This is a genomic window from Streptomyces sp. E2N166 (genome assembly GCF_003671715.1).
Lineage (GTDB): Bacteria > Actinomycetota > Actinomycetes > Streptomycetales > Streptomycetaceae > Streptomyces > Streptomyces thinghirensis.
Genome location: NZ_RAIF01000006.1, coordinates 297584 through 353593, shown reverse-complemented (window position 1 = coordinate 353593; position 56010 = coordinate 297584). Strand labels below are relative to the sequence as shown.

The following is a 56010-nucleotide window of genomic DNA, read 5'->3' as shown; positions in this document are numbered from 1 at the left end:
GGCCGACGAAGCCGCCGGGCGGCTCGATCCCGAGTCCGGGGACGTCATCGCGTTCACCTGGCTGGAGAAGAGCCGGACCCTGGTGGTCACCGTGCACCACCTCGCCGTCGACTCCGTCTCCTGGCTGGTCCTCCTGGAGGACTTGGCCACCGCGATGCGCGGAGCCCCCCTGGCGCCCCCGACGACGTCCTACGCCGAGTACGCAGAAGCACTGACGCTCCAGTCCGCCCGCGCGGTCGGCGACCTGGACCACTGGATCACCACCCTCCAGGCTCCCGCGCCGCTGCCCCCGGCGAGGGAGCCGCGCGAGACCACGGTCGTGCTCGCACCACAGGTGAGCGACCTCGTGACGCGCACCGCGCCCGCCGCACTCGGCATCGGTCTCACCGAGCTGCTGTGCGGCGCGCTGCGTTCCGCGCTGACACACATCCAGCCGTCACCCACCGACCTCGCCATCGAGTTGGAGCGGCACGGCCGGGTCCCGGCCCTCGAGCACCACGACTACAGCCGTACCGTCGGCTGGTTCACCTCCATCGCGCCCGTACGGCTCACGGCGCACACCGACCCGCTCGCTGCCGCGCGCGAGGTGGCACGACGCCAGCCGGACGAGCACGCGCACGTCGCCTACGGGCAACTCAGGTATCTCAACCCGCAGACGGCTCCGCTGCTGAACGCCCGCCCGCAGGTGCTGTTCAACTACCTCGGCCGGGGCGGCGAGTCCCAGGCGCCGCACCTCACGGGCCGCGATCGGACCAGCCCGTACGCCGTCGAGGTCAACGCGTGGACCGACGCGGCCACCGGCAGCCTGCACGCGGCCTTCACCCTTGCCGAGGGCGTCCCCGACGAGATCACCGGGCACTGGCACAGCGCACTGGAACAGATCGCGGACGCCGCCACGACGGCCGAGCGCACCGCACCGGTCACCCCGCTCCAGCGAGGCCTGTACTTCCAGGCCCAGATGGCGGGCTCGGCCGGACACTACGTGGCGCAGAGCTACTTCACCTTCGACCGGCGCCTGGACGCCGACGCGCTGGCCGAGGCGATGGCACACGTGATCGCGCGCCACCCGGTCGTGGGCGCCGGCTTCACCACCGACGAGGAGGGAAACCCCGTCCAGATCCTCGCGGCGGGCCGGCGAGTCGACGTCGCTACCGTCGAGAAGGCGACGGAAGCGGAGGTCGAAGCCCTGCGCGCCCGGGACCGGGACACGGGATTCGATCCGGGCCGACCGCCCCTGGTCCGGCTGACCGTGGTGCGCCTGCCCGGCGACCGCGACGGTCTGCTCCTCAGCTACCACCTGCTGCTGTGGGACGGCTGGTCCCGCGAGATCGTGCTGCGGGAGCTGTTCGACGCCTATCAGGCCGTCCTGGCGGGCGAGCCGCCGGCAGCGGTCGCGGCCACGCCGAGCTTCGAGGACCACGCCCGAGCGCTCGACGCGAAGGACCCGGCCGAATCGGAACGCTTCTGGGCGCGGTACCTGGCCGGCCTTCCCGGCCCGACGCTGCTCGCCGGCCCGGCGCCGTCCCTCTCCGACGACCTGCCGCGCGCGCTCGTACACACGCTCACCGTCGATCGGTCGGACCTGCTGAGGGAAACCGCCAGGACGCACGGCGTCACTCTGAACTCGGTGCTGACCGGCGCGTTCGGCCTCCTCCTCGGCGCACACACCGGCCGCGGCGACGCCGTGTTCGGCGTGACCGTCTCCGGCCGGGAGGGCGAGGGACTCTCCGACATCGTCGGCGTACTGCTCAACACCGTGCCCATGTGGACGCGAGCCCGGCCGGACCAGACGGTCCGGGAGTACCTGACCGCCGTCCAGAGGGCCAGGGTCGAGGCCATGGAGCACGAGCACCTCGGTCTCGGAGAGATCCAGCGGGCCGGCGGGCACGACACCCTCTTCGACAACCTGTTCGTCCTCCAGAACTTCCTGGACATGGACGCCTTCGCCGGCATGAACGCCAGGCACGGCATCACCTCGGTGAAGGCCGACGACTCCACCCACTATCCGTTCACCTGGGTCGTCACACCGGGCGACAGGCTCACCGTCAAGCTGGAGTACCGCGACGAGGACACGGACAAGGCCCGTCGTCTCCTCGACGACTACCTGCGCGTACTCGGAGAACTGGCCCGGTCGGCCGGGCCGGTCGGAGCGCTGCGGGGCCCGGGCCCCGAGCCGGAGCCCGCAGCGCGCACGGACATCGGCACGGACACCGTCGTCGACCGGTTCGACCGTGCCGCGGACCGCGATCCGCAGCGCGTCGCGCTCGTCGCCCACGGATCGCACATGACCTTCGCCGAACTACGGGACCGCAGTCGCGCGGTGGCGGGTGTGCTGGCCCGGCGCGGCATCGGCCCCGAGGCGACGGTGGGTCTCGCGATCCCGCGCTCCCTCGACTCGATCGTGGCGCTGTTCGCCGTACTGCGCGTCGGCGCCGCGTACGTGCCGCTGGAGCTGGACCACCCGGACGAGCGGATCGCCGCGATCGTCGCGGACGCCGGTCCGGACGTGATCGTCACCGTGAGCGCCGTGTCTCCCCGGCTGACCGGCGACCTGATCGAGCTGGACCGCCCGCTGCCCGCGGCCGAGCCGTTCGTGACCTTCGCGCCGGACGACCCCGACCGGCTGCGGCACCCCGCGTACACGATCTACACCTCCGGATCGACCGGTAGGCCCAAGGGCGTGGTGACCGAGTACGCCGGACTCACCAACATGCTGGTCAACCACCAGCGCCGGATCTTCGAACCGGTGCTTTCGGCGCACGGGCACCGGGTCTTCCGGATCGCGCACACCGTGTCGTTCGCGTTCGACATGTCGTGGGAGGAACTGCTGTGGCTCGCCGACGGCCACGAGGTGCACATCTGCGACGAGGAACTGCGCCGTGACGCGCCCAGGCTGGTCGAGTACTGCCTCGAACACGGGATCGACGTGATCAACGTGACCCCGACCTACGCGCAGCAACTGGTGGCCGAGGGCCTGCTCGACGACCCGGCACGCCGGCCGGCACTGGTGCTGCTGGGCGGCGAGGCCGTCACCCCGGCGCTGTGGCAGCGGCTCGCCGAGACCGAGGGAACCGTCGGCTACAACCTCTACGGACCCACCGAGTACACCATCAACACCCTCGGAGTCGGCACCTTCGAATGCCAGGACCCGGTGGTGGGGGTGGCCATCGACAACACGGACGTGTACGTCCTGGACCCGTGGCTGCGGCCGCTTCCGGACGGCGTTCCCGGAGAGCTGTACGTGTCGGGCATCGGGATCGCACGGGGCTATCTCGGGCAGCCCGCCCAGACCGCGCACCGCTTCGTCGCGTGCCCGTTCGGTGCACCCGGCGAGCGCATGTACCGCACCGGGGACCTGGTCGTCCGACGGCCCGACGGCAACCTGATGTACCTGGGGCGCACCGACCAGCAGGTCAAGATCCGGGGGCACCGGGTCGAACCGGGCGAGGTCGAGGCCGCTTTCGCGGCGCACCCGGCGGTGCGGTTCGTCGCCGCGGTCGCCCAGCCCGATCCGCAGGTCGACGGTGCGCACCGGCTGGCCGCCTACCTCGTGCTGGACGGGGCCGACCTCGCCGAGGTCGCCGCCGAAGTGGGCGCCGGACTGCCGGACTTCCTGCGCCCGACGCACTACGCCCAGGTCGACGGCATCCCGCTGACGGTGAACGGGAAGGCCGACGCCAAGGCGCTGCCGGAGGCCAAGCCGCTGGGCGCGCTGACCACGGTGGGGGAGCGGAGCCCGGAGACCGAAACCGAGATCACGGTGTGCGAGTTCTTCGCCGAGGCACTGGACCTCGACGACGACGAGGTGAGCGCGGTCAGCGACTTCGTCTCCCTCGGAGGCCACTCCATGCTGGCGGTGCGGCTGACCGGGCTGCTCCGCCGGGAGTACGGTCCTGTGATCACGATCCGTGATCTGTTCACCCTGCGAACCCCGGAAGCGATTGCCCGCCACCTCGATGACGACTCCTGACACCCAGCGGCCCCGCCCGGGGTCCGACATCCTGCGCACCGCGCTGCGCCGCAACATCGGCGCCATGGCCGGGGGCACCGTCCTCATGGGCCTGTACCAGGCCGGTGAGACCGCCTTCCCGATCGCCCTGGGCCTGATCGTCGAACACACGATGCGGGACCGGAGCCCCGGCTCGCTCGGCGTCTCGATCGCCGCGCTGGCCGTGATCATCACCACCGTGTCGCTGTCGTGGCGGTTCGGGATGCGCATCCTGCAGAAGGCCAACACGACCGAGGCACACCGCTGGCGGGTACGGGTCGCGGCCTGCGGACTCCAGCCGGTGGCCAGGGACGTCGACCTCAAGTCGGGCGAGGTGCTGACCATCGCCACGGAGGACGCCGACCAGACCGCCGACATCATCGAGGTGGTGCCGCTGCTGATCAGCTCACTGGTCGCGGTGGTGATCGCGGCGATCGCGCTGGGCCTGGCCGACCTCCGGCTCGGCCTGCTGGTGATCGTGGGCACCGTCGCGATCCTGTCGATCCTGAGCGTGATGTCCAGAAGGATCGGCTCCAGCACCCGCGAGCAGCAGGCCCGGGTGGCACGGGCCGGCGCGAAGGTCGCCGACCTGATCATCGGCCTGCGCCCGCTGCACGGCTTCGGCGGGAACAACGCGGCGTTCCGGTCCTATCGGAAGGTCAGCACGGAGGCGAAGCAGCAGTCGGTCACCGTCGCCAGGGTGAACGGTGTCTACGCGGGCACCGCACTGGCCCTCAACGCTGTCCTCGCCGCCGCCGTGACGCTGACGGCGGGCTGGCTGGCGTTCGAGGGCCGGATCAACATCGGTGAACTCGTCATGGCGGTGGGACTCGCGCAGTTCATCATGGAACCGCTCAAGCTGTTCTCGGAGATGCCGAAGTACGTGATGATCGCTCGCGCGTCGGCCGAGCGGATGGCGCTGGTCCTGACCGCGCCCCCGGTGACGACCCCGGGCCCGGAGCAACCGGCCGCGGGCCGGGGCCTGGAGGTCGACTGCGTGCGCCACGGATCCCTGCGCAAAGTGAGGTTCCAGGTGGCCGCCGGCGAGTTCGTGGCCGTCGCCGCCTACCAGCCTCGCGCGGCGGCCGACCTCGCGTCGGTCCTGGCCCTGAACGTCCCGCCCGACGCGTACGAGGGAGTCGTGCGGGTCGGCGGCCGGGACCTCGCGGACCTGTCGACCGAGGCGGTCCGTGAGCACATGCTGGTGAACCCGTACGACGGGGAGATTTTCGCGGGCACACTCCGTACGAACATCGACCCGTCGGGCACCAGCCGGACGGTCCCCGAGGCCGTCGAGGCGTCCATGCTGACCGACGTCGTCGCCCTGCACCGCGAAGGGCTCGACCATCCCGTCCGCGACCGCGGCGCGAACCTCTCCGGCGGGCAGCGCCAACGGCTGTCCCTGGCCCGCGCCCTCGCCGCGGACACCGACGTCCTCGTCCTGCGCGACCCGACGACGGCCGTCGACGCGGTGACGGAGCAGCTCATCGCGCGCAACGTCGCGAAGCTGCGCCGGGGCCGCACCACCGTCGTGATCACCAGCAGCCCCGCCCTCCTGGACGCCGCCGACCGGGTCCTCGTCCTGGACGACGGCGTCATCACCGCCGAGGACACGCATCGCAACCTGCTCGCCACCGACGAGGACTACTGCAAGGCCGTGGCCCGGTGATCCGGGGCCACGCCCAAGGGTGTCGCTCGGATCAGGCCGGCTCCGGGCGACGGTGCCTTGCAACCGACGGCAACGCCGCGGATGTGCGCGCCGGGCCCCGCGACCCCGGCGGGATCCGGACGACACCCTAGGCGAGAGCCCAGGCGACATCCCGCAGCAGGGCGTGCCGCCAGCCCGCCCGGTCGTGGTCCGATGCCGACCGAGAGACCCGCACGGTGGCGCCGGCCTGTTCGGTCAGCGTCTCCACCAGGGCGCAGTGGGGGAGCATCCGCGTCTCGTGCTCCCCCACGTCGAACGCGACCCGCAGCCCGGACAGGTCGGGACGCGTCCGCAGGCGCGCGGCGACGGCACCGCCGACCGGGCCGCTCAACGGGTCCGCCAGATCCTGTGCGTCCGGTGTCCACCACAACGACGCCGACTGGCAGGCGACGCGGGACACCAGGTCCGGGAACTCCAGCGCCGCGTACAGCGCGCTCAGCCCGCCGAGGCTCTGCCCCGCGACCACCAGCCGGTCACGGTCGGCGGGCACGCCCGACTCGGCGACCAGCGGCAGAAGTTCGTCCCGGACCGCCTCCCACAGTTCGGGGCGGCACCCGAACTCGCCCGTCCTGTCCCTGACCGGAAGGAAGACGAGTGTGACCGGCGGCAGCTCGCCACAGGCGACGGCCGAGTCGAACGCGGTCGTCGCGGGGTGCAGGTACAGCCAGTCGTCCCCGTCGAGCAGCAGGACCACGGGCCCACCGCCGCCCGCCGGGTGGACACGCACGGTACGCCGCCCGCCGAGCCGTCCCCCGGCCCAGCGCAGCCGGGTGCGGGGGAGGGGCAGGATGTCGGTGGCGGCGACCGCCGGCCAGTGCGGCTGGGCCGGGGCGTCCGGGGTCGCGGCGATGGACCGGTCACCGCCCGCACCGACCGGGTTGAACGGGTCGGCGTACGCCGCGTCCTCGACGAGGAACCGGTACGTCACCCGCAGTCGCGCGGGCATCCGCACCTCGGCGTACCAGCAGTCGGTGTCGCCCCACCGGCGCAGGGGCACCGGCTCCGACCAGCTCTCGAATTCGATGCTCGCCGCCTGGGACCCGCGCCGCAGGAACAGGGTCACCCAACCGTCGCCGTCGGGCACCGACGCGGGTGTCCTCGCACTCGCCCAGAACGCGTCGGAGCCGGGGCTGCCGGACAGTCCGAACGCGGCGAAGGTGTCTTCCTCCACCGACCTCATCAACGTCTCCTTGTGGAGCGGAAAGTGAGAAGGCTAAGCTCATTTCCCATTAGGCGAGCCTAACCTAATTATTCGGGAGGCACCGCGGATGAGCACCAACCCCTTCGACGACGCCGACGGCCGTTTCCTGGTCCTCGTGAACGACGAGGGCCAGTACTCGCTCTGGCCGTCCTTCGCCGAGGTGCCCGGAGGGTGGACGATCGCCTTCGAGGAGAACGGCCGAGCCGCCTGTCTGGAGTTCGTCGAGGCCAACTGGAAGGACCTGCGCCCCCGTTCCCTCGTCGAGGCCATGGACGCCTGACGCCCGATGCTGTGCGCCAGACTGACGAACGCCCGCTTCCTCACCATGGACCCCGACCACCCCGTCGCCCACGACCTGGGTGTCTGGCGGGGCCGGATCGTCGGCCTGGACGAGGCGGTGACCTCCCTGCCCGCACGTGAGGTGGTTGACCTCCAGGGCGCGACCGTGCTGCCCGGGTTCATCGACGCCCATGTCCACCTGGCCTGGACCGGGCTCAAGCAGAACACCCCGAGCATCGCGGGCCGCACGCGGATCGACGAGGTGCTCGCCGTCGTGGAACAGGCCGTCGTCCAGGTGGTGGCGACGTACGTCGACGGCCGAGCGCCGGCCCGGTGGTAGGGAAGCGTGAAATCGACGGCCGGAGCGGAAGGGCGAGCGCACGAGGCACTGTGATGGCCTCGACCGCCCGCCGCTCGCGAAGCGACGAAGTGCCGGGACAGCGACGTCAGTTCCCGTTCCGGGCACTGACCCGCTGCCCGTAGTGGTAGCCGGCCAGGGTCACCGGCTCGAGGGTCGAGGAATCGACAGGCCGGCCGGAGGCGGCGGCCAGCCCGTCGACCGAGGCCGCGAGGTTCGCTGTCAACAGACGGGCGTTGGCCAGGACGAACTCCTCCCAGTCCGCCCCGAGGCCGACCTCGACCTCTGCCACCCGGTGGCCGAGGGATTCCAGCAGACCTACGGTGCGAGCGAGAGCGTCCGCCACTGGCGTGGTGGTGCGGCGTCCACCCCATGCCTGGGCGAGGACACCGATCCGCAGCGAGCCCGGATGGCGGGTGACTTCCTCCGCGTAGGGCCGGGACGGCTGTTGGGCGAAGTAGGGATCACCCGGTTCGGGGCCGCGGATCTGGTCGAGCAGTGCCGCGCTGTCGCGAACGGTACGGCTGACGCTGCCGTGCACGGCGAGCCCGCTGAAGACCTCGTCGGCCTCGGGGCCCATCGAGACCCGGCCCCGGGTGGGCTTCAGCCCGAAGAGGCCGTTGTGGGCGGCGGGTATGCGGAGTGAGCCGGCCGCGTCGGTGGCGTGTGCGACCGGGACCACCCCGGCAGCGACGGCCGCGCCCGCGCCTCCGCTGGATCCGCCCGCGCTCCGCTCCGGGTCCCACGGATTGCGGGTCGGACCGTACAGCTCCGGTTCCGTCGTGATGCTGTAGGCCAACTCCGGAGTCGCGGTACGCCCGAACGTCACGAGGCCGGCCCGACGAAATCGCAGCATCAGGGCGGAGTCGGTGCGGGCGACGTTGCCGGCCGCGAGACGGCTGCCCAGCTCCGTTCGCCTCCCGGCCATGGAGACTCCGATGTCCTTGATCAGGAATGGCACTCCGGCCAGCGGCGAACTGCCCGGGTGGGGCTCGCTGTCGGCCGGCCAGGTCTCCACGACAGCGTTGATCCGGCCGTTGACCGCCTCCGCCGCATCGAGCGCGGCTGCCGTCAGTTCGGCAGGTGTCACCTCTCCGTTGGTCACGAGCTCCGCGAGCCCGACCGCGTCGAAATCCACGTACTCGGCAGCTCTCACTGGCACTCCCGGTGGAAGGTAGGTCGATACCGTTGGGTACCTAATGATACTCAACGGTATCGCGTGGAACGGACTGGTACCGTAGCAGTGATGGGGAGCCCGCGACCGACGGGACGTCACGGAGTGGTCATGGCATCGACCGGCAGAAGGCCGAGCAGGGTGGCGAAACTGCCGCCCCGGGAGCGCATCCTCGACGCGGCGGAGGAACTCTTCCAGAGCGAGGGGATCCGGCGGGTGGGCGTCCAGGCGATCGCCGAGCGGGCCGAGACCACCAAGATGGCGATCTACCGGCACTTCGAAACCAAGGACGCGCTGGTCGCCGAGTGGTTGCGGATCGTCGCCGCCGACTATCAGGCGGCCTTCGACCGGGCCGAGGCCGAACACCCCGGCCGACCCGCAGACCAGATCCTGGCCCTGGCCCGCTTCATCGCCGAGGGACTGCCGGCGATCTCGCACCGGGGCTGCCCGTTCATCAACTCCATCGCCGAACTGCCCGACCGCTCCCATCCCGCACGGCAGGTGATCGAGGAGCACAAGGCCCGTCAGACCCGGAGACTCCTCGCCCTGTGCGCCGCTGCCGGGCTGCCCGACCCCGAGCAGACCGCGGCCGAGATCACCTTCGTACTCGAAGGTGCTCAGGTCAGCACACAGAACGGGAGCATCGATCAGGCGGGGAAGCGACTGATGACGATCGTCGAGGGGATCATCGGCCGGCACCGCCCAGCCTGCGGCTCATCCCGGACGACCACCGAGTGACCGCTCCCGCCTCAGCTCCGCTCCGGCCTCAACTCGGCGTGGACATCGGCGGTGTCCTCACTCGGGACGAGCGTTGCGCCGTTGCCGCGCAACGCCGCGAGTGCGGCTGTGTTGTGCACCGTGGTGTCCGCGACCACGGACCGCGCACCGGCCTCGGCGGCTTCGCCGAGGAGCAAACGGAGTGCGGCACCGCCTACCCCGCGCCCGCGTTGGGAACGGGCGAGCCACATGCCCGTCTCCAGGACTTCCCGGCTACCCCGGACAGCCAGCCGGGCCGACCCCACTGCCCTCCCCTCGTGGACGATCGCGAAGGTGGATTCCCCCAGCGGGCCGGCCAGTCCAGGGCGCCGAGCGCGGTGCCACGCCCGGAAGGCTTCCTGCCGTATCGGCGTCCACCCGGGTGGACCGGCCACAGGAGGCATGACCTCCTCGGGCTCCGCGTCCTCGACGGCCACGGCGAGGAGTTCCTCAAGGCTCGCCTCGTCCACCTGCCGCAGTTCCACCCGGCCGACCACGTCGGTTCCCTCCAGTGCGCGTCGGACACCGGTTGCCGATCCTAACGCCGGAGGCGAAAGTGTGCCGACGGACCGGGGTCGCCGACCCAGCGGCCCGGCAGTTCGGGGTAGACGGTGGCGACGGCGGCGTTGATCGCGGAACAGTCCTCGCAGACGCTGCCGTGCTTCCAGTAGTCGTCGCGAAGCTGGTGGGCGAGCCAGGTGTGGGTGAACGGGTCGACGGCCTCCAGCCGTCGCAACCACATCTCCCCCACCCCCTACCGAGGTATCACCCCCGACTTGCCTCCCCAGCGTGACGCCCAGCCTCCAACCGCCTTCCTACCTTCCTCCCCGTCACCACGGACGAGACAGAGGGAGACGGACGGATGCGCCGCTTCAGGAAGACCCTGACCACTGCCGTACTGACCGCACTGCTGGTCGGCAGCACGGCGGGCTGGGCCTCGGCGGGCAGCGCGAGCGCGCCCAGCGGTCCGCTCCCCGGCACCGCCGCCTGGCTGGCGGACGCCTCCCTGGGGAAGGAGCTACCGGACCCCACCACGGCCGCCCCCGCCGAAGTGGCGGCGTTCTTCGCCGACCTGACCGACGTTCAGCAACAGCGACTCGTCGAGCACCACCCCACCGTGGTGGGCAACCTCGACGGCGCCCCCGTGCACCTCCGACACCAGGCCAACGCCCCGGCAGGCGACCAGGTCCTGGCGTACGACCCACGCGGCCGCGGCCTGATCGCGCAGGTCGTGGGCGACCTGGAGAACGCCACCCACGTCTCGGTGATCGTCCCCGGGTCGGACATCGACATCTCGACGTTCGACCGTACGGCACAGTGGGCCGCCGACCTCCGGGCGGAGGCGAGCGACGACACGGCCGTCATCGCCTGGGCCGGCTACACAACCCCCTCCGGCATCGGGCCCGACCTGGCGACGGGCCGGCTCGCCGAGACCGGCGCCGAGCGCCTCACCCGCTTCACCGACGGCATGGACGCGGCCGGCCTCCCCGCCCCCGCCCTCTTCTGCCACAGCTACGGCTCGGTGGTCTGCGGCCTCGCCGCCCCCGACGCCGACGCGAGCGACATCGTCGTCGTGGGCTCGCCCGGCATGCGCGCCGACAACGTCACCGCCCTCGACACCGATGCCCACGTATGGGCGGCCAAGTCCCCGGACGACTGGATCGACCGCGTCCCCAACGTCGAGATCCTGGGCCTGGGCCACGGCGCGGACCCCACCTCGTCCGGCTTCGGCGCGACCGTCCTGCCCGCCGACGACGTCCCCGCGCACGACGCGTACTTCACTACCGGCACCTCCACCCTGACCGCGTTCGCGGCGATCGCCGGGGGAGACCTGTGATGAAGACACCCACGAAGCTCGCGAAGCTCATCGCCAGGATCGACGACCGGACCCCCGCCCACCGCGACCGCGCCATCGACGGCCTGCGCGCACTGGCGCTCCTGGCCGTCCCGACCGGCCACTGGCTGATCGGCGGCTTCACCCTCGACACCGGCGGCGGCCTGCACAACGCCAGCCCGCTGACCACCTTCGGCGCGCTGGCCCCGGCCGGCTGGATCCTCCAGATGCTGGGCGTCTTCTTCCTGGTCGGCGGCTACTCCTCGTACCTCTCCTACCGGCGCCGCAAGGGCTCGGCCCACGAGTGGATCACCGGCCGGCTCACCCGCCTGGGCCGCCCGGTCCTCGGCGTCACCGCCGTATGGGCGCTGCTGCTTCCCATCCTGCATTACGGCCTCGGCGTTCCGGCCGCCACCCTGCACACCGCGTCGACACTGGTCGTCCAGCCCTTGTGGTTCGTCGGCGTCTACGCCGTGATCACGGCCCTCACGCCGTACTGTCTCCGCGCCTCGCGGCGCCTCGGCTTCTGGTCCGCGGCCCCGCTGCTCGGCTCGGTCGCGGTGGTCGACTTCCTGCGTTACGGGCCGTACGCGGACGCGATGCCGACCTGGTTGAGTCTGCTCAATCTGCTTCCGGGCTGGATGTTCGCCTACCAGTTGGGCGTGTCCTGGGCGGACAAGCGGCTGGGCCGCCGCGAGGCGTGGCTGCTGCTCGCGGGCGGCGCGGCCCTGTTCGCCACCCTGCTGCTCGCCTTCCACTACCCGGCGTCGATGGTGGGCGTGCCCGGCACGTCCCGTACCAACTCCCACCCGCCGTCCCTGCTGGTCCTCGCGCTCGCCGCCGCCCAGTCCGGTGCGGCGATCCTGCTGCGCGACCGGCTGGCCCGGCTGCTCCGGCGTCCCGCCCTGTGGGCCCCGGTCGTGGTCGTCAACCTGTCCGCGATGACGATACTGTGCTGGCACCAGACGGCGATGCTCGCCGCCGCGGTCCCCGCCTCGTACTTCGGCGAGTTCCCCGGCCTGACCACCGCGCCGGACACGGCCGGATGGATCCTCGCGCGGATGGCCTGGATGCCGCTCTTCGCGGGGCTGTTGGTGGCGATCGCGAAATTCGCGCGGCCCCTGGAGACTCCGTGGGACCGCGTCGGCAGGACCCGCCGCGCGGCCGCGGGCGTGCTCGCGGCGGGCTTCGCCTGCTTCGCGCTCGCCGCGTGAGTGGCGTACGGGCACCGCCGTACCACCGTGGCCGGGTGACGGCTCCATGACCCGTCGACACGCCGGACCCGTACGTCCTTCCCGGCCGGGCTGACGAACCACCCGCCCCATTCGGCACCCACCCCACCGAACACTGGAGTACACCCATGTCCTTGGCCGGCGAAACCGCTCCGCCGCACCCCGAGCGGGCCACGGCGAGTCAAACCCCACCGGACACGGGCAGCGAGTTCACACCCCTGCTGCGCGATGTCAAGGGACAGCAGCTGCTCGAACGGCGCACCGGCTGGTACGCACGCACCATGGTGACCAACTCGCTCGGCCTGGCCGCCGTCGTCACCGGCATGGCACTCACCGGCGCTTCGTGGTGGGTACTCGCTCTCGCTCCCGCCCTCGCGGTCCTGAGCGCCCGCACGGCGTTCATCGGCCACGACGCGGGCCATGCACAGATCAGCGGCAACCGCGCCACGAACCGCCGCATCGGACTCATCCACGGCAACCTGCTGCTCGGCATGAGCTACGCGTGGTGGAACGACAAGCACAACCGCCATCACGCCAACCCCAACCACATCGACAAGGACCCCGACGTCGCCGCCGACGTCCTCGTCTTCACCAGTGAGCAGGCCGCCACGCGCACGGGCTTCCGCGGCCGGCTCACCCGACACCAGGCATGGCTCTTCTTCCCCCTCACCCTGCTCGAAGGCCTCGCCCTGAAGGTCCACGGCTTCCAGGACCTGCGCCGTCAGGCCGGCCGCGAGCGCCTGGTCGAGGGCGCGCTCCTCGTCGCCCACATCGCCGGGTACGCCACCCTGCTCCTGACGACCATGCCGCTCGCGCACGCGCTCGTCTTCGCCGCGCTCCACCACGCCCTGTTCGGGCTGCACCTGGGCATGGCCTTCGCGCCCAACCACAAGGGAATGGACATGCCCGACCCCGACGGCGAGAAGTGGGGACACCTGCGACGCCAGGTCCTCACCTCCCGCAACATCAGGGGCACCGTCCTCACCGACTGGTTTCTCGGCGGCCTCAACTACCAGATCGAGCACCACCTGTTCCCCAGCATGCCCCGCCCCCACTTGAAACTCGCCCGGTCCATGGTGAAGGCCCACTGCCGCGACCTCGGGATCCCCTACACGGAGACCGGTCTCATCGACGCCTACCGTCAGGCCCTGCGGCACATGCACGAAGTGGGGGAACCGCTGCGTGCCGACCTCTGAGAATCCGCCGAGTCCGCCCGACAGCTGTGTGTCTCCTGACGCCGTCCCGCCGCACCTAAGCTGGGGCCCATGACCTCAGTGGAGGAGGAACGCCCCCGCGCGCTGCTCGCGGGGGCTTCGCGGCGGTGGGTGCGGCTGCTGCCGTGGGCCGTGGCTTTCGTGCTGTGCGTCGCCCTGCTGCCCACCACCATCCAAGTGCTCAGCGTCGACTACGGGTTGCACGGCGGCATCGCGAGCGGGCTGGCCATCGCGCAGTCGGCACCGCTGCTGCTCGCGGTCGTCCGCCCGCTGCAGGCCTGGTACGTGATCTTCGTCGCGGACGTGGCCGGGGCCCTCGCCCTGCTCACCGTCGACCTGGGGGAGCGGCAGGTGTGGCCGTTCCCGCCCATGGAGATCGTCGGGTACATCGGCCTCTGCCTCGCCCTCGGGCTGCGCGAGCGGCGCCGGACGCTGCTGCTGGTGTGGCTCGCGACAGCGGCCGCGAACGTCGGCCTGGGGTTCGCCGCACCCCACGACACGACTGCCGGGAGCGCACTGCTCACCATCCTCAGCGGCGTCGCACTCGTCCTCGCCGGCGCGCTCCGCGAGCGGTACGAGGTGCAGCGCAGGCTGGCCGAGCAGGAGACGATCAGCGAGGCCGAGCGCGGCCGGCGGACGCTGCTGGAGGAACGCGCCCGCATCGCGCGCGAGTTGCACGACGTGGTGGCGCACCACATGTCCGTCATCACGGTGCAGGCGGACACCGCGGCGTACCGGATCGACGGGCTGCCACCGGACGTGCAGGAGGAGTTCACGTCCATCGCGGCGACCGCGCGCGAGTCGCTCGGCGAGATGCGAAGGCTCCTCGGCGTACTGCGGAACGAGGAGGCGCACGGCGAGCTCGCGCCCCAGCCGGGCCTGACGCGGATCGGCCAGATGGTGGAGGCGACGGTGAGAGCGGGTGTGCCAGTGGAGTTCACCCCCTGCGATGCCGACGTGCCCGAGGCGGTGGGCCTTGCCGCGTACCGCATCGTCCAGGAAGCCCTCGCCAACGTCGTGCGGCACGCGCCGGGCGCCCCGACGCGGGTGTCGGTGTCGGAGCCCGGTACACAGGACGGCGCGCGGCTCACCGTCCTCGTCGTCAACGGACCGCCACCCGAGCCGCCCGCCGCGCCGCTCGAAGAGGGCGGCACCGGGCACGGACTCGTCGGCATGCGCGAACGGGTGCGGATCGCCGGCGGCACCCTCGACGCGGGACCACTGCCGGACGGCGGCTTCCGGGTCGCCGCCCAACTACCTCTGACCGAAAAGGACATCACGTGACAACGCGCGTCATCGTCGTCGACGACCAGGCCATGGTGCGGGCCGGCTTCGCCGCGCTGCTGGCCGCCCAGAGCGACATCGACGTGGTGGGCGAGGCACCCGACGGTGCGCAGGGCGTCGAGCTGAGCCGGCGCACCCATCCCGACGTCGTGCTGATGGACGTCCGCATGCCCGAGATGGACGGCCTCGAGGCCGCACGCCGCCTCCTCGCGCCCCCGCCCGGCGTGACCCACCGGCCGCGCGTCCTGATGCTCACCACGTTCGACGTCGACGACTACGTCTACGAGGCGTTGCGGGCGGGCGCGAGCGGCTTCCTGCTGAAGGACGCGCCGCCGGCCGACCTCATCGCGGCGGTACGCGTCGTGGCCTCGGGCGACGCGCTGCTCGCCCCCTCCGTGACGCGCCGCCTCATCGCGGACTTCGCCCGGCAACGTCCCGCCGCCCGAGGCAAGCCCGCGCTGCGGCTCAAGGCCCTGACGGAACGCGAGACCGAGGTCCTCACCCTGGTGGCCCGCGGCCGGTCCAACGCGGAGATCGCGGAGGATCTGGTGCTGGCCGAGCAGACGGTGAAGACGCACGTGAGCCGCGTCCTCACCAAGCTCGACCTGCGCGACCGCGCCCAGGCGGTGGTCTTCGCGTACGAATCGGGGCTGGTGGCCCCGGGCGAGTAGGACGGCCCCGCGGCCTCTGGCGCTCGCACGGTGCCGACGCGTCGCACCTCTGAGCCCCGTCGGGCGGGTGGGTCGCGTCGGGCAGGTCGGGGTCTCGTCGGGGGCGACTCGCTCGACACCTCCGTACGGCGCAGATGGCAGCCCGGCACCCCGCCACCCCTCCGGCGAAGCGGCGCTCCCTCGCCGGTGCTCCACGCCCGGGACCGGCAAAGGGCGGCGACGGGGCGGAGCCCCGCGTACGCCGGACCGGCGGCAGCCCCCGGGCGGAAGGGAGGCCCTGTCGCTCCTCCACCCCCTACCGCGGTAGCACCGCCACTTTGGCTCCCGCGTATGACGCCCGGCGCACAGCCGTCCTCGCACACTTCACGTCGTCGGAACGAGAAGAGCGCGAGAGGGCGGAACATGAGGCTACGCAGCAACAGGCGGCAGAAGACGGACGACCGACCGGAGGCCCCGGCCGCGACACCCGGCCTCGCCGTCGAACTGCGCGGTGTGCGACGGCGGTACGGCCGCGGCGCGGGCGCCGTGCACGCCCTCGCGGGCGTCGACCTCGCCCTCCCGCGCGGCACGTTCACCGCGGTCATGGGACCGTCCGGGTCCGGCAAGTCCACGTTCCTGCAGTGCGCCGCCGGCCTCGACCGGCCGTCGGAGGGATCCGTGCGCCTCGGCGGTACGGAGATCACCGGTATGAGCGAGGACAAGCTCACCGAGCTCCGCCGCAGCCGCCTCGGCTTCGTCTTCCAGGCGTTCAACCTGCTCCCGTCGCTGACCGTGGAGCAGAACGTGCTGCTGCCCATGCGTCTCGCCGGGCAGCGCCAGGACCGCCGCCGTGCGGCCGCGATGCTCGCGCGGGTCGGGCTCGCCGACAAGGCGCGGCGCCGGCCCGGCGAGCTGTCCGGCGGCCAGCAGCAGCGCGTGGCCGTCGCCCGCGCCCTGGTCACCAGCCCCGACGTGGTCTTCGCGGACGAGCCCACCGGCGCCCTCGACACCGGCACCGCCACCGAGGTCCTCGGTCTGCTGCGGCACGCCGTGGACGCCCTCGGCGCCACCGTCGTCATGGTCACCCACGACCCGGCCGCGGCCGCCTGGGCCGACCGTGTGCTGTTCCTCGCCGACGGCACCTTCGCCGACGGTCTGGAGCGCGGTTCGGCGGAGCAGATCGCGGCGCGGATGACGATGCTGGCCGGCCGTAGCGGCGCGATGGCAGGGGCCGCGGCATGAGGAGCTTCGCCCCGAACGGCCTCGCTCGCGCGGCCGTACGTTTCAAACCCGCCTCGTTCGCGGGTACGTTCGTCGCGCTGATGATGTCCGCGCTGATCGTCGCGGCCTGCGGCATCCTGCTGGAGTCAGGCATCCGCGCCTCGGTGCCCGCGGAGCGGTACGCGAAGGTGCCGGTCGTCGCGGCGGCCGACCAGTCCGCGCGACTCGTCTCCGACACCATCGACGGCCCAGAGGAAACCGCGTACCCGCTGCCGGACACCGCCCGCGTGGACGCGGGGCTGGCGGCGAAGGCCGCCCGGGCGCCGGGCGTCGCCGCCGCGGTGCCGGACTTCACGTTCCCGGTGCGGCAGGGAGACGGGGCGCTCGCCGGCCACGGCTGGGGCTCGCACGCCTTCACCGGCACCGCGCTGTCAGCGGGCGCCGCGCCGCGCGAGGGCGAGGTCGTGCTCGACGCCGCCGCGACCCGTGCGGCGAAGGCCGACGTAGGCGACACCGTCACGCTCGAAACGGCCGCCGGCCGCACGGACTTCCGCGTGTCCGGACTGGCCGGGGCCGGGGCCGGTGACACCGCGGCGGCGGACGCTGCGGTCGGCGGCGAGGCCACGGCCTGGTTCGCCGACGCCGAGGCAGCCACGCTGGCCGGGCACCCCGGCAAGGCGGACGCCATCGCCGTGCTGGCCGAGGACGGCACCGACACCGCCGCCCTCGCCACCGCAGTCGAGAAGTCCCTCGCCGGCTCCGGCGCGCGGGTGCTCACCGGCGACGACCGCGGCGAAGTCGAGGAGCGGGGCCTGGCGTACGCCAAGGAGACACTCACCGCACTCGGCGGCTCCTTCGGCGGGATAGCCACCCTGGTCGCCGTCTTCACCGCGGCCGGCACGGTGGCCCTGTCCGTCGGCCAGCGCATGCGCGAGTTCGCGCTGCTGCGCGCCGTCGGCGCCACCCCGCGGCAGATCCGCCGCGCGGTCGCCGCCGAGGCGTTGCTCGTCGCGCCCGTCGCCGGGCTGGTCGGCTGCCTGCCAGGGATCGCACTGGCGAGTTGGTGGTTCGGGCAGCTGAAGGACCGCGGTGCCATCCCGGAGGCGGTCGATCTGCACGTCTCGTGGATCCCGCTGCTCATCGCCGTCGGGACCGGACTCCTCACGGCGCTCGGCGCCGGCTGGACGGCCGGACGCAGGCCCGCGAAGATCAAGCCGGGGCAGGCGCTGGCAGAAGCCTCGGTGGAGCGGCTGCGGCCGGGCATCGTCCGTACCGTCCTCGGGGTGGCCGCCCTCATCGGCGGCACGGTCCTCGCCGGCGTAGCCGCCTCCGCCGCCGGTGCCGACGCGGCCAACGCCTCCCTCGGCGTCGTCATGCTCTTCATGCTCGCCGTCGGCCTGCTCGGCCCGCTGGTGGCCCGGCTGTGCGCGGCGCTCTTCGGCCTGCTGCTGCGCGGCGGCGGCGCCTCGGCGTCGCTGGCCGCCGCCAATTCCCGAACCAACGCACGCCGGTTGGCCTCCGCGATCACCCCCATCGTGCTGGCGATGGCCTTCGCCTCGACGCTCGTCTTCATGCACACGAGCGAGAGCCATGTCGCCTCGGAACAGCTCCGCGACGGCATCACGGCGGACCACGTCGTGACCAATCCGGCGGGCCTGCCCTCCGGCGCCGCCGACCGGGCCGCCCGCGTTCCAGGCGTCGACGCGGCCGTGAGCCTGCTCGACACGCAGGTCCTGGTGCCCGTGGACTCCGGCGGCGAGACGTCGCTGCAGGGGTGGGCGACCCAGGGCATCTCGGGCTCCGGTGCCCAGCTCGCCGAGGTGCAGGACCTGGACGTACGCGGCGGCAGCCTGGACCGCGTGGGTGAGGGCCGCATCGCCATCGACAAGACCCTCGCCACCGCGGCGAAGGTCAAGGTCGGCGACGAGCTGCCGCTCCGCCTCCCCGACGGCATCGAGGCCCGCCCGGAAGTCGTCGCGGTCTACGGCCGCGGACTGGGTCTGGCGGCGGTGACCATGGACCGCGCCTCCCTGGCCGTCCACGTCACCTCGGGCTTCGACAGCACCCTGCTGGTACGCGGCGGCGACGCGGAGCGGCTCGCCGCACTCGGCGACGTCACCGACGCCTCGGGCTACGCCGTCGAGCGAAACGTGGACCGCGAACTCGGCGCCTGGGCCAACTATGTGATGGCCGCCGTCCTGGGCGGCTTCGCCGCCGTCGCCGCGGTCAACACCCTGGTGATGACGGTCCTGGACCGCCGCCGTGAACTGGCCACCCTCCGCCTCGTCGGTTCCACCCGCCGCCAGGTGCTGCGCATGCTCCGCTGGGAGAGCCTGCTGGTGTCGGCGGCGGGCGTGGCCCTGGGCACAGCCATCGCCCTGATCACACTGACCCCGATGATGCGCGGCCTGACGGGCGAGCTTCCGCACGTACCCCCACTGCTGTACGCCGCGTTCGCCGCGACGGCGGTGGCCCTCGGTCTCGTCGCCGTGACCCTCCCGGCCCGCGCGGCACTGCGCGACCGGGAAACCTGAGACCACGACGCCTAACGGGCACTTCGTGCCGGGAGGCCGAGCGCGGCCGCAAAGGGGAAACGGACCCACCCCCCTGGCAGCAGCCGCCCCCTGTCCCAGTCGATAACCCGTCAGGCCCCGCCGGCACCGTCGTGCGCCCGTGGTACCCCGTAGTGAAGGAGTCTCAATGCAGCAGAGCAGGACCGGAAGCACAGACGCCGGACCGCACACGAGATGGAACGGGCGGCTCATCGGCCTGGTGGCCGTCCTGTCCTTGGTGAACTTCGTGGTCGACTCGGCCATCACCGCACCGCTGCTCGTCCTCCCGGAGATGCTCGACCACTTCGGCACCGATCAGGCGGCGTGGCTCAACGCCACCGCGATGCTGGCGGGAGTGATGTGGGCACCCCTGCTCGGCAAGAGCGCCGACATCCACGGCAAGCGCAGGGTGCTCGTGGTGACGTTACTACTCAGCTGCGCGGGCGCCGTGTTGTGTGCCGTGGCCCCCAGCATCTGGGTGTTCGTGCCAGGTCGCATGCTTCAGGGAGCGTCTCTGGCCGCCGTGTTCCTCTCCGTCGCGATCGTTCGCGGTGTCTGCGCACCCCGCATCGCGATGATCACTGTGGGCATCGTCACCTCCAGCTCCGCAGTACTCAACATCGCGTCCCGCTTCCTCATCGAGAAACTGGCAGTGGAGTTCGGCTTCCAGGTTCTGTTCGTCCTGTCGGCCCTCGTCGCGGCCGCGATGGCGATCTGCGTGCACCGTGTCATCCCCGAATCCCCGGTCAGGGCACCGGGCAGGATCGACGTCGGCGGCGCCCTCCTCCTCGGCGGAGGTCTCGCCGGAGTGCTCAGCTACGTCAGTCTCGGCGCGGACCTCGGCTGGCTCACCGCCGGCCCGCTGGCTCTCCTGGTCGGGGGCGTCGTGGCATTGGCCAGGTGGTTCCTGGTCTCGAGCCGGAAGCCCGACCCCTTGATCGACGTCAGAAACCTCGACGGGCCATTGGTACTCATGCTCCTCGTCGTCTTCCTCGGAGCCGGTTCGTACCAGAGCATGCTTCAGCTCATCCCTCTCATCGGCGACGTCTCGGCGGATCAGCGACTCGGGTACGGGCTGGCGGACCAGGGGTCGGTTGCACTGTTGCTCGCGGCGCCGGGACTCGGAGTCATGCTCGGAGGTCCGGTGGCCGGATGGTTCGCCGCACGCTTCGGCCCGGCCTCGACGTTGGCCGGGGCGGTCATGCTCGGAACGGTGGTGACCATCGGGATGTTCCTGGGAGCTTCCCAGCTTCCCGCCGCCCTCTGCTTCGCCTTCCTGCTGGGTGTCACGGTAGGAGCGCTCGGGACATCCGGCTTCAACATGGCGGGTGCCTTGGCGTCCGCCGAACGGCAGGGCATCGTGTCCAGCCTGGTCATGGTCATGGTCTCGATCGGTTCGGTGGTGCTGAACTTCGTGGGCGCGGCCGTGCTCAAGTCGACCGCCGTGGTCGTCGACGGCGAGACGACGAATTCGGCCACGGGCGTGTTCAGCTACATCGCCATTGCTTCCGGCGCCTTCGCGACAGCCGCGGTACTGGTCGTCATGCTCGTGCGAAGTACCCGCCCCAGCCGCGAATCCCCCAGCCGCAAATCGCCGTCGCCCGACCTCGAGCGGGACCCGGTGCGATGAACCTCTGACGATTTCCGAATGCCGCACGACAGAATGGGGAGTTGGCGAATGGGCACGAGAAGTGCATCGAAGGGCACGGTCCTGATTTCCGGCGCGAGCATCGCGGGTCCCGCCGTGGCGTTCTGGCTGCACCGCTACGGATTCGCGGTGACGGTGGTGGAGAAGTCCACCGGACTACGAGGCGGTGGGTACCCGATCGACGTGCGTGGCACCGCGGTGGAGGTGGCGCGCCGGATGGGGATCCTGCCGCGTCTCCAGGCAGCGCACATCGATTCGCGCCGGGTGACCTTCCTCAATGCCGATGGCAGTGAGGCGGCGGTGGTTCGTCCACAGGCGGTGGTCGGCGGCGTCGAGGGGCGGGACGTCGAGGTGCCTCGCGGGGAGCTGGCGGAAATCCTTTACGGAGCCGTCCGTGACGAGGTGGAGTTCGTGTTCGACGACTCCATAGACGCGCTCACGGAACACGAGCACGGTGTCGACGTCACCTTCCGCAGTGGTGTCCAGCGAACCTTCGACCTGGTCCTGGGTGCGGACGGGCTGCATTCGCGTACCCGGGAGCTCGTGTTCGGCCCCGAGCGGCAGTTCCACCGCTATCTGGGGTACTGCTTCTCCATCTTCACCATGCCCAACACCCTTGGACTCTCGCATGAAGTGCTCATCTGGAACACTCCCGGACGGGCCGCGGCGCTCTACGCGGTCGGGGACAGCGACGAACTGCACGCGTTCCTCAACTTCGCTCACCCGGAACCACCGGGCGAGGTCCTCAGCGGCCGCCCCGAGGTACAACGCGAACTCGTCGCCACCACCTTCGCGGACGACGGCTGGGAAATACCGGCCATGGTCGCCACCATGCGCCACGCGAACGATCCGTTCTTGGACACCGTGAGCCAAGTCCACCTGCCGCGCTGGTCCAGCGGCCGGGTCGCGCTCCTCGGCGACGCCGCCCACGCCCCGTCCTTCCTGACCGGGCAGGGGTCCAGCCTCGCCCTCGTCGGCGCCTACATGCTCGCCGGCTCGCTGGCCGCCCATCGCGACCACACCGCGGCGTTCGCCGCCTACGAGCGCGACACCCGCGGATTCGTCGAGCTGAACCAGGCACAGGTCGGTGCGGGCGACGCGGCACTCTTCCCCACCACCGCCGAAGCCCTCGAAAGGCGCAACAGCAGACTTCGCGGTCTCACCGCCCTGCCACCGAAAACAGGGCGCCCGGCCCACACAGCCCTCACACTGCCCAAATTCACCGGGGACCGACCTGGGAACGGCCAATGGAGGGTGGGTCGACAGACGAGCTCCTGAACGCGACCGTCGAGCGTCCGACTCCCGGCCAGTACCAGGTCGAAGTCGGCCGCACCCTGGAAGGTCGGGTCCAGCCCGGTCCGGCCGGTGAGGACCGGGAAGAGCGTCACCCGCAGACGGTCGACCAGGCCGGCGGCCATCAGCGCCCGGTTCAACTGCAGGCTGCCTGGTCGCGTCGGCCGCGCGGGACGCGGGAATCCGCTGCGTACTGGGTCTCGGTGGACTCGACCATCTTCCCCGACGGGAGCCCACGAGTACGCACCGGTCGGGGAGGGAGCGCGCGGAGCTTCCCGGACGGCTGCCTCCGAAGGCGCGGACGGCCTGCTCCTCGCGGCCCGGAGGACGACGCCGCCTTCTCGACGCACGCGGTGCGCGGCACGGTGACCGCGACTGCCCCCTACCGCACGGTCCTGGCCTGCGAACTGCCCGGCACGGTCCGCGCGTTGCGCGAACCAGGGCAAGGACGCCCTGTATCGTCCAACCCTTGTCAGGCCTGCTCCCGCCTGGACACGGCGCCGACTGGACTCCGTGCCGGTCAGTACTCCGTGACCGTGACGTGCCGGGCCCGCTCGGAGGAAGAAACTGAGGTGTCATCGTGTCCTTGCCGCCACACCGACGTCTGGCCGTAGGCGTCACCGTGATCGCCGCGCTCGCCGGGGGACTCGCTCCCCTCGTGAGCGCGTCGGCCACTCCCATGTCACCCAGTGGCGTCCCCACCCAAGCCGGCACACCGACTTTCCCCGCGCCCGACATGGACGGGGTGGAAGCGGCTCTGAACGCCGCGACGGCCGAGGGCGCTCCAGGCGCCATGGCGCGCTACTCCGGGCCGGGCGGGGTGACGAGCCGGACCGTCGGTGTCCGCGACCGGGTCTCGGGCGCGGCGATGGATACCTCGGCCCGGTTCCGCATCGGCAGCGTCAGCAAGACATTCTCCACGGTCGTGCTTCTCCAGATGGTGGACGAGGGCAAGCTGGAGCTGGACCGTCCGGTCAATCGATACCTGCCCGGCCTGCTGCCCGACGACCGCATCACGGTCCGTCATCTGCTCACCCACCGCAGCGGCCTGGCCGACTACACCGAGGCCATGTTCAACGAGACCGTGCCCGGCTTCGAAGCCGTTCGGAACCGGGTGTTCAGCTACCAGGAGCTTGTCGACCTGTCCCTCGCCGAGCCCCGCACCACCGAGCCGGGCGCTGCGTACAAATACTCGAACGCCAACTTCGTGGTGGTCGGAATGCTCATCGAGAAGCTGACGGGCCGCTCGGTGCGCGCTGCGTACCAGCAGCGCGTCATCGAGCCGTTGCGCCTGCGCCAGACGTCGTACGTGCATCCGAAGACGCGGATCAAGGGTTCGCATGTTCGCGGCTACCTGCACCCCGACGAGTCCGGCGCGCCACTCGTGGATTCCACCGAACAGACCGTGTCCTGGGCGCAGACCGCCGGGGCCTTCATCTCGAGCCCCGGCGACCTGAACACCTTCACCAGCGCGCTCATGCGCGGACGGCTCCTGTCTCCGGCCATGATGAACGCCATGACGACGGTGACGCCGACAGACGCGGCCAACACCCGCTTCTACGGCCTTGGTCTGCGCCGATACGACCTTTCCTGCGGCACTCAGATCTATGGCCACACCGGTACAGTGCAGGGCTACTACACGTACGCCTTCTCGACCCGCGACGGCCGCCGCAGCCTGTCGGCGATGGCGAACACGTCCAACCGCGGCGTAGCCAATACGGCACTCGGCGGCACACTGGAAGCCGCGTTCTGCGGGAAGAAGCCGACACCCCGGCACTCTGCACGCACCTTCGCCGCGCCCGCACACACCGTGGCGCTGCCCGCCGAGCGCGACCTGCCCGAACGGCACTGAGCTCGACCCCGTGCCCGGCGCCAACCGGCCGATGGCGCCACCCCGTATGAAGCGCCTCTCCGGCTCTGACCGGGGAGGCGCTCCACGGGCTCGGCCACATGCCGCCGGACGGCCCGGGTCAGGCCCGTTGCAGTCTCCAGATCTGAGGCTGCGGACCATTGCACGTCCACTGCTGTACGTTGCCGCCAGGCTCCCGCGAGCCTTCCGCCACGTCCAGGCACTGGCCGCTGGAGCGGGCGAGCAGCCGGTAGTAATCACGGCCCACGTTCTGCAGCCTCCAGTCCTGTGCGCCAGCCACGACGGTTCCCCGGCAGTGGCCGCTTCCCTGTCCGGCCTGAGCGCCGCCGGGCCGGGCTGCGTAGCCTTGAATACGGGAAGAGGAAAAGGAGCTCTGGCATGACGCCGAAGCGGCCCACGACCGAACTGGACGCCCGCTACAGCGCCGCTCTCAACCCGCGCCCTGGCGCGGAAAGCGTCACCGCCACCGACTGGGCCGAGGCCCAGGGCCGGCTGCGGGCCGCCGAGGTCTTCTGGATCACCACCGTCCGGCCGGACGGCCGACTGCACGTCACGCCGCTGATCGCCGCCTGGCACGACGGGGCGCTGCACTTCAGCACCGGGCCGGGGGAGCAGAAGGCGAAGAACCTGGCCGGCAACGCCAACTGCGTCCTCACCACAGGGCACAATTCACTCACCGAAGGCGTCGACATCGTGGTCGAGGGCACGGCGGAGCGGGTGACGGACCCGGCACGGCAGGATGAGGTCATCGCCGCGTTCGAGGCGCAGTACGGGGATCACATCGTCTCGCCGGAGGGAACGTTCTACGGCTTCGGCGACAGCATCCGCAAGGGCAACGACCTGCTGTTCGCGGTGGCACCCGGCACGGCGTACGGCTTCGGGCACGACGGCCAGGTGTTCAGCCACACCCGCTACACCTTCACCGACCTCGACAGCAGTCGTCCCTCAATGACGTAGGCCGGGATGAGGTGCACGGGCGGGGCGCGGCCGTCTTCGGCGGACACCGGCCGGGTCATCGGCTCGGGTCGGCCCCTTGCTCGGCCGCGGTGCGCTTGCGGCGGTATCCCAGTCGCCTGCTCGGCTGTGCGGCCGCAAGCGGGAAGGGGGGCGTCGGCTTCGTGAAGACGCTGGTCATGCCTGTCACGGGGTGACGGAGCGGCCCGGGGCGATGCACGCGTGCGGCCCTCGTCGGCCCTGTGGCACCGACGCCGGCGTTTCTCTTCTGCGTGGCTGTGAGCCCTGTGTGATGTGATCGTGACGGCGCTGCGGGCACCGCTGGCGGTAGTGGCAGGATGTAGTGACCGGCCGTGTGGATGGTCCGGTGGTGGTGCTGGCGCACGGGTTCGGCTGTGACCAGAACATGTGGCGTCTGACCGTGCCGGCCCTGGCCGACCGCTACCGGGTCGTGCTGTTCGACTACGTCGGTTCGGGCAAGTCCGACCTGTCCGCGTGGAGCGAAGAGCGGTATTCGACTCTCGCGGGCTACGCCCAGGACGTGGTCGACGTCTGCGAAGAGCTGGACCTGCGGCAGGTGACGTTCGTGGGCATTCGGTCAGTGCGATGATCGGCGTGCTTGCTGCGCAGGCGGCGCCGGAGCGGATCGGGTCGTTGGTGATGGTGGCGCCCTCTCCCTGCTACATCGATTCCGACGGCTACCGGGGCGGTTTCAGTGCGGAGGACATCGACGAACTGCTGGCGTCGCTGGAGTCCAACTACCTGGGCTGATCCGCGGCGATGGCTCCGGTGATCATGGGGAATCCGGAGCGGCCGGAACTTGGGGAGGAACTGGCGAACAGTTTCTGCGCCACCGACCCCGACATCGCCCGCGTCTTCGCCCGCACCACGTTCCTCTCGGACTCCCGAGACGATCTGGAGTCCGTGTCCGTTCGAACCCTGATCCTCGAGTGCTCCAACGACGCCATCGCGCCCCGCGAGGTCGGCGCCTATGTACATGCCCGGATCCCCGGCTCCACGTTGGTGACACTGCCGGCTACGGGGCACTGCCCGCAGCTGTCCGCGCCGCAGGCCACCAGTGCCGCGATCCTGGACTTTCTGGAGCCCTCGCAGTGATGTGCCGCACCGGCGAAGACCCGAAACCTGTCGGGGTGGGAGACGGGGCGTCCACGGACGCGGCGTTTTCCGCGCTGCTGGAAGACAGCGTCGAGGAGCTCTACGAGGCGGCGCCCTGCGGGTACCTGTCGTCGCTCATGGACGGCACCATCGCCAAGATCAACACCACGTTGCTGGGCTGGCTCGGTCTGGAACGCGAGGCCGTGGTGGGCCGCATGCGGTTCGCCGACCTGCTCACCGTCGGCGGCAAGCTCTACCACGAGACGCACTTCGCGCCGCTCTTGCAGATGAAGGGCGAGATCAGTGGCATCGCCCTGGAGATCAAGACCGCCGGTGGCGGCCGGTTGCCGGTCCTGGTGTCCTCGGTCGTCAAACACAGCAGTGAAAGAGAGCCGCTGCTCATCCGCACCACCCTCTTCGACGCCTCCGACCGGCGCTCCTACGAGCAGGAACTGCTGCGCCGCAAGCAGGAAGCCGAAGAGGCCCGCCGCCAGGCCGAGGAGGCACGCAGGCAGGCGGAAGCCGACCGCGCCCGGCTGCAGGAGGCCCTCGCGGTGCTCCAGCAGTCGCTGCTGCCCGCTTCACTGCCGACAGTGCCCGGTGTCGAGACGGCCGTGTACTACCACACCGCCTCTCCGGACCAGCTCGGCGGCGACTTCTACGACCTGTTCCCACTCGACGGCGAACGTTGGGCGTTCTTCCTCGGCGACGTGTGCGGCAAAGGCCCCCAAGCCGCCGCCGTCACCTCCTTGACCCGGTACACCCTGCGCACCGCCGCCCTGCACGACGCCGACCCCGCCACCGCGCTCGCCACCTTGAACACTGTGCTGTACGAGCGCTACAGCAGTGGCGATCCTCGTTACTGCACCGCCATCTTCGGTGTCCTCGAACCGGATCCGGGCAGAGGGGAGACCCGTGTGCGCCTGGCTTCCGGCGGCCACCCGTCCGCTCTCATCGCCCGCGCCGACGGCACAGCCGAGTTCCTCCCGACCCCCGGCGGGTTCCTCGTGGGGGCCTTGTCGCACGCTCGTTTCACCTCGGCCACCACCGTCCTCGGCAGCGGGGACACCCTGCTGCTGTACACGGACGGACTCACCGAAGCTCGCACCGGGCCCGACCGCACCAGCCTGTACGGGGAGGAGGCTCTGCGCGCTTTCGTCGCCCGCCATGCCGGCTCCCCGCCGAAGAAGATGATGGAAGCACTGGCAGGCTTGCTGGACAGTCTGAGCGGGGGAGTCGACGACGACACCGCGCTCCTTGCTCTCGGTGTCCCTTCCCGCCCGTCCGTACTCCGCCCGGCAACGAATCACCTGAGATGAACCCACTGCATATCACTACGCGAGACGCCGCCACCGGACCCGTCCTCGAAGTCGTCGGCAACCTCGAATACACCACCGCACACCAACTGCGCGAACACGTCAGGGACCTCACCCTGCGACCAGGCCAACGCCTGGTTCTGGATCTGGGACGTCTGGATTTCTGCGACTCCAGCGGCATCACCGCCTTGATCGCCGCCCACAACTGCGCCACCGCCGCCGAGGCCGAACTCGCCCTGTCCGCAGTTCCGGCCAACACCTTGCGCATCCTGCGCATCGTCGGCCTCGACCAGGTCTTCCCCTTCTTCGCCGACACCGATACGGCGACCACCACCTGATCCACTGCCCTGGCGTTCTCGCACCCGGCGTCAGGTCGATCCGCCCTGCGGCGGCGGGCAGCGCCAGCGACAGCAGCGCGCCGCCAGATCGGTCACCGGGTGGCGTGGTCGCGGCCGGTGCTACGGCGTCGTCGGCGGACCCGTGACGAGGTCCTTGGCGCGGGTGGGCAAGGCTTGCTACCGAGGGATGCCCGCCCCCGCGGCGGTGCGTGCGATGAGAAGCGGTTCTCGTCGCCCGGTGGTTGGGGACATGCGGAGCGCATGGCGGGGTAGGCGCTGGAGCGTCGGCCAAGTGGCCGGCGACTGCCGGGGGCGTCTTATCGGGAGGGAAGACCATGGCGACGACGACCACGCGGGCCGCCGAGTGCACCACGGCGATGCCGGAGGTAGCGGACCCGTCGAAGGTGGCGCCCCGGGACGCGCGGGATTTGTCGAAGCTCTTCTTCGATCAGCTGGCGGTACTGGAGGAGGGCACGCCCGAGTACCAGTACGCGCGCAATACGCTGATCGAGATGAACATGTCCCTGGTCCGCTTCGCGGCCGGCCGGTTCCGCAGCCGCGGTCCGGAGGAGATGGAGGACATCGTCCAGGTCGGCATGATCGGCCTGATCAAGGCCATCGACCGGTTCGAGATCTCCCGTGAGGTCGAGTTCACCTCCTTCGCGGTGCCGTACATCGTCGGAGAGATGAAGCGCTTCTTCCGCGACACCTCCTGGGCCGTGCACGTACCGCGCCGGCTTCAGGAGGCCCGCGTGCAGCTGGCTCGCGCCACTGAGGAACTGCGCAGCCGCCTCGGACGCACCCCGACGGCCAAGGAACTCTCCGAGCTGATGAGCCTGCCCGAAGAGGAAGTCCGCGAGGCACGTCTGGCGTCCAACGCCTACAACTCCTCTTCTCTGGACGCGGCGATCAACAGCAGCGAGGACGGCGAATCGGCCCTGGCCGACTTCATCGGTACCGAAGACGCCGCTCTAGCCCTGGTTGATGACTTCCACGCCCTCGGCCCGATGATCACCGAACTCGACGAGCGCGACCGACAGATCATCCACTGGCGGTTCGTCGAGGAACTCACACAGAAGGAGATCGGCGAACGCCTCGGCATCTCGCAGATGCACGTCTCCCGCCTGATCTCCCGCCTTCTGACCCGCCTGCGGGAAGGCATGCTCGCCACGGACTGAACCCGGCCCCTGTCCCGCTGCCGTTCTGCGGAGACCGGCGGCAGGCGCTCCGACACGGCGACGCGGAAGTTGTCCACGTCCACGGGAACTTGCAGCAGCAGTCCGAGCTGTACCCGCCGCGTCAACGGCAACGCAGCGGGTACACGCGACAGCACAGGGCCGGGTTCCAAGCGGGTAGGGGGCACAGTGGACGAATCGTCGATGCGGGCAGTGGGCTGGGCACGCTCGCTGCCCATGGGCACCAGTCCGAAGACGGCACGCGACTGGGCACGCGCGCACCTGGAGACCCTCGGCTGGACTCACAGTTACCCGCAGACGGTGGACGATGTGCTGCTGACCGTGTCCGAACTGGTCACCAACGCCCACGTCCACGCGCACTCCACCGCCAGGCTCGTGATGACCTGGGACGGCCGATGCCTGCACGTCACCGTGCACGACGACGCCGCCGCCCCGCCCACACCTCGCGCACCCAGCCGTGACCGTCTCGGCGGGCGGGGCATGCTCCTGATCGACGCGCTCGCCGACGGCTGGGAAGCCCGTCCCTGCCCCGACGGCAAGTCGGTCACCGCCTGCTTCCGCCCACCGAGCACGGCCGGAACCGCCGCCTGACACAGGTGCGCCCAGGAAGACGGCCAACGCACCGAGTGCACGGACGCCTGGCCGACGGTAGCTCAATGTTGCGCATGCCTCGGCGGAAGAAGACAAGGTCTACCCCGCCCTGCGCCGGTACAAGAACGTGGACGGCGACGACGTGGAACACAGCGTCCATGAGCACCACGAAGCCAACGAGGCGCTGCTCGCCCTGCTGCAAGTGGAGGACCCAGTTTCCGAGGAGTGGGGCGGAAAGCTGGAAGAACTCGTCACGGCGGTCAATCATCACGCGGACGAGGAAGAACGGACTCTCCTCAATGACGCGCGGGAGAACGTCAGCGACGAACGCCGTGCCGAATTGGGCCAGGCGTGCCGTGAGGCACGCGCACAATACCTGGACGGTCATGCGTCGCCGATGGCCCCTTGGCCCGGCTCATCGCTGAACGAGCCGTGACGGATACGACAAGCGGCGCATCACCCGGAAAACCTTCCGTGACGGGACGGGGGTCTCGACGCCCCGCCGGGCCCGCTGGACACCGGGACCACAACACTTTCCGACGACACTCGTACCCACTCGTCGTCGACAGTCGCGCACTCGCCGAGTCTGCGGCCATCGCGCGGACCAGCCGACATGCGCTTGCTGCTCGCGTTGTCGCAGCGGTCCATCAGTGTCGCGGGTGTGGCCAGTCGGCAAGCTCCTCCGAGCTGGGAGGCTGTGCGGTGGCCTGCTCGGCGGAGTCGTGGAACGAGTACACGGGGCGCAGGCCGCCGAGCGTGAAGACGCGCAGGAGCCGCTTGTCGGCGCAGGCGATCCGCAGCGACCCGTGACGGGCTTGGATGTGCTTGGTGACGGCGACGATCATGCCGAGCCCTGTTGAGTCCAGGAACGGGGCGCCGCACAGATCCAGAACGAAGTGGCGTTGGCCCTCGGCCAGGAGACGGACCACTGCTTCTCGTACGAGGGGAGAGAAGGCGACGTCGATCTCGCCGTTCGCCTCGACGACCGTCCAGCCGTTCATCACGTGGCAGCCGACCGCCCCGTCCGGTCCCGCGACGCCCTGATCGTACACGCCTTGCTCCCTTGCACTCTGACCGATTTAGCCCGTTTCATCCATGGAACGGGCTGCGGCTGGACGGCGCAAGGAGCTGGTTTTCAGATGGTGAGCGAGAGTCTCCGGGACACACGCTCCGCGGTCGTGACCAGCGTCGTCACCGCGCTTTCAAGGCCGGCGGTGCGGTCGGCGCGCAAGGAGATACCGAGCGCCCCGATGGTGTCCCCCTGGCGGACGGGAACGGCGATGCACGCGGTGCCAAGGGCGTACTCCTCGTCATCGGTGACGGCAGGGCCGTGGAGGGCGGCATCGAGGCGCCGCAGCAGTTCGGCGCGGTGGGTGATGGTGCGAGGAGTGAGATCGTTCAACGTGTGGCGAGAGAGGTAGTCGGCGCGGGCCTCGCCGTCCAGCTCGCGCAGGACGCACTTGCCGAGCGCCGTGGCATGCCCTGCGTCCTCGAAGCCGACCCACAGATCGACGCGGGGAGCCTTCGGACCGTCCACGATCTCCGCGACCCGGATTTCGCCCTCCTCGTAGAAGGTCAGATAGGCCGCCGCCGACAGGCCGTCCCGCAGCTCCGTGAGCGTGGGGCGGATCCTGCTGAGCGCCGCCTGACCGCGGCTTCCACCGTGCAGCGCGCCCAGTCTCTCCCCGAGGACGAACGTGCCGTCGTCGAGTTTGCGCACGTAGCCGTCGTGCACCATCGTGCGCAGCAGATGGTAGGTCGTGGCCAGGGCCAGCCCGGTCTCGCGCGCCAGCTGCTTGGCCGGTGCGCCGCTCTCGTGCGCGCCCACGGCCTCCATCAACCGGAAAGCTCGCTGCACCGACGAGATGAGCGTGGGGCCGTCGTTGCCACCCATGTCTCTACCTTGCTTCGCGGGTGCACATCCGGGCAAGTCGGACAGGATGGCCGATATGCCCGATGCGGCGGCCTTCGTTCGCAGGACGAGTCCGACCGGTTGCCCACACTGCCGGTGTGTGTGGGCGGGACGGTGGGTGCCGAAGCCATCGCCCCGCCCGGGGCGTACCCAGGGGGCACGGAAGGCGCCTATCGAACGCCGATCCATCAGAAATGGAGACGGGGCACTGGCGGTGATCACTCGGACGACCATCGGGGTGCTGCGTGATCGTGACGAAATACTCTCCGTCAACCACGAGGCACGGAGCGTCGCGCTGGTGCTGGTCGGCACATGCCTTGTCACCTGGCCGCAGGCGTTCGCGGGAGGCATGTCCTCGGGGTGTGCGAGGTGGCGTGGGCGTGGCGTCACGTCCTGCTCACCCGGATCCCAGGCCAGAAGCCGGCCGAAGAGACGCCGGTCGCCGCCGACCTTCAGGGGGTTCGTCCCCGGCACCGGCCTCGCCCGCAACGCGGGCCCCGTCTCCCGTTTCGCCATGCGTCGCATAATGCCGGTGATGCCCCTCACCCCGTTCGCCACCAGCCGCAGTACCGCGGGCCGCCACCTCGCCGACATCGTCCGCGGCACGACCCAGGCGCCGACCGGCTCCTACGTCGACCGCGGCCGCGTGGACCGCTCGTCGCAGGAGTCCTGCGACCCGCAGCGCGAAGGCGAGCTCTGGGACGCAGCCGAGCGGTTCACCGCGGCGTACACGCGTCGCGTTCGCGTACCTCGTCGAGGCCCGGCGAGATGCTGCGCGGACTCGCGGCCGATGGTCGGTCGAGGCACTGCGCCGGGTCGGCGACGACTTCATGCCCACAGCCCTGGGCAATGGCCTGGCCTGGGCGTTCGAGGGTGACTGACGAGGAGGGACCGACATGAACGAAGCAGTCAGAGCCGAGGTTCTGGCGGAACTCGACGCCCTGCGGCGCGCGAGCGGTGTCGCCGCCGGCCACGCCGGCCTGGTGCGGGAGTACTCGGCGGATGGCTCGGAGTGCCGCATCGTCTTCGCTGACCTGGCGGACGGCGAGGTCGGCGAACTGGTCCGCGGAGAGCGGGAACTCGCCCGGTCCGGCGGCTACACCCTGGAATGGAAGGTCTACGGCCATGACAGGCAGCGGGGTCTGGCTGCCGCGCTCGAAGCAGCGGGCTTCGTGCCCGACGAGGAGGAGCAGGTGCTGGTGCTCCCGGTCGCCGAGGCGTCATCGGCCCTCTTCGACACCTCGGGCTACGACGTGCGCCAGGTGACCGATGTCGCCGAGCTCGACGACTACGCCGAGATCTCCCGGCAGATCGGTCGGCGGGACGCGGAGGATGAGCGTCGGCAGCTGGCTCGGCTGCTCGAAGAGCGGCCTGACGTGATGAGCGTGCACATCGCCTATGCCCAGGGCGAGCCGGTCTCCTGCGGACGGGTCCATTTCCAGGCCGGCAGCCGGTTCGCCGAGCTGGCGGGCGCCCGGACCAAGACGACCCACCGTCGGCAGGGCTTGTTCACCGCAGTGGTCGGCTCCCGGCTGCGGCAGGCCAGGAAGCGCGGCTGCGCGCTGCTGGTCACCGATGCGCTGCCCACCTCCGAACCGATCCTGCGCAAGCGCGGCTTCGAGGTGCTCACCTTTACCCGGCCGTACCTCTTCGAGCCGGAGGTACCGACTCTTTGAAACGATCGAATCCGTGATGGCCATATCACGTCCGGTCAGTCAGCCGTTGGCCTCCTGGCGCCTGCCCCGCTCGCTCCCGACGTCCACTCCTCCACCGGGGAGGCGAACGCCGCCCAGGGTGCGGCACCGCGGTTAGCCTTCCCGCCTCCGCGGCGGGAAGATGGGATCATGACCGAGATCCGAACTCCTCGTCTTGTCCTGCGTCGCTGGCTGGACGATGACCTTGTCCCCCTGTCCGAGATTCACGCTGATCCGGCGGTGATGCAGAGCATCGGCGACGGCAAGCCACGCTCCCTGGAGCAGACGGCCGAGGACATTGAGGCGTGGGAGGAGGAATGGGACGAGGAAGGGTTCGGGATGTTCGCGGTCGAGCTCCTGGGCTCCGGCGAGGTGGTGGGAGCCGTTGGCCTCTCCGTGGCCGACGCTCCGACCGAGGTCGCTGGGCAGGTGATGATCAGCTGGCGGCTCGGGCGGGTGTTCTGGGGGCAGGGATACGCCTCCGAAGCAGCGCACGCGACACTGGAGTTCGCCGTGCAGGATCGTCACCTCGACCGTGTGGTCGCCGTCTGCCGGACGGGCGACCGGGCTTCCGTGAACGTACTCGACAAGCTCGGCATGCAGGCGGAAGGGACGGCACAGCACCCAATCCACGGCTACGACGTCGCGATGTTCGGCATCGACCTGACGCAGTACCAGGAGTAGCACCCGGACCGAACGACTGACTTACGTCGGGGACGAGCATCCTTCAGCCGCGTGATCGTCCGGTGCCGGGAACGGTCGATCGAACGCATCGAACGCGGCGGGATGCCGAACTCCTTGAGCATCCGGATGAGAAGGAGACATCCGTCGTCCGCTCCGGGGCACTTGGCAGCTACGGCAACTCCTTGGAACCGGACAAGAGATGAGCGTGACGACGTGTCCTTCCCGGAACATTCCGCAACACCGAACGGAACCTCACAGCCGCATCACGACACCGGCATCAAGCGGAGCAACGGGCTGGCCGTAGCCGCACTGGTTCTCGGCATTCTGGCAGTCCTGCTCTTCTGGACCGTCGTCGGCGGTGTGGTGCTCGGACTCCTGGCCCTGATACTCGGCATCGTCGGAGCTCGCAAGGCACGAGGCGGAAGAGCGCCGCACGGCAAGATGTCCGTCGTCGGCGCGGTGCTCGGTGTGCTGGGAGTGATCGCATCCGCCGTGATCATCGCGATCGGTGCGTCGATCCTCAACTCGGACGAGTTCAAGGACTTCGATGACTGCGTCCAGCACGCTGACACGCGGAGCGAACGAGAGGCGTGTGCCGAAGACTTCAACAAGGACGTGAACAACTGATCTGTCCGGCCGTGTACGACGCCCAGGTCATCGACCGGAGAACCCGATCAGTCGGCGGTGGCGGGCAACTCGTCGACGGCCGGGTAGGGGGCTGAGCGTGCCGCCGCGTCGCGGCGCGGCGGATGCATGGCGGCATCCGGCCGCGGGCCAACGGGCGGGTGGGGGCCGGTGTCGAAGACCGGGCATCAACGGAGACGTGGACCGACGACCGGCGCGCGTGGCCCGCGTTCGCGGCGAACGCCTTCGACCGGCTCGTCACCTCGGGTAAGACGTTCGCCGAGTTCCAGGTCCGCAACATCGAGACGACCCTGCGCAACCTGAAGCGTGAGCTGGAGCAGGCTCACACCCCGTGACTGACCGCCTTCAGCGGGCGATCGCCTTGATGGTGGTCAACTCCTCGCCGGTCAGTTCCGCGACGCGGTGCGCCGGCACGCCGGCCGCGAGTGCACGTGTCAGCAGCGCCTCACGGGCGTCCGCACGGGAACGGTAGTCCAGCAACTCCTCCTCCATGCGCGCGACGCTCTCCGGCGCGACACTGTGGCGTACGCGGCTCAGTTCGTCCTCGGTCAGGGGGACCGGCAGACGCTCCGCGTCCTCCGGGATGCCCGCCGTCTCCTCGGGCGGCAGCAGGCGCAGTCCGGGAGACGAGGCGGTAACGCCCTGGGCGTCGAGCCACGCACGGACCGCAGGAGTGTCCATGCAGGCCAGGTCCCCGACGGCCGCGGGTGGTGTGCCGAGTGGCGTGGGCGTGCCGGTCAGCAGGACGAGATAGGCATCGTCGGTCATTCTCGGTTCCTCACGGGAGAAGTCGGTGTCCTGACGGCCTCCCTATACCCGTCACCGCCCGTCTCACCTCTCCGGCACGCGCGAACCGCCGTGTGCCCGGGACGCGAGGACCGATCGGGAGAGACACCGCGCGTGCACCGTCCATCAGGGGGCACGAGGAAGGTCCGGACAGCAGCCCCGAGGCCCGAAATCAGGAGACATCACATGGTCATCGCAGGCATCATCGTCCTCTGCGTCGTACTGGCGGCACTCGCCTTCCTGCTGCCCCGACTGTCGCGCCATCCGCAGAACGGTGCCCAGCGCACCATGGGCGTCGGTTCCCGGGCCGGTTCGAAGGCTCCCGGCCCGCTGGGACGGCTGTTCAGCAAGCCCTTCCGCTCCAGCTCGCGTGCTCTGGGGCGCAGCGGTTCCGCAGGCCGTCGGGCCAGGGGGCGCATGCCGTTCTGAGTCCGGCGCACGAGCAAGCAACCCGGGCCGGCGCCGGCGTCAGCAGCGCATCGTCCGCCCCGCCGAACCGGCGGCGCATCTGTGCGCCGCCGGTTCGGCGCGGACGGCGCGTTGCGCGGGGCGTGGGCGCGTCGTGGCAACGATCCTTTCGTCACTCCGCGCGCCCTGCCGGTGCCCGGCACCCACGGAAATGATGTGCGGACCGCACGTGAGCCAGGCGAATCCGCACATCTGCCCTCGGCAGGTGGACAGGCAGGGGAAGGATTCCACCTTGTTGCTTCTCATCTCTCCCGACGGTGTCGACGAGGCCCTCGACTGCGCGAAGGCGGCCGAGCACCTTGACATCGTCGACGTCAAGAAGCCCGACGAGGGCTCCCTCGGCGCGAACTTCCCGTGGGTCATCAGGGAGATCCGCGCGGCGGTGCCGGCGGACAAACCGGTCTCCGCCACCGTGGGGGACGTACCGTACAAGCCCGGCACGGTGGCCCAGGCGGCGCTCGGTGCGGCCGTTTCCGGAGCCACCTACATCAAGGTCGGCCTCTACGGGTGCACGACGCCGGAACAGGCCGTCGACGTCATGCGAGGGGTCGTCCGCGCGGTGAAGGACTACCGGGCGGACGCGTTCGTCGTCGCCTCCGGCTACGCCGACGCCCACCGCATCGGCTGCGTCAACCCGCTCGCGCTGCCTGACATCGCGCGCCGTTCCGGCTGCGACGCCGCCATGCTCGACACCGCGGTCAAGGACGGCACCCGGCTCTTCGACCACCTTCCGCCCGACGTATGCGCGCAGTTCGTGCGGTGTGCCCACGACGCCGGACTCCTCGCCGCGCTGGCGGGCAGCGTCAAGGCCGGCGACCTGGGAGAACTGGCCCGTATCGAGACGGACATCGTCGGGGTGCGCGGTGCCGTCTGCGAAGGCGGCGACCGCAACGCCGGCCGGATCCAGCCGCACCTGGTGGCGGCGTTCCGGGCGGAGATGGACCGGCATGTCCGGGAGCACGCGGCCGCCTCCACCGCGAGCTGACCCTCGCCGTGGTGACAGGACATTCCCCGCGTTCCCCGCAACGGTCCGGTGGCCGGGGCGGGGGCCTGACCGTCGTCGATCCGGCGACGGGCGAGGCCTTCGACGAGGCTCCCGATCACCGGCCGGACGAGCTGGACCCGCTCGTCGACCACGCCCACGCGGCCTGGCGCTGCTGGCGGACCGACCCAGGCGCCCGCAGAGCCGCGTTGCTCGCGGCGTCGGACGCCGTTGAGGCGGCAGCGGCCGATCTCGCCCCTCTGCTCACCCGTGAGCAGGGCAAACCGCTGACCGAGTCGTACGCGGAGGTGACCCGTACCGCCGCCCGGCTCCGCTACTTCGCCGAGCTGGACGCCGGGCCCCAGCCGATCACGGACGGCCGCCCCGTACGCAGCGAACTCCGGTGGAGACCGCTCGGGCCCGTCGCCGCCATCGTCCCGTGGAACTTCCCCCTGCAGCTCGCGTCCGCGAAGTTCGCGCCGGCGCTCGCCGCGGGCAACACCATGCTGCTCAAGCCCTCTCCGTTCACGCCCCTCGCCACCCGGCTGCTGGGGTCCGTCCTCTCCGGCGTCCTGCCCGACGGGGTACTGACGATCGTCACCGGGCGTGAGCCACTCGGTGCCCGGCTCGCATCGCACCCGGGAATCCGGCACGTCAGCTTCACCGGTTCGACGGCCACGGGCCGGGCCGTCGCCGCGAGCGCGGCGGCCTCGCTCGCACGGGTCACCCTGGAGCTCGGTGGCAACGACGCCGCCATCCTGCTGGACGACGTCGATGTGGAGGCGAGCGCGGACCGGCTGTTCTGGGCGGCGTTCCGCAACTGCGGGCAGGTCTGCATGGCGGTCAAGCGCGTCTACGCCCCGGCCCGTCTCCACGCGCGGGTGGTGGAGGCGCTGGCGGACCGGGCGAAGACGGCCGTCGTCGGGCCCGGCCTCGATCCCCACTCGCAGCTCGGACCGGTCAACAACGCCCCTCAACTGGCCCGCGTCGAGAGCTACACGGCCCGGGCCCTGGCCGACGGTGCCCGTGCCGCCGCCGGTGGGCACCGCTTGGACCGGCCGGGATACTTCTTCGCCCCGACGATCCTCGCCGACGTGCCGGCCGACAGCCCGGTGGTTACGCAGGAGCAGTTCGGCCCCGTCCTGCCGGTGCTGTCGTACGGAACCCTCGACGAGGCCGTCGAGGCTGCCAACGGCACCGGTTTCGGGCTGGGCGGCTCGGTGTGGGGGACCGACCTCGACCTGGCCGCGGCGGTGGCCGACCGCCTGGAGTGCGGAACCGCGTGGATCAACCACCACGCCGAACTGTCCTTCGCGCAGCCCTTCGCCGGTGTCAAGGAGAGTGGTGTCGGCGTCGCGGGCGGACCGTGGGGTCTCTACGGGAACCTCAGCCCGTTCGTCGTGCACCGGCCCGAGGAGGCTTCCCGAGGAGGCGTGAAGTGAAGTTCGGCGCGGCGGTACTGCGCTCGTACGAGGACCCGTTCACCGTAGAGGAGGTGACGCTGGAGGAGGGGCCGGCCGAGGACGAGATCCTGGTCCGGATCGCGGGCTGCGGGATGTGCCGGACCGACCTCGCGGTCCGTGGTTCGGCGGGCCGCTCACCGCTCCCGGCCGTGCTCGGTCACGAGGGCTCCGGAACCGTCGTGGAGACGGGCGGCGCCCGCACCGGTCTGAACGTCGGCGACCACGTCGTACTGAGCTTCGACTCCTGCGGCCACTGCCACAACTGTATGGGCGCGGCCCCCGCGTACTGCGACTCCTTCGCCTCGCTGAACCTCTTCGGAGGGCGCAAGGAGAAGGCCGGCCGGTTCACCGGCGCCGACGGCACGGAAATGGCTCCTCGGTGGTTCGGCCAGTCCTCGTTCGCCGAGTACGCGATGGTCCCGGCCCGCAATGCCGTCCGGGTCGATCCCGCGCTCCCCCTCGAACTGCTCGGACCGCTGGGCTGCGGCTTCCTCACCGGCGCCGGAGCGGTCCTCAACTCCTTCGGCGTCGGGCCGGGCGACACTCTCGCGGTCTTCGGCGCGGGAGCGGTGGGACTGGCCGCGGTGATGGCGGCGCACGCCGCAGGCGCGGTGACCGTGGCCGTCGACCGCCACCCCGAACGGCTGGCCCTGGCCGAGCGATTCCACGCCCTTCCGCTGCACGCCGCATCGGCCGGACTTCCCGACCGTATCCAGCGACTGACCGGCGGGGGAGCGCGGTACGCGCTGGACACGACGGGCTCCGCGAAACTGATCAACGATGCGCTCCGGTCGCTGCGTCCGAACGGGCACCTCGGCCTGGTGGCACGGCTGCACACCGCGCTGCCGCTGGAGCCGGGCACGCTGGACCGCGGGCGCAGGATCTCCCACATCTGCGAGGGTGACGCGGTCCCCGGACTGCTGATCCCGCGGCTGACCGCCCTCTGGCGGGCCGATCGGTTTCCCTTCGACCGGCTGATCCGTACCTATCCGCTCGCCGGTATCAACGAGGCCGAACGCGACTGTGAGACGGGCCGCGTCGTCAAACCCGTCCTGATCCCGGAAGGGCGGCAGCGGTGAAGCAGGCCTCGCACGACGCGTCCGACCTGAGCTGCCGTCCCCTTCAGACGCCGGCCTCCACTCGTACCACTCGCACCAGGGGAGAACGCATGGCCGATACGGCACATCGCAGCACCGGCGCGGAGGGCGGGGACGGCATGGACGGCGTGGAGGGAGGGGTCGGTCTCACCGCCCTCCTGGTCGCCGCCGCACGGGCGATCGAGACCCACCGCTCCGACAGCCTCGCCCAGGACGTCTACGCGGAGCACTTCGTGCTCTCCGCCCCGGCGTCCGCACACTGGCCGGTCCGCCTGCACCAGGCGCCGGACGGGGACGCGAGCCCGCTGTGGGGGCGCTTCGCCCGCTATTTCGGGCTGAGGACCCGCGTGCTCGACGACTTCGTCCTCCGGTCGGTCCGGGACGGCGGCGCCCGCCAGGTGGTCCTGCTCGGGGCGGGGCTGGACACACGGGCCTTCCGGCTCGACTGGCCACCCGACTGCGTGATCTTCGAGATCGACAGGGACGGTGTCCTCGCGTTCAAGCACGAGGTGCTGGGCGCACTGTCGGCGACACCGGTGACGGCGCGCGTACCGGTCGCGGTCGATCTGCGCGCCGACTGGGTCGGCGCGCTGACGGCAGCCGGCTTCGACCCGGCGGTGCCCACCGTGTGGCTGGCCGAGGGCCTGCTGTTCTACCTGCCCAATGCGGCCGAGACCTACCTGATCAGCATGGTGGACCGGCTGAGTACGGCGGGCAGCGCGCTGGCGTTCGAGGTCAAGCTCGAGAGGGACTTGATGGAGTACCGCGACAGCCCGCTGTACAGGTCGACGCACCAGCAACTCGGTATCGACCTGCTGCACCTGTTCAGCAGAGAGCCGAGGCCCGACTCCGCGGCCCAGCTGGCGAACAGCGGCTGGTCCACATCGGTCCGCACCCCCTTCGACTTCACCCACCGGCACGGCCGCGGCCCGCTGCCCGAGGAGAACGACGCCCTCGCGGGCAACCGGTGGGTCTTCGCGGACAAGCCGCGCTCGGCGCGCTAGCGGCGTCCCGCTCGCGCGGGTCGAAGTCGCGTCCGACGCGTTGCCGGAGCGGTCAACCCGCGTGGCGGCGTGTGCGTCGGCGACGTAGGGGTGAGCATATGGCGACCGCTTCCTCTTCCCGCACCGAGGCCATGCGATGCCCGACCCCGCCCAGCACTTCCAGCCCGAGGGAACCGTACCGACGGGAGGCCTCGCCCCCCGCCTGGCGGAGCGGTTGCTGTTCAGGGGCATCTACGGCCTGGTGCTGGCCAGCGCCATGGTGGCCGCGCTGGACGTGCCGGGCGAGGAGGCCGACCCCGGTCCGGACGCGCTGTGGGTTCTCCTCACCGCGCTGGCATCGGGTGCCGCTCACGGGTACGCGCATGTCATCGCCCGGCGTGCGTCCGGCGAGGGGACGGCCACCCCCAGCAGGCTGCGGGCGGTGCTCGCCGAATGGCCGTTGCCGGCTGCCGTGCTGCCCACCGTGCTGCTTCTGCTGGGCGCCGTCGCGGAGTGGTGGACGGAGGACACTGCGGTCCAGGTGGCTCTGCTGTTCAACACCGTCGGCCTGTTCGGTCTGGGAGTCTCGGCAGCCCGCACGGCGGGGCTCGGCTGGCTGTCCTCCTGCCGCGCGGGGGCCGTCGACATGTTGATCGGGCTCCTGGTCATCGCCGCGGACGCGCTGATCGAGTAGATCCGGCCGCTCACCCGGGGGCCGGGTGCGCCGCGGTCAGGACGGCGCCGTCAGATTGCGCCGCAGACTGCCGGGGGCCCGTAGCGCCTTCTCGATGCTCTCGAGCGACCTGTTGCGTGTCTCGGGAACCTTGAACACCACGAAGACCACGCACAGCACGTTCATCGCGGCGTACAGGAAGAACGTTCCCGACCGCCCGACGGCGTTGATCATACTCACCGCGGTCACCGCGATCAGCAGGTCGAATCCCCGGACCGTGAGGGTGGCCAGACTCGTCGCGGGGCCGCGCACGCTCAGCGGGAGGATCCTGACGAGCATCGTGCCGATGCCGATGCCGATGCCGATGCCGATGCCGATGCCGGGGGAGAAGCGCGATCGAGTCGCCGAACCCGGCGTCCGAGAGCATCGTCGGGGCGTAGTGGACGACGGCGTTGATCCCGGTCAGCCTGGAGGGATACCGCAGGGCCATCGAGCGCGCCGGGCTGCGGCCCGACCCCGCCCTGGAGCAGCCCGTGACGACCCTGCACCGCAAGGACGGAGCGGAAGCGATGACCGCCCTGCTGGACGCGGCGGCCCGGACGGACGACGCGGAGGCCCGGCCGGACGCGGTCTTCGCGTTCACCGACGAACTCGCCCTGGGCGCACTGCACGTCGTTCACGCGCGTGGTCTGAGCGTTCCGGGGGAGCAGGGCCGTCGTGGACTTCGACGGCATCGAGGACGGGCAGTACGCCAACCCGCCGCTGACGACCGTGGTGCCGGACAAGCGACAGATCGCCGAGCGGGCCCTGCCGTGCCTCGCCGATCGCATATACAGCCCGGCCTCCAATGTGGCGCCCCTCGACATCGTGATTCCGCACCACATCGAAGTGCGGGCGCGCAGCGGCCGCCGCACCGGCTGACGACCTCGTTCCACACCATCTCGGCCGCCCGGTCTCACGGCCGGGACACCGCCGCGCGGCTCCCCGCCCCGCTGACGGCTCACTCGTTCCATGCCTTGCGCGCGAACGCGGCCGGCCCGGTCACCAGGGTGTTGGGGGGAACGTCCTTCGTGACAGCGGCTCCGGCGCCGGCCACGGCACCGAGTCCGATCGTGACGCCGGGGAGGTTGTCCGCGCGGATGTCCTGTATGGGCGTCATGGCCGCGGTGATGTCCGGACGCACCCGCTTCATGCGCGGATGCGAGGAGTCCCCTCGTTCGTGTGCGAAGTGCCGTCTTTCCTGCCGGAGTGGTCGGAGTTCCTGCACAGTGAGTCAGCCGTCGCCGGGCCAGGGGCCCGGCGAGCGACTCGCCGAAAACGATCCATCAGGAAAGGCAGGGGTGCACCATGACGCCCACCACCGAGGCGACCGACCGTATCGAGCTGGTCTTCTCCCTCTTCGATGCCGACGGGAGCGGATACCTGGAGCTCTCCGACTTCGACTTGATGAGCGAACGCGTCGTGGCCGCGGTACCGGATGCCCGCGAGGCGACCGCGGACCGGCTCGCCGGTGCCTTCCGCCGCTACGGGGAAACGCTGCTGAACGAGTTGGACGCGAATGGCGACGGCCGTGTCAGCCCGGAGGAGTTCACCTCCGTCGTCCTCAATCCGCAACGGTTCGACGCCACCGTCGACGAGTTCGCGGAAGCGCTCGCCGCGATGGGCGATCCGGACGGCGACGGCTTCGTCGCCCGCCCCGAGTTCGTCTCGCTGATGCTCGCGATCGGGTTCCAACGGCCCAACATCGAGGCGCTCTTCCAGGCCTTCGGACCGGACGGGGAGGACCGCATCCGGACGTCGACCTGGGCGGACGGGATCAGGGACTACTACCGCCCGGAGAAGTCCGGTATCCCTGGCGATCACCTGGTCCCGGCCGAGACCCGGTAGCGCCGGAAGGGCCGTTCAGGAGCCCTCCGCGCCCGTGCGCACGCCCCGCCCCTGAGCTGCCGCCGAGGCACGCGTGAGCGCCTCTTCGACCGTCAGCCCCAGTCGCCGTTGATCCACGCCAGGAGGCGGGCGCGCTCCTTGTAGGAGCAAGGAGTGTAGGTCGCACCGGACGTGACGTGCGCGTCGAGCGGGCCCTGCAGGTCGTGTCCATAGTCGCTGGGACCGTACTCGCCGTCGCGGTAGCCGTCCAAGTCGTCCGCCCAGTCGAGGAGCCCGAAGTCGAGGTCGAAGCCGGCGAGGTACCGGCTGGGGTCGGCCGGCTCCACGGATGCGGGAAGACCGTCCGCCCCGGCGGTTGACCCGTCCTCGAGGCAGCCTTCGGAGCGTACGGGCTGTCCCAGCCACCACCCGGCCAGGAACACGGCGTACAGAGTGGTGGCGGCGCCGAGACGGCGCAGGGTTATCCAGGCAGGCATCCGGGGAGTGTCCCACGGCGCGAGGCCGTCGCCCGCGTCGGCGGACACACCGGGCCACGCCACGTCATTACCACCAATGGCCCTCGAACCACCCTTGCAGACGGGGGCGTTCGCTCGTGTCGTTGACGCAGGCGACGGCGTAGGACCTGAACGTCACGGACAGCCTGTCGTCGGCGACCCTGGGCAGGTCGTAGAACGGCTCCGGCCTCGGGTCGCGCGGGAGGCGGGTCTGCGAGTCGTACCGTGGCGGGTACGCCGTCCGCGTCGGAGTGGGCGGGGGAGTCGGCCTGGTTTCGTACTGCTCGGTGACCCGGTCGAGGGCGGCCTGGTCGACGCGGCATTCGGGGGTCACGGGCTGCCCCAGGTACCAGCCCGAAACGAACACGCCGTAGATCGCGGCGGCGGCGCCGAGGCGGCGGGGGGTGACCCGGCGGGGGGCGTTCACCGGCGGCCCCGTTCCAGGACACGGGCGGCGTCCCGCAGCGCCTGGAGGACGGCGCGGAGGCTGACCGGGCGTATGCCGGGAGGAGTTGTGCGCATGTCGATGGACCCTACCCGCATGTGGACTTCTCCCGGCCCTGTCTCAACCCGACGCCGATGCGCGGCGCCGCAAGTGCAGCAGCGCGTGTGGAGTCAGGGCGCGCGCCACACGTTGTCGTAGGCATCCTGTTCGATCTGGCGTCGCTGACGTTCGGCCTCGAGCTCCATCAGCGCGTCGCTCACCACGGCGAGAATGAGCCCGACGTCGTCCGCCTGATCGGCTGTCGTCGTATCGGTGGGTTCGGTGGGTTCGGTGGGTTCAGTGAGTTCGGGCGGCGCCGCTTCCCCGATTCCGAGAATGCCCGCGAAGGCGGCCAGAACGGAGTCGTCCGGTACCTGACGGTCGGTGGCTTCGTGGCGTGGCCGTACGGAGGGCTCCTGGGGGCGAGTGAGAGCGAAGTGGCGAAGGAACCGCGGTAGGAGACCACCGCGGGCCTCGCCTGCTGTCTGCGCGGCGAGGTCGTCGGCGTAGGAGCCGGCCAGCCCGCGGCCCCGCCGCCAGAGCCATTGCTCCACCGTCTCGTACGGCGGCTCCGTGACGAGTTGGGCTGAGGCCTGCGCCGTGAGGGCGTTCGTGCCGTCGGCGTGATCCCCGAGGGGGACGATGAGGTCGCCGTCCAGACGCAGGACGTGCGCGTCGCGGAGATCGAGGAGTTCGGCGCCCGCGAGGGCCAAGGAGACGTCGCCTTGCGTGATCGGTCGGCTGGACGGCACTTCCAGGGTGATGACGAACAGATCCCGAGCAGTGTTCATGCTCGCCATTGTGCTGCTCGAACGGGGCGGCCGTGTCCCGCCACGACTCACCGGTCAGCAGAAGCGTCGCCACGGCCACAACGGCGTGCCCAGGTACCGGCCGGACGTTATACGGCTGATCTGCGGGTACTCGCTTCGGCGTGCCGAGGCCGCGGGACGGTCGCCGGCACCGGCTGCGACGAATTCAGTAGAGAGGAAGATCGCCAGATGAGCACGGTCAAGGAGACGGTGGAAGTCGACGTTCCTGTGCACACCGCCTACAACCAGTGGACCCAGTTCGAGGAGTTCCCGCAGTTCATGGAGGGGGTGGAGGAAGTCAGGCAGGTCGATGAGCGCCGCAACCACTGGACCACCAACGTCAGCGGAGTGAAGCGCGAGTTCGACACCGAGATCGTCGACCAGCTCCCCGACGAGCGCATCACGTGGCGCACGACCACGGGTGACAGCAAGCAGAAGGGCACGGTCCGTTTCCAGCGCCTGGACGACACGCACACTCGGGTCGAACTCGTCATGGATGTCGAGCCCACCGGCGTCGCGGAGAAGACCGGGGACATGCTCGGAGTGATCGACCGGCGGGTGAAGGGCGACATGCAGCGTTTCAAGGAGTACATCGAGGGGCGTGGCGGCGAGTCCGGAGCCTGGCGCGGGCGCATCAGGCCGGGTGAGTGACCCCTGTGCTGCTCTGAGGCGCAGCGCTGTCGGCGCCGGCGACCGCATGGTGCCACCGCGCCGGCGCCGCCGCGACTGTGTCGCGGCGACAGTCGTCGGTCCGGGCCACTGGGCGGCGCCGCCCATCTGATGCCTCCCTTGGGGGCGGGCGCGAACCTGGCGATGCTGGAAGGCGCCGAACTCGCCGAGTCGATCGCCACCGGCCCAGGAGATGTCAATCAGGTCGTCCGCGCCTTCGAAGAACGGACGGGGGCACGGGCACGGCACGTGGGCGGAGATCACGACGGCCGGTCTGGAACGCCTCGTGAGCCCGAACCCCGCCGATGCCCTCGCCCTCTTCGACGAAGTCCAGGCATCCTGACCGCCGAGCGCGAGAGCGCCGTGTCGACCCGCGTCGTGGTCCGTCCTCGCTCGCTGCCGGTCACTGTCGGGGTTGGGGTACAGGCCGGAGCCGCCCAGCCGGGAGAAGGCCGGCCGGGGAACGGCTCGCTCGCGGTTGCGGCGGGCGGTGCGCGTTGTGTCGGTCGGCGGGCCGGTCGGTGACCGACACGGTGAACCTGCTCCTGGGGCGGCTGTGCTCCCGGTAGGGGTTGTGACCGCCCCGGTGCGGCGCGATCCGGTGGCCGGTCAGGGCGGTTGCCAGGCGCAGCCGGGCGCGGCGGACGCGTCGGGTCCCGGGCCGCCGGTCTGAGCGGCGGTGGCGGGCGCGGCCGTCGACAGGGTGAGCGCGGTGGCGAGCACGAGGGGCTTCCAGCGCGTCATCGAGCTCTCCTTTCGGCGGAGTTGACGGTCGCGGGCGGAGTCAGCCACGCCCCGGCGGCGGTGAGGAGGTGGCGGATCCCGGCGGCCACGGCGTGGGGTGCGGAGGGTGCGTAGCGCGGGGAGTGGTTCATGACCGTGCCCGGCGGGAGCGCTCCGCGTTCCAGGGCGGCGACGGCCTCGGCGTCGAAGTCCGCGGGGTCGGCGCCGCCGAAGTGGTACATGACCGAGGGGCAGCCGGCGGCCGTCGCGAAGCGGCCGAAGTCCTCGCTGGCCGAGAGGGGAGCGGGCAGGACGTGGCCGAGCGTGCCGCCGGCCTCCAGGGCCCCGAGGACGCGTCCGGTGGCGTCCGCGTCGTTGACCGTGAGCGGGAAGGAGTCGTACGTCTGGATGTCCGGTGGGGGTGTCCTCTCGCTGGGCGAGCCGACGCTTGGCGGAAACCCTGCACCGCCCGCCGTTCAGCGCCTCCGTATCGCAGGAATCCGGCATACAGGCCCGTTCACTGCCGGAAAACCGCCAACGCTTGCCCGTCGGCACTGACAGGATGAGACGCGTGCACCCGACCGGCACCGCCCTCCCGCCACCCGCCACGCCCGTGTCCGCCGGCCTCGACCACGACGACGTCACCGAACTCAGCGAGACCGACCTGGCGTTGATCGAGGCCCTGCAACTGGACCCCCGGGCGCCCTGGTCGCGGATCGCCGCGGTCATCGGCATCGACGCCACCACCGCGGCCCGCCGATGGCGCCGTCTCTCCGACAGCGGCGCGGCCTGGATCACGGCCTATCCAGCACGGCACGCTTCGGTGGTCGGCTACGTGGACCTCTCCTGCGAGGCGGCCGCGGTGGACTCCCTGACCACCCGCCTGCGGTCCTGGGGCCCGGTGTTCAGCCTCGAACGCACCACGGGAGAGAACCAGTTGTTCCTGGGAGTCGCAGCTCGCGACCTGCTCTCCTTCGACGACTTCGTGACCCGGCGGCTGGGCGGCCTGGACACGGTCCGTTCGGTGCGGCTGAGTATCTGCACCGCCGTCCACCGGGAGGGCAGCGGATGGCTGGTGCACACGCTCAACGGGCGGCAGCGCGCGGACCTGCGCGGCGGCGAGAGCCATGGCCGTACGAGGCCGGGCACCGGTCCCTACGAGAGCGATCACCGGCTCCTGGTCGCCCTCGGCGCGGACGCGCGTCGTGGCCACGCCGAACTGGCGCGTGAATGCGGGCTCAGCGATACCACGGTACGCCGACGGCTGCGGCGGATGATCACCGGAGGCGACGTCTACTTCCGGTGCGACCTGACCCAGAGGCTGGCCGGCTGGCCCGTCATCGCGAACTTCCGGATCGCGGCGCCGGGCCCCGGCGTGGAGGCCGTCGCGAAGGCGCTGGCCGGGCTGCCCGAGACCCGGTTGTGCGCGTCCGTCACGGGCCGCGAAAACCTGCTGCTGTCGGTGTGGCTGCGTTCCCCTCGCGACTGCGCCGCCCTGGAGGAGCGGATACTGCGCCGCCACCCGGAACTGCGCATCAGTGAACGCGGCATCACACTCCACACCGCCAAACGCATGGGCCGGCTGCTGGACCGCGACGGGCGGGGCGGCGCGCACGTACCGATCACAGCGGCGGCCTGTCCCGCCTGAGCGGTCGAGCCGACAGCGACACCTCCGAGGCGGCAGGGCAGGTCAGGACTTGACCGCGACACCGCACACGGAGACGCCGGCCGCTTCCCCCGCGGCCTGGTCGGCGGCCGGGCGCCAGGTGGCCGTGGACACGATCCTGACGAGCCGTCGTCACGAAAGGGCTTCGCTGCCGCGCGGCGACGACCGAGGTGGTGAGTGTTCCTGCCGAAAGGGCCCGGAACACTCACCACCTGTTCTCCCACGCTCCCGAGGGCCGCCGGTTCCGGCGGCCACGGTGACTCAGATGCCGCAGGTGGGAGCCGACCAGTACGGTGACGGGTCGAAGGCCACGTGGGTGTGGTCGTTGTGGCCGGGGTAGCCCGGGCCGAGGATCTCCGAGAAGCCGTGGGTCCTGGACTGCTGGGCGAGCCGGCACAGGCTCGGCGAGCCGACGAGGTCGGCGGCGTCGCCGTACAGATGGCGGCTGGTGGCGGAGCCGCCGACCGCGTTGTTGCAGGCGCGGGAGCGGAAGCCGCTGGAGATGTTGATCGGGACGTCACCGAGGGCGTGCCGCATCGCCTCCAGTTTCCACATGGTCTTGAGCGCGTTCGACTTGGCGGTGGCCGCGGATACCGCGCCGCCGGACCAGTCCGAGTTGCACTTGTTGAGCTCGGCGTAGGTGAAGTGGACCGGCGTGCAGTCCGCGTCCTGGAGGGCGTAGATCTTGCTGAAGGTAGCGGGTCCGGCGACACCGTCCGCGCTCAGTCCGTACGCGGCCTGGAACTTCTTGACGGCGGCGGCGGTCCGCGCGCCGTACCGGCCGTCGTAGGAGAGTCGCTCGCCGGAGGTCACCCAGCCGGCGACCCGGATCTGCAGCTGGGTCACGTCGCTGCCGGAGGACCCCTGGGAGAGGGTGCGGTTCCAGGTGTAGCAGGAGTCGGCGTGCGCGGCTCCGGCGGTGGCGCCCACCCCGACCAGCGCTCCAGCCATGAGCATGACAATAGAGAGAAGCAGACGTGACATGCGTCTGAACATCCCGGCCTCCCGACCGTTGAGCCGACAACATCCGATGCCCAGCGTGCGGCAATGGGCTACGCGCGTCAATGGCCCCCGGAAAGGGTCGAGTTGCCCTGCGCGTCGGGGCGTCCCCTCGCGACGTCCGCCCGGAGACGACCGTCGAACTCACGGGGGAGACGGGTGCTGGTCGCAACCTCGTCGCGGCATCGCCGTCCGGTCCTGAGCACGACTGTCTGGGTGGCGCCCGACTCGCCGGTGAGATCGCCGAAGGCGAGGGTCGGGTTGCGGCCGGGTACGGCCCGCTCGACCGTGCCAGGTCCCGAGAGGACCGCGGTGACCCGGTGCCGCCATGTCAGTGCTGGGTGCTGCGTCAGGTGATGGGGCGTGTGCCGGGAGTGTGGCCGAAGGTCCGGCGGAAGACGTCGATGAAGGTGCTGGCGGATGACCAGCCGCATCGGTGGGCGACGGTGGTGACGGGGGTGTCGTCGGCCAGGAGGATCAGGGCGTGGTGGAGCCTGAGCTGGGTGCGCCATTGGGGGTAGGTGAGGCCGAGGTCGTCGCGGAGGCGGCGGGAAAGGGTGCGGGCGCTGGCGCCGACCTGGCGTCCGAGGTCGTCGAGAGAGCGGTTGTCGGCAGGGTCGGCGCGCAGGGCGTCGTGCAGTTCCCGGAGCAGCGGGTCCGTGGGGGTCGGCAGGTGCAGCGGCCGCTCGGGGGAGAGGGCGAGCTGGTCGAGCATGACGGCGCGCAGGCGCAGGCGGGGTGGGCTGTCGTTGTCGGGGTCCCAGGTATAGGCGACGATGAGTTCGCGCAGAAGGGGGCTGACGGCGATGACGGCCGGTTTGTCGAGGCCGAGGGGGTTCTCGGTGGTGGGCAGGCCGACGAGGTGGAGGTCGAGTTCGCCGTGGGCCTGGTGCTGGTGGACGGTGCCTGCGGGGATCCAGAGGGCGCGGGTGGCGGGGGCGACCCAGGAGCCGGCGTCGGTGGTCACCGCGATGGTGCCCTTGCTGGCGTAGGCGATCTGGTGGTCGTCGTGGCGGTGCGCGTCGATCTCGCCGCCGGACGCAAGACGTTGGGTCCGGGTCGGCGCGACGGGGGTGTGGCGGGTTTCCTGCATCATCTGTCAATCTACCGAAAGCGCGACAGTGGTGCTTCTCCCAGGATGGGAGGCGTGCGAAGGAATACATCGATCTCCCTGCTGGCCGTGGGGCACGCCTGCGTCGACATCTACCAGGGCGCCGTCGCGGCGCTGGTCCCGTTCTTCGTGGCCGAACGGGACTACACCTACGCGGTGGCCTCCGGCATCGTGCTGGCCGCGTCCCTGCTGTCGTCGGTGGCCCAGCCGCTGTTCGGCGCGCTCACCGACCGGTGGGCGATGCCGTGGCTGCTGCCGGTCAGCACCCTGCTGGGCGGTGTGGGCATCGCGTTGAGCGGCCTGAGCGGCTCCTACGGGCTTACTCTGCTCTTCGTCGCGGTCTCCGGAGTCGGGGTGGCCGCCTACCACCCGGAAGCCGCCCGCGTAGCCCGGCTGGCCAGCGAAGGCAGCCACAGCGCGATGGGATGGTTCTCCCTCGGCGGCAACGTCGGCTTCGCGCTCGCCCCGCTCATGGTGGCGGCCGCGATCGGGCACGGCTCCCTGCACTGGACACCCGTACTCGTGTTCCCCGCGCTCGCCGGCGCCGCCCTGTGCGTGCCCGTCCTGCGAATGCTCGCCCGACCCCAGGCCGGCACGTCCAGGACGGAGGTGTCCCGGAGCGCGGACGACATGGCCTCGTTCCTGAGACTGTCCCTGGCGGTCGTCTTCCGCTCCATCGTCTTCACCGGCCTGAGCACCTTCATCTCCCTCTACGCCCAGCAGCGCACGCAGGGCAGCACCACCGCGGGAACCACCGCCCTGTTCCTGCTGTTCCTGGGCGGCGCCGTCGGCTCGGTCCTGGGCGGCTCCCTGGCCAACCGCTACGACCGAGTCCGCGTCTCCCGCTGGTCCTACCTGCTCTCGATCGCCGCCGTCACCGGAGTGATCTACACACCAGGCCCGGTCATGTTCCTCTTCGTAGTCCTCGCCTCCGCAGGCCTGTACGTCCCCTTCTCCCTCCAAGTCACCCTCGGCCAGGACTACCTGCCCTCCCGCATCGGCACCGCCGGCGGCGTCACCCTAGGTCTCACCGTCAGCGTCGGCGGCCTCATCAGCCCCCTGCTGGGACACCTGGCCGACTCCACAACCCTCCGCACAGCGCTCACCCCCCTGATCGCCATGCCCGCCCTGAGCTGGCTCCTCTTCCGCACCCTGCCCGAACCCACCGCCCCCGGGCCCCGAGCCGCCGCAGCCGCGCCCGCGCGGCTAGACGCGTAGACCAGCATCGACTTCTACAACCGAGTAGAAGCGTTGAGTTGTCTCGGCAGATCGGGAGTGCGCTCCGGGCGGCCTCGCTGGAAAGGCTGCGATACGCTCCTGAGCCGGCCAGAGGCTACGCGCGACTTCCGGTCCGTGTGTACTCGACGTGCCGCCCGGTCCGGGGGGTTCGCCGGGAGCCCGCGCAGGTCGGCCCACGCGCCGTACAGATCGACGTCCGAGTCGGTGAGAAAGGCGTGGAGAACAGGGTCTGTCGAGGCGAGACCGTCGACGAAGGCATAGGCGTCCAGTGCGAAGGAGACGCCCTCGTGGGGCGCCGGTCGCGCGCACTGGACGAGGACGTGGTCCTCGTCGGGGTGTCGACGCCGGTGCGGCACCCCGCCGATGTCGAGGCTGTCTGCGTGCGGGTGGACAGGAGTGTCTTCGCGCGAGCTGCGGACCCGGTGCGGGTACAACTCGCGGAGGCGGTCCCGATGATCTGGGCCGCGGCGACCCCCGCGGCCGTCAGTGGACGTCGCTGCGCCCAGGTGCGGCGGAGAAGGTGCGGGCGCTGGGCACCAGGGCGGCGGTGGCGGGTGCCGCGAAGCAGATGAGCGCGCAGCCCGCGAGGACCGCCTCGGGACCGAAGGCGTCGATGGCGGGGGCGATGACGGCGAGTCCGACCGGGGCGAGGCCGTAGGAGAGCAGGAAGTCCAGGGAGGAGACCCGGGCCAGTTTGTCCGGTGCGACCTCGCGCTGGGCGGCGGTGAACCACGGCACGTTGAACAACTCGATGCCGATGCCCGCGACCGCGTAGGCGGCCATCACGACGACCGGGTGCACGGGGAAGATGAGGCTGAGCGGGGCGAATCCGTAGGCGGCGAGGCCGGCCAGAGCGGCCCGGCCGGGGGAGCGGGGGCGCCAGCGGGCAATGAGCAGCGCACCGCCCAGCGCTCCGGCGGTGTAGGCGGTCATCGCGCCCGCGAGGACGACCTCGGTGCCGTATTCGTCGCGGCTGACCATGGGCAGGGCGACGCCGGTCGCGGAGTAGCCGGTGGCTATGACGGCGGTCAGCGCGCCCAGACCGGCGAGGAACCAGGGGTGCCTGCGAGCCTCGCGGATGCCCTCGGTGAACTCGGCCAGGAATGATGCCCTGTCCGTCGCGGCCGAGGGTTCCGACGTGTCTTCCGCGGCCCCCGGCCGTGCGCCGCGTCCGGGAACGCAGGCCGCGACGAGCCAGAGCAGCCCGATGCCCACCAGCAGTGCCCAGGTGTCCAGGAAGACGGCGAGCAGCGCGGCCAGGGAGGGCCCAACGAGCGTGGTGACCCGTACCGCCAGGGTCATGGCGGCGTTGGCCTGCTGCCTGCGGTCGGCGTCGACCACCTCGGCGGTCAGGGCCTGGTAGGCGGGGCGGCAGGCGCCCTGGCCCGCTCCGGCCACCGCGGCGGCCGCCGCCATCAGAAGCACCGAGCGGTCCAGTCCGGCGGCGATCACCGGCGCTGCGGCTCCGGCGGCGAGTCCCGCCCACAGGACGACGCCCCGGCGGGAGTGCCGGTCGGCCAGTACTCCGGCCACGGGCACCGCGGCGAGGAACCCGACGGTGCGCGCGGCGAGCAGCAGGCCGAGGTCGGTGGCGGTCAGGGTTCGCTCGAAGACGGCGAGTCCGAGGACGAACGGCAGGGCCCAGGTGGCCAGGCCCGATGCGGTGGCGCCCGTCCAGAGGCGGAGGAAGGCCAGGTCGAGCAGGATCGAGCGCTGCTCGGAGGGCGGAGCCTCGGCGGAGGTGGGAGGGGCGGAGGGGGTGGTCACGGAAGGCACTCCTGTTCTGTGGAAGGGGCGACGGATCGGGGCGCGAACCGGCTGCAACGGCCTTGCCTGGGAGCGAGGTTGTGCGGCGGGACCGGCCGTGGCGGGCGGCGGGCAGCGCGGCGTCGGCAACACACTATCGCAGTGATAATCATTTCCATTAGAGTGCTCACGGCCGTCGCCTCGGGGTGGGGGTCGTAGTCCTGTGGCGTCTGCCGGTCCGGGGTGTCCGCCGGGTCGAGTCCGCATGCTAAGTTCTCGCACATGAACATGGTTTTCATTAGCGAGGGAAAGTGAAGGTAACGCACGTGCCTCCGTCCTCGACCTCCGTGGCCTCGGCCGACGGGGACACGGCCGAACCGGCCGAGACGCAGGCGCCGCGGCCCGCGGCGCCTGCGCGGGGCCGGCTCGCGTCTCGGAAGGCGCTCCTGCTCGGCTGCGTGGTGCTGGCCGCCGTCCTGCTCGTGTCCCTCGTCGTCGCCATCGGACTCGGTCCCGCGGTCGTCACCCCGGGGGAGACCGCCCGCCATCTGTGGGCGGCTCTCAGTGGAGGACGCATCGGCCCCGACGAGGTGACGACCTATCAGATCATCTGGCAGATCCGTACGCCTCGGGTGCTGCTGGCGGCACTGGTGGGAGCCGGACTGAGTGCGGTCGGAGTGGCGATCCAGGCCATGGTGCGCAACGCGCTGGCCGACCCCTTCGTCCTCGGTGTCTCGTCGGGCGCCTCCGTCGGTGCCGTCGGCGTCACGGTCACCGGAGGTTTCGCGATACTCGGCATCTACGCCGTCTCCGTCGGCGCCTTCGTCGGTGCGCTCGTCGCCTCGGTCCTGGTGTACGCCGCATCCTCCAGCCGGGGTGCGCTGTCACCGCTGCGCCTCGTACTGACGGGCGTGGCCATGTCGCTGGGCTTCCAGGCCGTCATGAGCCTGATCATCTACTTCGCGCCGGACAGCGAGGCGACGAGCATGGTCCTCTACTGGACCATGGGCAGTTTCGGTGCCGCGACTTGGGGCGCGCTGCCCGTCGTCTCCGTCGTGGTGCTGGCCGGCCTCGCGGTCCTGTACCGGTACGGGCGGGCACTGGACGTCCTCTCCCTCGGTGACGAGACCGCCGCGAGCCTCGGCTTCGATCCCGACCGGCACCGCAAGGTGCTGCTGGTCCTCGTCTCGCTCGTCACGGGTGTCATGGTCGCGGTGAGCGGCGCCATCGCGTTCGTCGGACTCGTCATGCCGCATGTGGTGCGGATGGTCGTCGGCGCCACGCACGCTCGCGTGCTCGCCGTGGCCCCGTTGGTCGGAGCGATCTTCATGGTGTGGGTCGATCTGGCGGCGCGAACCCTGGTCGCCCCGCGCGAACTGCCGCTCGGGGTCATCACGGCGCTCGTGGGGGTGCCCGTCTTCATCGCCCTGATGCGCCGCAGGGGCTACACCTTCGGAGGGCGCTGACGTGGATCTTGAACTCGATGAACTCTCCGTGGTGATGGACGGCAGGAGTCTCGTACGCGGGCTGTCCCTGGAGGTGCCGGACGGCCAGGTCGTGGGGCTCGTGGGGCCCAATGGAAGCGGCAAGTCCACCGCGCTGCGGTGCGTGTACCGGGCGCTGCGTCCCAGCTCCGGAACCGTCTGGGTGGGCGAGCAGGACCTGACCCGACTCCCGATGCGGCGCAGCGCACAGACCATCGCGGCCATGACCCAGGACGGCGGCATCGACTTCGATTTCACGGTCGAGGAGGTCGTCGCGCTCGGACGCGCGCCCCACCTCCGTGGGAACCAGGCGCTCAGTGGCCGAGAACGCGACCTGTGCGAGCGGGCGATGGACCAGCTCGACATCCGACACCTCGCACACCGGGGCGTTCTGACGCTGTCGGGCGGTGAACGCCAGCGCGTCCTGCTGGCCCGGGCGCTCGTGCAGGAACCGGAGATCCTCGTCCTGGACGAGCCGACCAATCACCTGGACGTCCGCCACCAGGTCGACCTGCTCTCGCTCCTGCGCGGGGCGGGACTCACCGTCCTCGTCGTCCTGCACGACCTCAACCTCGCCGCGGCGGCCTGCGACCGGCTCGGCGTGCTCTCCCAGGGTCGCCTGGTCGCCTCCGGCGCGCCCGTGGACGTGCTCACGACACAGCTCGTCGGTGACGTCTTCGGTGTCACGGCCAGCGTCGTCCCACACCCGCTGACCGGTGACCCCCAACTTCTGTACTCCCTCAACTCCGCCCGCTGAAAGGCTGCTCACGCATGCGTACAACCCGAACCCTCGCCACGGTCCGCCGGCCTGCCGCTCTCGGCTCCGCCCTGGCGGCGGCCCTGGTGCTCAGCGGATGTGGTGCCGAGGTCGAATCGGACGCCAAGGAGGCCCGCAAGGTCACTGTCAAACGCTGTGGTGAACCGGTGGAGTACACGGTCCCCGAGCGGGCCGTCGCCTACGAAGGCGGCAGCGCGGACAAGCTGTTCGCCCTCGGTCTGACCGAGCACGTGCACGGCTATGTGATGCCTCCCGCGAACCCGCCGGTGACCGAGTCCCCTTGGGCGTCGGAATACGCGAAGGTGAAGATGCTCAGCGACGACCTCCTCAACAAGGAGGTGGTGGTCGAGGCGGAGTCCGACTTCGTCGTGGCCGGCTGGAACTCCGGCTTCAAGGACGAGCGGGGCATCACGCCCGAGATCCTCGACAAGCTCGGCATCCAGAGCTTCATGCACACCGAGAGCTGCTTCAACTACCCGGGTCACCCCGAGAGGATGAGCCCCTTCGAGGCTCTCTACACCGACCTCGAACGGCTGGGCACGATCTTCCGGGTCGAGGAGAAGGCCACGGAAGTCGTCGGCGGGTTGAAGAGGCGCGTGGAGCAGGTCAAGGCCAAGGCCCGGGAGGGCGATGCGGTACCCGTCTTCCTCTACGACTCCGGCACCGACCAGCCGTTCACCGCGGGCAACCAGGTGCCCCCCAACGACATCATCAAGTCGGCGGGCGGCCGGAACGTCTTCGACGGCCTCGACGAGCGCTGG

General features: G+C 70.9%; 52 protein-coding genes and 9 pseudogenes (2 of these 61 only partly in view). 42 read left to right on the top strand and 19 right to left on the bottom strand.

Features of this window, described 5'->3' with window-relative positions; all coding sequences use genetic code 11:
- Together EBH09_RS01915 and EBH09_RS01910 are read left to right on the top strand one after the other, a co-directional pair.
- Positions 1 to 3970, top strand: partial view of a non-ribosomal peptide synthetase gene (locus tag EBH09_RS01915; RefSeq protein WP_121745289.1) — the end only. Its footprint begins 7013 nt before the window's first position; 3970 of the gene's 10983 nt are visible here — the last part of the coding sequence; its start codon lies off the left edge, out of view; its stop codon occupies positions 3968 to 3970.
- Positions 3957 to 5657 carry an ABC transporter ATP-binding protein gene (locus EBH09_RS01910; protein ID WP_193776068.1) on the top strand — a complete coding sequence of 567 codons (1701 nt, stop codon included), beginning with the start codon at positions 3957 to 3959 and terminating at the stop codon, positions 5655 to 5657. Before EBH09_RS01915 ends, EBH09_RS01910 begins: the two co-directional genes overlap by 14 nt.
- Before the next feature lie 127 nt (positions 5658 to 5784).
- Here EBH09_RS01910 and EBH09_RS01905 read toward each other — a convergent pair whose 3' ends face one another.
- Positions 5785 to 6876: an alpha/beta hydrolase-fold protein gene (locus EBH09_RS01905; RefSeq protein WP_121745288.1), complete on the bottom strand. Its 1092-nt coding sequence runs from the start codon at positions 6874 to 6876 to the stop codon at positions 5785 to 5787.
- 88 nt (positions 6877 to 6964) lie between these two features.
- Between EBH09_RS01905 and EBH09_RS01900 the strand changes: the two genes are divergently transcribed.
- Both EBH09_RS01900 and EBH09_RS01895 read left to right on the top strand, forming a co-directional pair.
- The gene (locus EBH09_RS01900) at positions 6965 to 7177 is read left to right on the top strand and encodes an MbtH family protein (RefSeq protein ID WP_121745287.1); all 213 of its coding nucleotides are present in this window, start codon (positions 6965 to 6967) and stop codon (positions 7175 to 7177) included.
- A gap of 6 nt (positions 7178 to 7183) precedes the next feature.
- Positions 7184 to 7462, top strand: a pseudogene (locus EBH09_RS01895) (amidohydrolase family protein); the annotation flags it as partial.
- Between the two features lie 181 nt (positions 7463 to 7643).
- Here EBH09_RS01895 and EBH09_RS01890 read toward each other — a convergent pair.
- Positions 7644 to 8690 (bottom strand): annotated as a pseudogene (locus EBH09_RS01890) (amidase); the annotation flags it as partial.
- 129 nt (positions 8691 to 8819) lie between these two features.
- Here EBH09_RS01890 and EBH09_RS01885 point away from each other — a divergent pair.
- Positions 8820 to 9446, top strand: a complete 627-nt coding sequence (locus tag EBH09_RS01885; RefSeq protein WP_121745286.1) for a TetR/AcrR family transcriptional regulator — start codon at positions 8820 to 8822, stop codon at positions 9444 to 9446.
- A gap of 11 nt (positions 9447 to 9457) precedes the next feature.
- On the opposite strand, the gene EBH09_RS01880 is transcribed toward EBH09_RS01885, so the two are convergent.
- Both EBH09_RS01880 and EBH09_RS01875 read right to left on the bottom strand, forming a co-directional pair.
- Entirely contained in the window at positions 9458 to 9961 is a 504-nt protein-coding gene (locus tag EBH09_RS01880; RefSeq protein WP_238697151.1) for a GNAT family protein, read from the bottom strand.
- A 41-nt stretch (positions 9962 to 10002) separates the two neighbouring features.
- On the bottom strand, positions 10003 to 10200 hold the full coding sequence (locus tag EBH09_RS01875) for a hypothetical protein (protein ID WP_238697232.1): 198 nt from the start codon (positions 10198 to 10200) through the stop codon (positions 10003 to 10005).
- A 126-nt stretch (positions 10201 to 10326) separates the two neighbouring features.
- On the opposite strand from EBH09_RS01875, the gene EBH09_RS01870 reads away from it, so the two are divergent.
- The 9 genes from EBH09_RS01870 (at position 10327) to EBH09_RS01830 (ending at position 22377) form a co-directional block, all read left to right on the top strand.
- Positions 10327 to 11301 (top strand): alpha/beta hydrolase, encoded by a 975-nt coding sequence (locus tag EBH09_RS01870; RefSeq protein WP_121745284.1) that lies wholly within the window; start codon positions 10327 to 10329, stop codon positions 11299 to 11301.
- A complete protein-coding gene (locus EBH09_RS01865; RefSeq protein ID WP_121745283.1) occupies positions 11301 to 12512 on the top strand; it encodes an acyltransferase in 1212 nt (403 codons plus the stop codon). Before EBH09_RS01870 ends, EBH09_RS01865 begins: the two co-directional genes overlap by 1 nt.
- A gap of 146 nt (positions 12513 to 12658) precedes the next feature.
- The gene (locus tag EBH09_RS01860; RefSeq protein ID WP_121745282.1) at positions 12659 to 13726 is read left to right on the top strand and encodes an acyl-CoA desaturase; all 1068 of its coding nucleotides are present in this window, start codon (positions 12659 to 12661) and stop codon (positions 13724 to 13726) included.
- Positions 13727 to 13795: 69 nt separating this feature from the next.
- Positions 13796 to 15028, top strand: coding sequence for a histidine kinase (locus tag EBH09_RS01855; protein ID WP_121745281.1), 1233 nt, complete (start codon positions 13796 to 13798; stop codon positions 15026 to 15028).
- On the top strand, positions 15025 to 15699 hold the full coding sequence (locus EBH09_RS01850) for a response regulator transcription factor (protein WP_121745280.1): 675 nt from the start codon (positions 15025 to 15027) through the stop codon (positions 15697 to 15699). Before EBH09_RS01855 ends, EBH09_RS01850 begins: the two co-directional genes overlap by 4 nt.
- A 402-nt stretch (positions 15700 to 16101) precedes the next feature.
- Positions 16102 to 16920, top strand: coding sequence for an ABC transporter ATP-binding protein (locus EBH09_RS01845; RefSeq protein ID WP_121745279.1), 819 nt, complete (start codon positions 16102 to 16104; stop codon positions 16918 to 16920).
- Complete coding sequence (locus tag EBH09_RS01840) at positions 16917 to 19433, top strand: ABC transporter permease (RefSeq protein WP_121745278.1); 2517 nt, start codon at positions 16917 to 16919, stop codon at positions 19431 to 19433. The genes EBH09_RS01845 and EBH09_RS01840 overlap by 4 nt, the downstream gene beginning before the upstream one ends.
- Before the next feature lie 166 nt (positions 19434 to 19599).
- The gene (locus EBH09_RS01835) at positions 19600 to 21081 is read left to right on the top strand and encodes an MFS transporter (protein ID WP_121745277.1); all 1482 of its coding nucleotides are present in this window, start codon (positions 19600 to 19602) and stop codon (positions 21079 to 21081) included.
- A gap of 48 nt (positions 21082 to 21129) precedes the next feature.
- Positions 21130 to 22377, top strand: coding sequence for an FAD-dependent monooxygenase (locus tag EBH09_RS01830; RefSeq protein WP_121745276.1), 1248 nt, complete (start codon positions 21130 to 21132; stop codon positions 22375 to 22377).
- Here the strand turns inward: EBH09_RS01830 and EBH09_RS01825 are convergent.
- Positions 22347 to 22544 (bottom strand): annotated as a pseudogene (locus EBH09_RS01825) (dihydrofolate reductase family protein); the annotation flags it as partial. The gene EBH09_RS01830 and the pseudogene EBH09_RS01825 overlap by 31 nt on opposite strands.
- A gap of 428 nt (positions 22545 to 22972) precedes the next feature.
- Here EBH09_RS01825 and EBH09_RS01820 point away from each other — a divergent pair.
- The gene (locus EBH09_RS01820; RefSeq protein WP_193776067.1) at positions 22973 to 24244 is read left to right on the top strand and encodes a serine hydrolase domain-containing protein; all 1272 of its coding nucleotides are present in this window, start codon (positions 22973 to 22975) and stop codon (positions 24242 to 24244) included.
- 118 nt (positions 24245 to 24362) lie between these two features.
- Here EBH09_RS01820 and EBH09_RS01815 read toward each other — a convergent pair whose 3' ends face one another.
- The gene (locus EBH09_RS01815) at positions 24363 to 24542 is read right to left on the bottom strand and encodes an RICIN domain-containing protein (protein ID WP_274595123.1); all 180 of its coding nucleotides are present in this window, start codon (positions 24540 to 24542) and stop codon (positions 24363 to 24365) included.
- Between the two features lie 98 nt (positions 24543 to 24640).
- Here EBH09_RS01815 and EBH09_RS01810 point away from each other — a divergent pair, with 98 nt between their 5' ends.
- The 7 genes and pseudogenes from EBH09_RS01810 to EBH09_RS01780 form a co-directional block, all read left to right on the top strand.
- Positions 24641 to 25219 (top strand): pyridoxamine 5'-phosphate oxidase family protein, encoded by a 579-nt coding sequence (locus tag EBH09_RS01810; protein ID WP_121745274.1) that lies wholly within the window; start codon positions 24641 to 24643, stop codon positions 25217 to 25219.
- Positions 25220 to 25559: 340 nt separating this feature from the next.
- Positions 25560 to 26332, top strand: a pseudogene (locus EBH09_RS01805) (alpha/beta hydrolase).
- Complete coding sequence (locus EBH09_RS01800; RefSeq protein WP_121745273.1) at positions 26332 to 27651, top strand: SpoIIE family protein phosphatase; 1320 nt, start codon at positions 26332 to 26334, stop codon at positions 27649 to 27651. Before EBH09_RS01805 ends, EBH09_RS01800 begins: the two are co-directional and overlap by 1 nt.
- Positions 27648 to 27986 carry an STAS domain-containing protein gene (locus tag EBH09_RS01795; protein WP_121745272.1) on the top strand — a complete coding sequence of 113 codons (339 nt, stop codon included), beginning with the start codon at positions 27648 to 27650 and terminating at the stop codon, positions 27984 to 27986. Before EBH09_RS01800 ends, EBH09_RS01795 begins: the two co-directional genes overlap by 4 nt.
- Before the next feature lie 335 nt (positions 27987 to 28321).
- Positions 28322 to 29164 carry an RNA polymerase sigma factor SigF gene (locus EBH09_RS01790; RefSeq protein WP_121745271.1) on the top strand — a complete coding sequence of 281 codons (843 nt, stop codon included), beginning with the start codon at positions 28322 to 28324 and terminating at the stop codon, positions 29162 to 29164.
- A 186-nt stretch (positions 29165 to 29350) separates the two neighbouring features.
- Positions 29351 to 29773, top strand: a complete 423-nt coding sequence (locus EBH09_RS01785; RefSeq protein ID WP_121745270.1) for an ATP-binding protein — start codon at positions 29351 to 29353, stop codon at positions 29771 to 29773.
- A gap of 61 nt (positions 29774 to 29834) precedes the next feature.
- A pseudogene (locus EBH09_RS01780) lies at positions 29835 to 30209 on the top strand (hemerythrin domain-containing protein); the annotation flags it as partial.
- A 211-nt stretch (positions 30210 to 30420) separates the two neighbouring features.
- On the opposite strand, the gene EBH09_RS01775 reads toward EBH09_RS01780, so the two are convergent.
- Positions 30421 to 30825 carry an STAS domain-containing protein gene (locus tag EBH09_RS01775; RefSeq protein WP_121745268.1) on the bottom strand — a complete coding sequence of 135 codons (405 nt, stop codon included), beginning with the start codon at positions 30823 to 30825 and terminating at the stop codon, positions 30421 to 30423.
- An 83-nt stretch (positions 30826 to 30908) separates the two neighbouring features.
- On the bottom strand, positions 30909 to 31667 hold the full coding sequence (locus tag EBH09_RS01770; RefSeq protein WP_121745267.1) for an IclR family transcriptional regulator: 759 nt from the start codon (positions 31665 to 31667) through the stop codon (positions 30909 to 30911).
- A gap of 914 nt (positions 31668 to 32581) precedes the next feature.
- Here EBH09_RS01770 and EBH09_RS01760 point away from each other — a divergent pair.
- The 4 genes and pseudogenes from EBH09_RS01760 to EBH09_RS01745 all read left to right on the top strand — a co-directional run.
- Positions 32582 to 33361, top strand: a complete 780-nt coding sequence (locus EBH09_RS01760) for a GNAT family N-acetyltransferase (RefSeq protein ID WP_202977416.1) — start codon at positions 32582 to 32584, stop codon at positions 33359 to 33361.
- A 168-nt stretch (positions 33362 to 33529) separates the two neighbouring features.
- Positions 33530 to 34063, top strand: coding sequence for a GNAT family N-acetyltransferase (locus EBH09_RS01755; RefSeq protein WP_121745266.1), 534 nt, complete (start codon positions 33530 to 33532; stop codon positions 34061 to 34063).
- Positions 34064 to 34276: 213 nt separating this feature from the next.
- On the top strand, positions 34277 to 34690 hold the full coding sequence (locus tag EBH09_RS01750) for a DUF4190 domain-containing protein (protein ID WP_121745265.1): 414 nt from the start codon (positions 34277 to 34279) through the stop codon (positions 34688 to 34690).
- A gap of 188 nt (positions 34691 to 34878) precedes the next feature.
- A pseudogene (locus EBH09_RS01745) lies at positions 34879 to 35043 on the top strand (SRPBCC family protein); the annotation flags it as partial.
- A gap of 10 nt (positions 35044 to 35053) precedes the next feature.
- Here EBH09_RS01745 and EBH09_RS01740 read toward each other — a convergent pair.
- The gene (locus EBH09_RS01740) at positions 35054 to 35476 is read right to left on the bottom strand and encodes a DUF6003 family protein (RefSeq protein WP_121745264.1); all 423 of its coding nucleotides are present in this window, start codon (positions 35474 to 35476) and stop codon (positions 35054 to 35056) included.
- A gap of 204 nt (positions 35477 to 35680) precedes the next feature.
- Here EBH09_RS01740 and EBH09_RS01735 point away from each other — a divergent pair, with 204 nt between their 5' ends.
- The 6 genes from EBH09_RS01735 (at position 35681) to EBH09_RS01710 (ending at position 41181) form a co-directional block, all read left to right on the top strand.
- Complete coding sequence (locus tag EBH09_RS01735) at positions 35681 to 35923, top strand: DUF6411 family protein (protein WP_121745263.1); 243 nt, start codon at positions 35681 to 35683, stop codon at positions 35921 to 35923.
- Between the two features lie 271 nt (positions 35924 to 36194).
- Positions 36195 to 36947 (top strand): (5-formylfuran-3-yl)methyl phosphate synthase, encoded by a 753-nt coding sequence (locus EBH09_RS01730; protein ID WP_121745262.1) that lies wholly within the window; start codon positions 36195 to 36197, stop codon positions 36945 to 36947.
- A gap of 11 nt (positions 36948 to 36958) precedes the next feature.
- The gene (locus tag EBH09_RS01725) at positions 36959 to 38386 is read left to right on the top strand and encodes an aldehyde dehydrogenase family protein (protein WP_121746183.1); all 1428 of its coding nucleotides are present in this window, start codon (positions 36959 to 36961) and stop codon (positions 38384 to 38386) included.
- Positions 38383 to 39486 (top strand): NAD(P)-dependent alcohol dehydrogenase, encoded by a 1104-nt coding sequence (locus tag EBH09_RS01720; protein ID WP_121745261.1) that lies wholly within the window; start codon positions 38383 to 38385, stop codon positions 39484 to 39486. Before EBH09_RS01725 ends, EBH09_RS01720 begins: the two co-directional genes overlap by 4 nt.
- An 89-nt stretch (positions 39487 to 39575) precedes the next feature.
- Positions 39576 to 40508: a class I SAM-dependent methyltransferase gene (locus tag EBH09_RS01715; RefSeq protein WP_121745260.1), complete on the top strand. Its 933-nt coding sequence runs from the start codon at positions 39576 to 39578 to the stop codon at positions 40506 to 40508.
- 136 nt (positions 40509 to 40644) lie between these two features.
- Positions 40645 to 41181 (top strand): hypothetical protein, encoded by a 537-nt coding sequence (locus EBH09_RS01710; RefSeq protein WP_121745259.1) that lies wholly within the window; start codon positions 40645 to 40647, stop codon positions 41179 to 41181.
- Positions 41182 to 41217: 36 nt separating this feature from the next.
- Here EBH09_RS01710 and EBH09_RS01705 read toward each other — a convergent pair whose 3' ends face one another.
- Complete coding sequence (locus EBH09_RS01705; protein WP_274595126.1) at positions 41218 to 41520, bottom strand: MFS transporter; 303 nt, start codon at positions 41518 to 41520, stop codon at positions 41218 to 41220.
- A gap of 92 nt (positions 41521 to 41612) precedes the next feature.
- Between EBH09_RS01705 and EBH09_RS38455 the strand changes: the two are divergent.
- Together EBH09_RS38455 and EBH09_RS38450 are read left to right on the top strand one after the other, a co-directional pair.
- Positions 41613 to 41807, top strand: a pseudogene (locus tag EBH09_RS38455) (hypothetical protein); the annotation flags it as partial.
- A gap of 70 nt (positions 41808 to 41877) precedes the next feature.
- Positions 41878 to 42081 (top strand): hypothetical protein, encoded by a 204-nt coding sequence (locus EBH09_RS38450; RefSeq protein WP_238697149.1) that lies wholly within the window; start codon positions 41878 to 41880, stop codon positions 42079 to 42081.
- Between the two features lie 79 nt (positions 42082 to 42160).
- Here the strand turns inward: EBH09_RS38450 and EBH09_RS01695 are convergent.
- Positions 42161 to 42286 (bottom strand): annotated as a pseudogene (locus tag EBH09_RS01695) (sugar O-acetyltransferase); the annotation flags it as partial.
- Between the two features lie 221 nt (positions 42287 to 42507).
- Between EBH09_RS01695 and EBH09_RS01690 the strand changes: the two are divergent.
- On the top strand, positions 42508 to 43047 hold the full coding sequence (locus EBH09_RS01690) for an EF-hand domain-containing protein (RefSeq protein ID WP_121745257.1): 540 nt from the start codon (positions 42508 to 42510) through the stop codon (positions 43045 to 43047).
- A 92-nt stretch (positions 43048 to 43139) separates the two neighbouring features.
- Here the strand turns inward: EBH09_RS01690 and EBH09_RS01685 are convergent, their stop codons facing one another.
- The 3 genes from EBH09_RS01685 to EBH09_RS01675 form a co-directional block, all read right to left on the bottom strand.
- Entirely contained in the window at positions 43140 to 43523 is a 384-nt protein-coding gene (locus tag EBH09_RS01685; protein WP_121746182.1) for a hypothetical protein, read from the bottom strand.
- Between the two features lie 67 nt (positions 43524 to 43590).
- Complete coding sequence (locus tag EBH09_RS01680; RefSeq protein ID WP_121745256.1) at positions 43591 to 43968, bottom strand: hypothetical protein; 378 nt, start codon at positions 43966 to 43968, stop codon at positions 43591 to 43593.
- A 188-nt stretch (positions 43969 to 44156) separates the two neighbouring features.
- On the bottom strand, positions 44157 to 44825 hold the full coding sequence (locus tag EBH09_RS01675; RefSeq protein ID WP_238697148.1) for a GPP34 family phosphoprotein: 669 nt from the start codon (positions 44823 to 44825) through the stop codon (positions 44157 to 44159).
- A gap of 198 nt (positions 44826 to 45023) precedes the next feature.
- On the opposite strand from EBH09_RS01675, the gene EBH09_RS01670 reads away from it, so the two are divergent.
- Together EBH09_RS01670 and EBH09_RS38445 are read left to right on the top strand one after the other, a co-directional pair.
- Positions 45024 to 45485 carry an SRPBCC family protein gene (locus EBH09_RS01670; RefSeq protein WP_121745255.1) on the top strand — a complete coding sequence of 154 codons (462 nt, stop codon included), beginning with the start codon at positions 45024 to 45026 and terminating at the stop codon, positions 45483 to 45485.
- A 108-nt stretch (positions 45486 to 45593) separates the two neighbouring features.
- A pseudogene (locus EBH09_RS38445) lies at positions 45594 to 45846 on the top strand (FAD-dependent monooxygenase); the annotation flags it as partial.
- Between the two features lie 266 nt (positions 45847 to 46112).
- Here the strand turns inward: EBH09_RS38445 and EBH09_RS39785 are convergent.
- Together EBH09_RS39785 and EBH09_RS37675 are read right to left on the bottom strand one after the other, a co-directional pair.
- Positions 46113 to 46247, bottom strand: a complete 135-nt coding sequence (locus tag EBH09_RS39785; RefSeq protein ID WP_274595122.1) for a hypothetical protein — start codon at positions 46245 to 46247, stop codon at positions 46113 to 46115.
- Positions 46244 to 46468, bottom strand: coding sequence for a hypothetical protein (locus tag EBH09_RS37675; RefSeq protein ID WP_193776066.1), 225 nt, complete (start codon positions 46466 to 46468; stop codon positions 46244 to 46246). Before EBH09_RS37675 ends, EBH09_RS39785 begins: the two co-directional genes overlap by 4 nt.
- A gap of 320 nt (positions 46469 to 46788) precedes the next feature.
- Between EBH09_RS37675 and EBH09_RS01655 the strand changes: the two genes are divergently transcribed.
- Positions 46789 to 47874 carry an Lrp/AsnC family transcriptional regulator gene (locus EBH09_RS01655; RefSeq protein ID WP_121745254.1) on the top strand — a complete coding sequence of 362 codons (1086 nt, stop codon included), beginning with the start codon at positions 46789 to 46791 and terminating at the stop codon, positions 47872 to 47874.
- Positions 47875 to 48153: 279 nt separating this feature from the next.
- On the opposite strand, the gene EBH09_RS01645 is transcribed toward EBH09_RS01655, so the two are convergent.
- Entirely contained in the window at positions 48154 to 48888 is a 735-nt protein-coding gene (locus EBH09_RS01645; protein ID WP_121745253.1) for a D-Ala-D-Ala carboxypeptidase family metallohydrolase, read from the bottom strand.
- A 352-nt stretch (positions 48889 to 49240) separates the two neighbouring features.
- On the bottom strand, positions 49241 to 49984 hold the full coding sequence (locus tag EBH09_RS01640; RefSeq protein ID WP_193776160.1) for a helix-turn-helix transcriptional regulator: 744 nt from the start codon (positions 49982 to 49984) through the stop codon (positions 49241 to 49243).
- Between the two features lie 54 nt (positions 49985 to 50038).
- Between EBH09_RS01640 and EBH09_RS01635 the strand changes: the two genes are divergently transcribed.
- Positions 50039 to 51220 carry an MFS transporter gene (locus tag EBH09_RS01635; RefSeq protein WP_121745251.1) on the top strand — a complete coding sequence of 394 codons (1182 nt, stop codon included), beginning with the start codon at positions 50039 to 50041 and terminating at the stop codon, positions 51218 to 51220.
- A 504-nt stretch (positions 51221 to 51724) separates the two neighbouring features.
- Here EBH09_RS01635 and EBH09_RS01625 read toward each other — a convergent pair.
- The gene (locus EBH09_RS01625; RefSeq protein ID WP_121745250.1) at positions 51725 to 53008 is read right to left on the bottom strand and encodes an MFS transporter; all 1284 of its coding nucleotides are present in this window, start codon (positions 53006 to 53008) and stop codon (positions 51725 to 51727) included.
- 425 nt (positions 53009 to 53433) lie between these two features.
- Here EBH09_RS01625 and EBH09_RS01620 point away from each other — a divergent pair, with 425 nt between their 5' ends.
- The 3 genes in view from EBH09_RS01620 to EBH09_RS01610 are tightly spaced (at most 14 nt apart) and all read left to right on the top strand, a layout consistent with a single transcriptional unit that may run on beyond the window.
- Positions 53434 to 54453, top strand: a complete 1020-nt coding sequence (locus EBH09_RS01620) for an iron ABC transporter permease (protein WP_121746180.1) — start codon at positions 53434 to 53436, stop codon at positions 54451 to 54453.
- Position 54454: 1 nt separating this feature from the next.
- Positions 54455 to 55228 (top strand): ABC transporter ATP-binding protein, encoded by a 774-nt coding sequence (locus EBH09_RS01615; RefSeq protein ID WP_121745249.1) that lies wholly within the window; start codon positions 54455 to 54457, stop codon positions 55226 to 55228.
- A gap of 14 nt (positions 55229 to 55242) precedes the next feature.
- Positions 55243 to 56010, top strand: the 5' portion of a protein-coding gene (locus EBH09_RS01610; RefSeq protein ID WP_121745248.1) for an ABC transporter substrate-binding protein. Its footprint extends 243 nt past the window's final position; the window shows 768 of its 1011 coding nt (coding positions 1–768); its start codon is at positions 55243 to 55245; its stop codon lies beyond the right edge, outside the window.

Bases quoted from the DNA above. Each gene is read 5' to 3' on its own strand.
- EBH09_RS01760 (WP_202977416.1), top strand. From the start codon at position 32,582: ATGAACGAAGCAGTCAGAGCCGAGGTTCTGGCGGAACTCGACGCCCTG.
- EBH09_RS01870 (WP_121745284.1), top strand. From the start codon at position 10,327: ATGCGCCGCTTCAGGAAGACCCTGACCACTGCCGTACTGACCGCACTG.
- EBH09_RS01790 (WP_121745271.1), top strand. From the start codon at position 28,322: ATGGCGACGACGACCACGCGGGCCGCCGAGTGCACCACGGCGATGCCG.
- EBH09_RS01830 (WP_121745276.1), top strand. From the start codon at position 21,130: ATGGGCACGAGAAGTGCATCGAAGGGCACGGTCCTGATTTCCGGCGCG.
- EBH09_RS01860 (WP_121745282.1), top strand. From the start codon at position 12,659: ATGTCCTTGGCCGGCGAAACCGCTCCGCCGCACCCCGAGCGGGCCACG.
- EBH09_RS01645 (WP_121745253.1), bottom strand. From the start codon at position 48,888: ATGTTCAGACGCATGTCACGTCTGCTTCTCTCTATTGTCATGCTCATG.
- EBH09_RS01910 (WP_193776068.1), top strand. From the start codon at position 3,957: ATGACGACTCCTGACACCCAGCGGCCCCGCCCGGGGTCCGACATCCTG.
- EBH09_RS01685 (WP_121746182.1), bottom strand. From the start codon at position 43,523: ATGCCTGCCTGGATAACCCTGCGCCGTCTCGGCGCCGCCACCACTCTG.
- EBH09_RS01675 (WP_238697148.1), bottom strand. From the start codon at position 44,825: ATGGCGAGCATGAACACTGCTCGGGATCTGTTCGTCATCACCCTGGAA.
- EBH09_RS01855 (WP_121745281.1), top strand. From the start codon at position 13,796: ATGACCTCAGTGGAGGAGGAACGCCCCCGCGCGCTGCTCGCGGGGGCT.
- EBH09_RS01885 (WP_121745286.1), top strand. From the start codon at position 8,820: ATGGCATCGACCGGCAGAAGGCCGAGCAGGGTGGCGAAACTGCCGCCC.
- EBH09_RS01770 (WP_121745267.1), bottom strand. From the start codon at position 31,667: ATGGGTGGCAACGACGGCCCCACGCTCATCTCGTCGGTGCAGCGAGCT.
- EBH09_RS01670 (WP_121745255.1), top strand. From the start codon at position 45,024: ATGAGCACGGTCAAGGAGACGGTGGAAGTCGACGTTCCTGTGCACACC.
- EBH09_RS01715 (WP_121745260.1), top strand. From the start codon at position 39,576: ATGGCCGATACGGCACATCGCAGCACCGGCGCGGAGGGCGGGGACGGC.
- EBH09_RS01900 (WP_121745287.1), top strand. From the start codon at position 6,965: ATGAGCACCAACCCCTTCGACGACGCCGACGGCCGTTTCCTGGTCCTC.
- EBH09_RS01800 (WP_121745273.1), top strand. From the start codon at position 26,332: ATGTGCCGCACCGGCGAAGACCCGAAACCTGTCGGGGTGGGAGACGGG.
- EBH09_RS01795 (WP_121745272.1), top strand. From the start codon at position 27,648: ATGAACCCACTGCATATCACTACGCGAGACGCCGCCACCGGACCCGTC.
- EBH09_RS01690 (WP_121745257.1), top strand. From the start codon at position 42,508: ATGACGCCCACCACCGAGGCGACCGACCGTATCGAGCTGGTCTTCTCC.
- EBH09_RS01845 (WP_121745279.1), top strand. From the start codon at position 16,102: ATGAGGCTACGCAGCAACAGGCGGCAGAAGACGGACGACCGACCGGAG.
- EBH09_RS01640 (WP_193776160.1), bottom strand. From the start codon at position 49,984: ATGCAGGAAACCCGCCACACCCCCGTCGCGCCGACCCGGACCCAACGT.
- EBH09_RS01735 (WP_121745263.1), top strand. From the start codon at position 35,681: ATGGTCATCGCAGGCATCATCGTCCTCTGCGTCGTACTGGCGGCACTC.
- EBH09_RS01835 (WP_121745277.1), top strand. From the start codon at position 19,600: ATGCAGCAGAGCAGGACCGGAAGCACAGACGCCGGACCGCACACGAGA.
- EBH09_RS01905 (WP_121745288.1), bottom strand. From the start codon at position 6,876: ATGAGGTCGGTGGAGGAAGACACCTTCGCCGCGTTCGGACTGTCCGGC.
- EBH09_RS39785 (WP_274595122.1), bottom strand. From the start codon at position 46,247: ATGACGCGCTGGAAGCCCCTCGTGCTCGCCACCGCGCTCACCCTGTCG.
- EBH09_RS01710 (WP_121745259.1), top strand. From the start codon at position 40,645: ATGCCCGACCCCGCCCAGCACTTCCAGCCCGAGGGAACCGTACCGACG.
- EBH09_RS01655 (WP_121745254.1), top strand. From the start codon at position 46,789: ATGAGACGCGTGCACCCGACCGGCACCGCCCTCCCGCCACCCGCCACG.
- EBH09_RS01865 (WP_121745283.1), top strand. From the start codon at position 11,301: ATGAAGACACCCACGAAGCTCGCGAAGCTCATCGCCAGGATCGACGAC.
- EBH09_RS01840 (WP_121745278.1), top strand. From the start codon at position 16,917: ATGAGGAGCTTCGCCCCGAACGGCCTCGCTCGCGCGGCCGTACGTTTC.
- EBH09_RS37675 (WP_193776066.1), bottom strand. From the start codon at position 46,468: ATGTACCACTTCGGCGGCGCCGACCCCGCGGACTTCGACGCCGAGGCC.
- EBH09_RS01740 (WP_121745264.1), bottom strand. From the start codon at position 35,476: ATGACCGACGATGCCTATCTCGTCCTGCTGACCGGCACGCCCACGCCA.
- EBH09_RS01755 (WP_121745266.1), top strand. From the start codon at position 33,530: ATGACCGAGATCCGAACTCCTCGTCTTGTCCTGCGTCGCTGGCTGGAC.
- EBH09_RS01810 (WP_121745274.1), top strand. From the start codon at position 24,641: ATGACGCCGAAGCGGCCCACGACCGAACTGGACGCCCGCTACAGCGCC.